Genomic DNA, 55,014 nt, shown 5'->3' with positions numbered 1-55,014 from the left:
GAGCTGGCGGGTCACCCGCAGGCGCTGGCGATGATGGGCCCACAGTTCCGGATGCGCCCACCGAGGGCGTTCGCGCCGCTGCTGGGCCGCTGGGCGCCGACGGCGGACGGGATCGTGCCGGTCGCGCGGTGGCGGCCGGAGGGTCCGCCCGCGCAGGTGCCCGACGCGTTCCACGGCGTGCTCGCGTCCCGTGGTCACGACTGACCGCAGCGGTTCGCCGTCCGGGGGTGTCCGTATGATGCTTGCCCTGTAGCAAGCTTCTGGAGAGGACGACAATGGTGGAGCCGCCGGACGTGGTGTCGCGCGCGCTGCGCGAGGCCCCGCCCGACCAGTTGGCCGAGGCGGCGGACCAGGCGATCCGCTCGACGCTGGGTGCGCTGCGCACCGACGTCTTCGTCGCCGACTATCGGATCAGCGGGCTCTGGCCGGTGCTGGACCCGGACCTGGCGGCGGCCGGCTCCCTCTCCCGCCACACCGTGGCGCAGCGGTGCTTCAGCAGCCAGCAACCGGTACGCGACGCCGCCGGCGACGGCCCCTGTCGGCTCTACCTGCCGTTGACCCTGTGGGGGGAGCGGCTGGGCGTGCTGTTGATCGAGCTGCCGGCCGTACCGAATCCGACAGTCACCGGCCACGCGACCGACATCGCCGCCGCCCTCGCGGTGGCGATGCGGGCGGCGGACCGGGGGACCGACAGGTACCGGCGGGCCCGTCGCCGTGAGCGACTCACGATGGCCGCCGAGATGCAGTGGGACCTGCTGCCCGGTCGCAGCGTGGCGCACCACGCGTTCGCGCTCGCCGGGCAACTGGAGCCGGCGTACACCGTGGGTGGGGACCACTTCGACTGGTCGCTGGACGGCGACCGTCTCACCGTGACGGTGCTCAACGGTGAGGGCAGTGGGCTGGCCGCGTCGATGCTGACCGCCGTCACGGTCAACGCGATGCGCAACGCCCGGCGCTCCGGCGGCGGCCTGGTGGAGCAGGCCGAGCTCGCCTCGGACACGGTTTTCTATCAGCACCGGGGCCGCCGGTACGTGGCGACCCTGCTGCTCGACGTCGACACCCGCACCGGCCGGGTCGGTGCGGTCGACGCGGGTTCCCCGCACCTGCTGCGGATGCGGGGGGCCACGGTGGAGCCGATGAAGCTGGATCAGCAGTTGCCGCTGGGGATGTTCGCCGAGACCCGCTACGAGGTGCAGGAGTTGTACCTCGAGCCGGGGGACCGGCTCTTCGTGGTCAGCGACGGGGTGTGGGCCGCCGAGCCGCCGGGTGAGGAGCCGTACGGCGATCGGGAGATGGCTCGCTCGCTGCGCGCCACGCGGTTGCAGCCGGCGGCCGAGGCGGTTGGTACGGTGATGCGCGAACTGCACGCCTACCACGCGGACTCCGATCTGCGCGACGACGCCGTCGTGGTGTGTCTGGACTGGCACGGTCCGCGTGAGCGGGGCAGCGGGTGAGGGTCGCCGCCGCCTCGTCTGGTGGGCACCAGCGCGACGACGGCAGGGGACATCGGGTGGAGCGACCTGAAGATCTCGCCGCGGCGATCGCCGCGGCTGCCGGGACGCTGATCGCCGTGCTCGACTCGTCGGCGTCGGGGCATCAGGTGCCGCCCACGCAGTTGCGGGTGTTGACGTTGATCAGCAGCCGAGCGGAAACCAATGTCAACGGGTTGGCGGAGCTGCTCGACGTGGTGCCGTCGTCGGCGAGCCGCCTCTGTGACCGGCTGGAGGCGACCGGGCTGTTGCGGCGGGTGGCCGATCCCCGCGACCGGCGTGAGGTGCGGTTGGTGCCCACGCCCGCGGCGTTGGCGCTGCTGGGGGACCTGGCCGAGCGGCGCCGCCGTGCGGTGCAGTCGGTGCTGGATCGGATGCCGGGCAGGACGCAGCACGATCTGTGGCTGGCGTTGGTCGCGTTCGGCCGGGCGGCGACCCAGTCGGTGCCCGAGCAGCAGACCGACCCGGCGGCACAGACGGCCTGAACCCTCGCTTCCACTAGTATCCTAGGACGCTCTACGCGTGGTGATCCACGCCACAGTGCGACACAGTCGCGCCAAACGCACGGTGACGGCGCCGGGCGAGCGGAGGCAGGCCCGATATAGTGACAGCGCACTTACCCGGCCCGTGATCTTCGAGATCGCGGGCCGGATCAGGGAACAGGCCCCACCCCGGGGCCGCAGGGGGAGCCGGCGCGGGCCGGCCCGACAGCGCGTACGACCCTCCGCCGCGCCCGACGTCGGCCGAGGGTCCTTGCCGTGGAGGAGGATCGGTGTCGCGTCCGGCTCGGGCAGAGCAACCGCGGGACACCGGTGACGAGGCCCCCGGCAACCAGGTGCTCACCCTGCCCAACCTGATCAGCTTCGTACGGCTGCTGGGCGTACCCCTCTTCCTCTACCTGTTCCTGGTCGAGCGCGCCGACGTGGCGGCGATCGTCGTCCTGGCCATCGGTGGCACCACGGACTGGGTCGACGGCTGGATCGCCCGCCGCCTGCACCAGGTGAGTCGCCTCGGGGAGTTGCTCGACCCGTTCGCCGACCGGCTCTACATCCTCGCCACCCTTGTCGCCTTCACCGTGCGGGAGGTGGTGCCGTGGCAGTTCACCGCGGCGTTGCTGGCCCGCGAGTTGCTGCTGCTCGGCTCGCTGGCGGTGCTGCGCCGCTACGGGTACGGGCCGCCGCCGGTGCACTACGTGGGTAAGACCGCCACGTTCCTGCTGCTGGCGGCGTTCCCGGTGCTGCTGTTGGCCAGCGAGTGGAGCGCGGCGGCGACGGCGACGGCCGCGATCGGTTGGGCGTTGGCGTGGTGGGGGTTGGTGCTCTACTGGGTGGCCGGCGGGATGTACGTGGTGCAGGCGGCGCGGCTGGTGCGCGCGGCGCGTGGCCCGGGAGCGGCGGCATGAGCGCGCCGCAGCCGGGCAAACCCCGCCCGGACCGGGTGTACGCGCCGGATTTCCTCACCGAGTTGTTCCGCAACCCGCTCGATCCGGGCTACGCGGATGCGGCGGCTGCCCGTCGGCGCTCGGAATCCACCGGGTCGGCGCGGGGGTGGCGGGCGTGGCCGGCACGGTCGGTCAGTCTGGTCGTGGTGGTGCTGCTCGGTTTCCTGTTCGCGGTCGCCTACCGGCAGACGATGGCGGACGAGCCGGGGCGGGCCCAGGCTCGTTCCGGTCTGGTGGCGCAGATCAAGGAGCGCGAGGGCACGACCGACCGGTTGTCCACGCGCGCGGACCAGTTGCGCGAGGAGGTCAGTCGGCAGCGGGACGCGGCGTTGAGCGGGTCGGCGGCGGCTCGGCTGCGGGACCTGGAGGCGAGCACCGGCCTGGGTCGGGTACGCGGCGACGGCGTGGTGGTGCGGTTGGCGGACGGGCCGGGTAACGCGGACGCGGTGACGGGGGCTGGTGCGGGGCCGTCGCGGGTGTTGTACAGCGATCTGCAGGGTGTGGCGAACGCGTTGTGGAGTGCCGGTGCGGAGGCGGTCGCCATCAACGGGCAGCGGTTGACCTCGACGTCGACGATCCGTACGGCGGGTGATGCGATCCTTGTGGATTTCCGGCCGGTGATGGGGCCGTACGAGGTGTCGGCGGTCGGGCCGGGTTCGATGCGGCGCAGGTTCGAGGACAGCCGCAACGCGGATGTGATGCGTGAGGTCGCGCAGAAGACCGGGTTGTCGTTCGGTGTGCGGGAGGCCGATGACCTCACCCTGCCGGCGGCTCCGGAGCCGCAGCTACGCTACGCGAAGCCGTCGGCCAGTCCGAGCCCTTCCGCGTCGGGTGTCCGGTCCGGCAGTCCTGGGTCGTCCGGTCCGACGACGACCGTTAGCCCCTCCGGAGGTGGCCGATGATCGCGGTGCTGGCGTTGCTTGCCGGTGTGGTGCTGGGTGTGTGGCTTGATCCCACGGTGCCGGCGGCGTTGCAGCCGTACCTGCCGATCGCGGTGGTGGCCGCGTTGGACGCGGTGTTCGGTGGGGTGCGGGCCCGGTTGGACCGCATCTTCGACGACAAGCAGTTCGTGGTGTCGTTCATTTCGAACGTGCTGGTCGCTGGTCTGATCGTGTATCTGGGTGACCAGCTCGGGGTGGGCGGGCAGTTGTCCACCGGCGTGGTCGTCGTGTTGGGTGTCCGCATCTTCGGCAACGTGGCGGCGATCCGTCGGCACCTGTTCCGGGCGTAGGTTTGACAGCGATGAGTGATGAGCAGAGCGACACGGGGACCGGGTGGCCGCAGCCGGGTGGACCGGCACGGCCGGGTGGGCCGGCGGGTGAGCCGGATCCTCGTCCGGACGCACCGGATCCGGACGAGCTGAGCCCGTTGGCCCCGCAGGAGCCGGTGCGGCCGCAGGAGCGGCCGGACGAGGAGCCCGCGGTGGAGCGGGTCGACGACGGCGCGACGGTGGACCTGAGCGCGGTGTCGCGGTCGGAGGAGCCGGTGGCGACGTCGGACGGGTTGGGTGAGCCGGCCGGGGAGTCGGTGGCGGCGCCTCCGGTGGCGGCGGGTCGGTTCCGGTGGAGTACGGCCGGTGTGATGATCGTGGCGTTGTTGGTGTTGCTGGGGTTCACGTTGGTCGTGCAGTTGAAGACGACGTCGACGGATCCGACGTTGGGGGCGACGCGCCAGGAGGACCTGGTGCGGATTCTGTCGGATCTGGATGCGCGGGAGAGTCGGCTTCAGCAGGATATTCGTGCCCTGGAGGACAGTCAGCGGCAGTTGCGATCGGGTGAGCAGGGTCGTCAGGCGGCGTTGGACGAGGCGACGCGGCGGGCGAACGAGTTGGGCATTCTGGCGGGTACGTTGCCGGCGGTGGGGCCGGGGTTGACGGTGCAGTTCGATGCGGGTGTCAAGCCGATCACGGCGACCCGGGTGTTGGACGCGGTGCAGGAGTTGCGGGGTGCGGGCGCGGAGGCGATGCAGATCGCCGGTGGTGACCGTGCGACGGTGCGGATCATCGCGTCGACGTACTTCCTCGATGGGGACAACGGGTCGTTGGTGGTGGAGGGGCGTCGGTTGACGGGGCCGTACACGATCACGGTGATCGGTGATCCGGCGACGATGCGTACGGCGTTGAACATTCCTGGTGGGGTGGTGGCGTCGGTCCGGGGTGTCGGCGGTAACGTGACGTTTGGGGAGCGTGAGGTTGCCGAGGTTTCGGCGCTGCACGCGCCGATCAAGTTGGAACACGCCCGTCCGGTCTCCTGACCGGCGCGGCCGCGCCGGGCCCGGGTGGTCCGGGGCACCGATGGATGAAGGACGCGTCTGGTGATTCCTGAGGATCTGCGATACACCGCCGAGCATGAGTGGGTGGCGGGTGACGGCACGGGTTCGATCCGGGTCGGTATCACGCACTTCGCGCAGGACGCGCTGGGTGACATCGTGTACGTGCAGTTGCCCGAGGCGGGCGCGGTGGTAGCGGCCGGTGATTCGTTGGGCGAGATCGAGTCGACCAAGAGTGTGTCGGAGATCTACGCGCCGGTCGCCGGTACGGTGGTGGCGCCCAACGAGGCGTTGGGTGACACACCGGAGCTGATCAACACTGATCCGTACGGTGCGGGTTGGTTGGTGGAGATCACGCCGAACGATCCGACGGCGACGGATGGGTTGCTGACGGCGGCGGCTTATCAGAAGATCACCGAAGGCTGAGTGTGCGTGATCCGGTGCGTGGGTTGTGTGCGCGCGTCCGGTTGCCCTGCATTTCGGCGCTGGCTAGGCTCGCCCAGTCGACCGAGAACCCAAATAGTTGAGCGTTGTGGAATTGCCTTCCCGGGCACGGGGAGCCAGCCGCCGGGTGTTCACGTGCCCGGCGGCCAGACCCGCCATTACCCGACGCCGACCGAACAGATCCGTGAGGTGGTCCCATGACGCGGCCAGACGACGAGTTCCCCCCGCTCGACGTCACTTCGACGCTCAATCTCGGTTCGCTTGACGAAGTGCTGGAAGGGCCGGACACCGATGTGGTGCCGAGCCGGATGTCCGGCTCGTTGCCGCCGGGTATGGCGCTGCTGGTGGTTCGTCGAGGTCCGAATGCGGGTGCCCGGTTCCTGTTGGACCACGATGTGACGACCAGTGGCCGGCATCCGGACAGTGACATCTTCCTCGATGACGTGACGGTGTCGCGTCGGCACGCGGAGTTCCACCGTGATGGTGGGACGTTCACGGTGCGGGACGTGGGTAGCCTGAATGGCACGTACGTGAATCGTGAGCGGGTTGAGGCGGCCACGTTGAGCAATGGTGACGAGGTTCAGATCGGTAAGTTCCGGGTGGTGTTCATCGCCGGTCCGCGCCCGGAGGAGGAGGCCGGCCGGGGGTGAACGAGCCTGCGGCCTCCATGTCACCCGGGGCGGCTCGGTCTGAGCCGTTGATGAGCATCGGTGAGGTGCTTGGGCAGTTGCGGGTGGATTTCCCGGACACGACGATTTCGAAGCTGCGGTTTCTTGAGGCTGAGGGTTTGGTCGAGCCGCAGCGGACGGCGGCGGGTTACCGGAAGTACAGCTGGGACGATGTGGCGCGGTTGCGGTTCGTGTTGACCGCGCAGCGGGACAAGTACCTGCCGTTGCGGGTGATCCGTGAGCAGTTGGCCCAGTGGGATTCGTCTGGTGAGCAGCCGGGGCGGTCGCGGCCGGCGTTGGTGGCGGTTGGTCCTGATGGTGCGGTGCCGGGTCGTGAGTCGGTGGAGCCGGCCGAGTCGTCGCAGGTGCGGCTCGGCCGGGCGGAGCTGGTGACCCGGAGTGGGATCGACGAGTCGACGCTTGGGGAGTTGGAGCGGCTCGGTGTGCTGGTGTCGGATCCGCCGGGGTGGTATGACGGGGATGCGTTGATCATCGCTTCGGCGGTGGCGGGGTTGGCGTCGTACGGGTTGGAGCCGCGGCATCTGCGGGGTTACCGGACGGCGGCGGATCGCGAGGTTGGTTTGTTCGCTCAGTTGGTGGCGCCGTTGGCGCGGCAGAGCGATCCGGCGGCGCGGGCTCGGGCGGCGGAGACGGCGCGTGAGTTGGTCGCGTTGTCGGAGCAGTTGCACGCGGCGTTGGTGCGGGTGGGTTTGCGGTCGACGTTGGGTCGGTGAGGGGTCCCGGTGGGTGGTGGCTGAGCGGAAAGATCTCTTCCGGGAAGCGTGCCGTAGGCTTGCCGGGGTAACCCCTTTCCGGCGCGGGCGTGGTGCGGTAGCGCACGGGACGACCGTGTCGCGGTCCGTGTACCGTGCAGGGAAGGGCGCGGTGCGGCGTAGGTGACAACGACACGGAGGCGGCGGTGCGCGAGCTGAGCGTGGTCGGAGTTCGGGTGGAGCTGCCTAGCAACCAGCCGATCGTCCTGCTCAGGGAGGTCGAGGGTGACCGCTATCTGCCGATCTGGATCGGCGCGGTCGAGGCCACGGCTATCGCTTATGAGCAGCAGGGGGTCAAGCCGGCCCGACCGTTGACGCATGATCTTCTGCGGGATGTGTTGGCGGCGTTGAAGGCGCCCTTGCAGGCGGTGGAGATCACCGAGCTCAAGGAGAACGTGTTCTACGCGGATCTGTTGATCGGTGATGGGGTGCGGGTGTCGGCGCGTCCGAGCGATTCGATCGCGTTGGCGTTGCGGGTCGGTGCGCCGATTCGTTGTGCTGAGCAGGTCCTCAGCGAGGCGGGGATCGTCATTCCTGATGAGCAGGAGGACGAGGTGGAGAAGTTCCGGGAGTTCCTGGAGCAGGTGCGTCCGGAGGACTTCGCGGGCTGAGGTGGGCCGTGTGCTCGCTCCCGGGTGGGTGGTCCCCGGTGCGGTTGGTGATCTTTCTCGGTGGCGGCGCGGCGTGTCGTGTCGGTTCCTCCGTGGTAACCCCTGAGGGTGGCGATAGGGTTGCCGTGTCGAGGGGTGCGCGTCCCGGAAACGACGCGTCGCCACACTGACGGGGGAGGTTGTCCGGATGCACGAGCCGCGGGATCCCGATCCAGGCACGGAGTTCGACGAGTCGGGTGCCTCGTCGCCAGGTGTGGCGGCTGAGGGTGACGGTTCGGTCGGCTACCGGGGTGTGACGGCCTGCCACGCGGTGGGCATCAGTTACCGGCAGTTGGATTACTGGGCGCGGACGGCGCTGGTGGTGCCGAGTGTGCGGGACGCCTCGGGTTCGGGTACGCAGCGGTTGTATTCGTTCCGGGACCTGGTGGTGTTGAAGGTCGTGAAGCGGTTGTTGGATGCGGGGGTGTCCCTGCAGAACATCCGCAAGGCGATTGAGGCGTTGCGGTCGCGTGGTGTGGAGGATCTGGCCGGGATCACGTTGATCTCCGATGGGACGACGGTGTACGAGTGTCGGTCTCCGGAGGAGGTGGTCGACCTGTTGCAGGGTGGCCAGGGTGTCTTCGGGATCGCGATCGGTGGGGCGTTCAAGGAGATCCAGGGGTCGTTGTCGCATCTGCCGGCGGAGCCGGCGACGAGCGCTCCGGTGGAGCCTGCGGTGGCGTCGGGTTCGGATCCGGTGGGTGACGAGTTGGCGGCGCGGCGGGCGCGGCGGCGGGCTGGCTGAGCGCGGTTTTTTCGGTTGGTTTTTTCGCGACCGTCGGTGACGGTCGGTGGCGGCGGTGGGTGAGTTCGCTCCACTGTGGACACCCTGGGTGGTGTTGTCGTTGCCGACTGTGGAGATACTCGCCGGTAGTGGTGACGCTGCGTTTCCGGCAATTGTCGGGAACGCGATAGGGGGGCAATGACCCCAGACGATTGACACGCTATGGTCCGTCACGGTTATCGACCCTTCCCCCCGGAGGAACGACCGTGACGGTTACCGAAGAGGCTGCCCCCAAGTCGCACTACGACCGTATTGGCGGTGCCAGCTCGGTCAGGGCGGCTGTGGAGCTGTTCTACGACAAGGTGTTGGCCGATCCGACCACGGCGAGCTATTTCGTCGACGTGGACATGGTGGGTCAGCGGCGGCACCTGACGTTGATGTTGACCACTGTGTTGGGTGGTCCGGACGAGTACACCGGTCGTGGGTTGGCCGAGGCGCACCAGCCGTTGAACATTCCGGTGGAGCACTACGCGAAGGTGGGCGAGTACCTCCTGGCGACGCTGGCCGAGTTGGATGTGCCGGCGGACACCCTGGACCACGTGCGGGCGGTGCTGGGCCAGGTGCAGGACCAGGTGGTGGCCTCCGGAGACCGGTCGGGCGCCTGAGCGTGGACGCTGCCCAACTCAAGCAGAGCTGGTCGGTGGTCGCCGAGCACGGTGACCAGGTGCCGCTCTATTTCTATTCGACGTTGTTCCTCGCTCATCCTGAGACGCGGCAGATGTTCCCCACGAACATGGCCGGTCAGCGGGACCGCCTGGTGACCGCGTTGGGGCACATCGTGTCCAACGTGGATCAGGTGGACCGGTTGGTGGGTTTCCTGCAGGACCTGGGTGCGGACCACCGCAAGTTCGCGGTCCGCGCGGAGCACTACCCGGCCGTCGGTGAGGCGCTGTTGGCGACGTTGCAGCATTTTCTCGCCGAGCAGTGGACCGACGAGTTGGCTGCGGACTGGGCTGCCGCGTACGGGTTGGTGGCGCAGGTGATGATGGAGTCCGCTCAGGCCGCCGAGGCGGTGAACCCGCCGTGGTGGGTGGCGGAGATCGTGGCGCATGAGCGGCGGGCGTTCGATGTGGCCGTGTTGACGGTGCGTCCGCAGTATCTGCTGCCGTTCACTCCGGGTCAGTCGATCGGGGTGTCGCATCCGTCGGTGCGTTCGTGGCGGTACTACTCGCCGGCGAACGCGCCGCGGGCGGATGGCACCCTGGAGTTGCATGTGCGGGCCGCGCCGGGTGGCGCGGTGTCGTCGCGGCTGGTCTACGGGTCGGCGGTGGGGGATCGGATCCACCTGGCGGCGCCGGTCGGGGAGCGGCTGGGGTTGTGGTCGGCGGGCTCCAGTGATCTGTTGCTGCTGGTCGCGGGGACCGGTTGGGCGCCGGTGAAGGCGCTTGTGGAGCAGGTGGCGGCGGAGGGTTCGCGTCGGCGGGTGGATCTGTACGTGGGGGCCCGTTCCCGCAGTGAGTTGTACGACAGTGAGGCGATCGACAAGTTGGCGTCGTCGTATCCGTGGTTGACGGTGACCTATGTGGTGGGTGCCGACGTGAGCCGGCCCGGGGAGTTCGCGCACGCGGTGGATCGGGCGTTGGCCGACGGTGACTGGCGTTCCCGGCACGTGTTCGTGTGTGGGTCGGACGAGATGGTGTCGTACGCGGTGCGGGCGTTGCTGCAGGCGGGTTTCCACGCGGGTCAGGTGCACCACGAGGGCCTGGGTGAGCAGTGGTACGGCCCGGCGTGGCGTACGGCGGTGCAGCAGTCGCCGGTCGGTGACGTTTCGGGAGGTGGGCACAGGTGAGCGCGACCCCGATCAGCCGGTACGACGGGATGCAGGTGTCCGGCGCGGTGCAGGTGCGGATGACCGCCGATCGGGTGCGGCGGTGGCAGTTCGGGGCGGCGTCGTTCGCGCGGCGTGGTTACGACAACGCCGACGTGGACCGGTTCCGGATGCAGATCGCCGACGAGTTGGACGTGTTGGCGACGCAGATCGCGACGTTGCGGGCGGAGAACGAGCGGCTGACCGACCGGGTGGAGCTGCACCGGCACGGGGTGATCCCGAGCACGGGGGCGGCGGGGAAGGCCCCGGCGGCGCGGGAGGTGAATCTGCTGTCCGCGGCGCAGCGGGAGGCGGAGCAGATCATCGCGCAGGCGCACGACTACGCGCGGCGGGTCGCCGAGTACGCCCGGGTGCAGTACGAGAGTTACCTGCACGCGGCGGAGGCGGAGGCGAAGCAGGAGGCGGAGCGGGCGGTGGCGGAGTATCGCAGCGCGGCGGGGTCGAGCTTCGACGACACGGTGGCGACCCGGGAGGCGTTGCGGATCTTCGGGGAGATGATGGTGTCGCACATGCAGGCGGCGGCGCGGCATCTCGATGATGGCAGTGAGCAGTTGGCGCGGACGATGGATCGGATCGCGGCGGAGACGCCGGGGGCGCCGTTCGTCGGCGGTGTGGTGGGTCAGTCGGCGTTGCCGCGTCACCACCAGCGGTGAGCGCACCGGGTGGGGTGCGCCCCCACCCGGTGCTCAGCTGAGGCGTTGTGCGAGGTGGAAGGTCACCTCGGTGCCGGCGTCGCTCTTGCCGATGGCCTTGCAGAGGGCGGCGCGGATGGGCAGCCAGTGCGGGCCGGTGCCGGAGGGCATGAGGGTGGCGCTGAACGGGTGGCCGTCGATGGTGCCGGTGACCTTGACGGCGCGGCGGGTGCCGAGCAGTTGCGCGGAGTCGGGGACGGTCACGTAGGTGGCGAACGCGCCGTCTTTCTCGATGGGCGCGGTGAAGCGGTGATCGAGTGGTTGCGGGTCCATTGCTGTCCTCCGGGGGTGGCGCGGCGGGCGTTCAGGTGGTGGCGGCGCGGATGGCGTCGGCGATCGGGGTGGGTCCGCTGACGAGTTCGAGGGTCGCGCCGGCGGTGGCTGGTGCGTCGAGCAGGGCGACGAGGACGTGGGCGACGTCGGCGCGGCTGATCGCGCCCCGCCCGGCGTGTGGGGTGAGGGTGACCCGTGCGGTGGGGTCGTCGTCGGTGAGCCGGCCGGGCCGCAGCACCGTCCAGGCCAGGTCGCGGCCCCGCAGGTCGTCCTCGGCGGCGCGTTTGGCGCGCAGGTACGCCGCCCACACGTCGTCGGTGTCGGCGGCGAGTGGGTCGTCGACACCCATGGAGGAGACGAGCAGGTAGCGGCGGACACCGGCGCGGGTGGCGGCGTCGGCGAGCAGCGCTGCGGCGGCCCGGTCGACGGTGTCCTTACGGGCGGCGCCGCTGCCGGGTCCGGCGCCCGCGGCGAAGATCACCGCGTCGGCGGTGTGCAGGTGCGCGGCGACCTCGGTGACGTCGGCGTGTTCCAGGTCGCAGACGACGGGGGTGGCGCCGGCGGCGCGTAGCGTCGCGGCCTGCTGGGGGTTGCGGATCAGGCCGACGGCGGTGTCGCCGCGCCCGGTGAGGTGACGCTGGACGAGGAGGGCGATCCTGCCGTGGCCTCCGGCGATGACGACGCGCATGGGTCCAACCTACCGGCGGTGGTGGTGGCGGCACCGGGCGCCGACGGGGTGGTGTCCTGGCCGGCGGAGGTTGACCTTGACCTTTGGGTAACCCCCAGGGTGGTGCGTGCCGGTCGCGGTGACCGGTACGAGGAGGATGCCGTCGTGGAGTTGTTGACCATCGGGGCGTTCGCGCGGGCGGCGAGGCTGACGCCGAAGGCGCTGCGCCTGTACGACCAGGTGGGGCTGTTGGTGCCGGCCGCGGTCGATCCCGAGTCCGGGTACCGGCTCTACGACCCGGAGCAGGTGCCGTTGGCGCGCCTGATCGCGCAGTTGCGCCGCATCGGGATGCCGTTGGCGCAGATCCACGCCGTGTCTGGTTTGGCGCCGGCGGCGGCGGCTGAGGCGGTCGCCGCGTACTGGCAGCAGGTCAGCGCCGACACGGCGGCGCGGGCGCGGCTGGCCTCCGTCCTCGTGGACCACCTGTCTGAGGGGGGCACCACCATGTCTGAGGCGACACCCACCCTTGCTGTCCGTCATGCCGCTGGTTGTGTGGCCGGGGCCGTGCGCGACAGCAACGAGGACGCCGCGTACGCCGGCGGGCGGTTGCTGGCCGTCGCCGACGGGATGCGAGGACCGGGCGGCGCCGCCGCCAGCGCTGCCGCCATCGACGCGCTGCGACCGTTGGGGCTGGCCGACGTCGCGGCGGGCGATCTGCTGACGGTGCTCGCTGGGGCGGTCACCGACGCCGAGCGCACGGTGCGCGCGTTGGCGACCGACGAGTACCAGCCGGTCACCACGCTGACCGCGGTGCTGTTCGGTGGCTCCCACCTGGCCGTGGTGCACGTGGGGGACACCCGGGCGTATCTCCTGCGCGGCGGTGAGTTGTCGCTGCTCACCCAGGATCACACCTGGGTGCGGGCTCAGGTGGAGCAGGGCCGCCTGGACCGGGAGCAGGCCGCCGCGCATCCGCAGCGGGCCGTGCTGGTGCGTGCCCTCGGTGGCGGCCAGCAGGTCGAGGCGGATCTCGCGTTGCGTACCGCGCTGCCCGGTGATCGTTACCTGTTGTGCTCCGACGGTCTGTCCGCCGTCGTCGATCGTGCCGACCTGTGCGCGACGCTGGGCGCGGCGACCGGTCCCGGGCCGGCGGTGCGGGCTCTGATCGGTCTGGCTGAGGCGGCGGGGGCGCCGGACAACGTCGCCTGCGTCGTCGCCGACGTCGTCGCCGGGTAGGAACGCGACAGCCGCTGACGGTCGGCGCCGCGCCCAGCCGCCAGCGCCCCGCGCGAGGGCCGAACCCCCGACCGCCCGGTGCGGTGCGGGTGGCCGGGGTTCGGCGTCGGCGGGTGGGGTGAGGCAGCATGGAGGGGTGACGGAGAGCTTCGAGGCGGTGCGCGCGCTGGTGGCCGGTGGTGGGGTGGTGGTGCTCAGCGGCGCGGGCCTGTCCACCGAGTCGGGCATCCCGGATTACCGGGGGCCCAGCGGGGTGGCGCGGCGGCACACCCCGATGACGTTCCAGGCGTTCACCCGGGATCCGCTGGCCCGGCGGCGCTACTGGGCGCGTAGCCACCTGGGGTGGCGGTTGATCGCGGGTGCGGCGCCGAACGCCGGGCACCGGGCGGTCGCCGGGTTGCAACGGGCCGGGCTGGTCGACACGGTGATCACCCAGAACGTCGACGGTCTGCACGGTGCGGCCGGCAGCACGTCGGTGATCGAGTTGCATGGGCGCCTCGACGAGGTGATCTGCCTGGACTGCGGCAACCTGACCTCCCGGGAGGAGTTGGACCGGCGGTTGCGCGAGGCCAACCCGGACTTCGTGGCGCGGGTCGCCGCGGTGAACCCGGACGGTGACGTTGATCTCCCCGACGAGCAGGTGGCGGCGTTCCGGACGGTGGACTGTGCGATCTGCGGCACCGGGATGCTGAAACCGGACGTGGTGTTCTTCGGGGAGACGGTGCCGCCGCAGCGGGTGGCGCGCTGCTTCGCGGCCGTGGAGCGGGCCCGGTCGGTGCTGGTGCTGGGGTCGTCGTTGACGGTGATGTCCGGGCGACGTTTCGTGATTCGGGCGGCGAAACGGGGCATCCCGGTGGCGATCGTGAACCAGGGTCCGACCCGGGGCGACGGGCACGCCAGCGTGTGTGTCGACGCCCCGTTGGGCGCGTTGCTGCCGGAGTTGGCCGCCCGGGTCGCCGGCGACGCGGCGACGGTCGGGGTCTGAGCACCGCCGGGGGAGGACATCTGCCGGAAACACCGGCGCTGGTAGCGTTGTCCGTGCCGGTAACACCCACGTGGGAGAGACCGCCCGACAGCACGCAGGGCGGCGCCGAAGGGGCAAATCCTCCCCGGAACCTCTCAGGCAAAAGGACCTCGTGGGCAGGCACTGTGGAGCGCCCCCCGGGTGCGACAGAGGGGGAGGCCGACACGTCGACCTCGCCCCGGGAGTGCCCCTATGACCGTAGAGCAGTTCGCCACCCGTCACATCGGTCCCAGCCCCGACGATGAGCGTCGGATGTTGGAGGTCGTCGGCCACGGCTCGATCGACGAGCTGATGGACGCCGCGATCCCCGAGGTGATCCGCTGGCACGGCACCCTGGACCTGCCCGACCCGGCCACCGAGGCCGAGGCGATCGCCGAGCTGCGGGCCCTCGCGGCCCGTAACACCGTCGCCGTGTCCATGATCGGGTTGGGGTACCACGGCACGCACACCCCGGCGGTGATCCGCCGTAACGTGCTGGAGGACCCGGCCTGGTACACGGCGTACACGCCGTACCAGCCGGAGATCAGCCAGGGCCGCCTGGAGGCGCTGCTGAACTTCCAGACCATGGTCACCGACCTGACCGGCCTGACCACCGCGAACGCCTCCATGCTCGACGAGGGCACCGCCGCCGCGGAGGCGATGACCCTCGCCCGGCGGGCGTCCAAGAGCAAGAGCCCGGTGTACGTCGTGGACGCCGACGCGTTGCCGCAGACCATCGCGGTGATCACCAGCCGGGCCGAGCCACTCGGCATCGACGTGCGGGTCCTCGACGTCGAGCGCGACGAGGTGCCGGCGGAGTTCTTCGGCCTGCACCTGCAGTACCCGGGGGCGTCCGGTGCGGTGCGCGACCACGCGGCGCTGGTCGAGGCCGCGCACGGTGTCGGCGCGCTCGTCACGGTCGCGGCGGACCTGTTGGCGTTGACGCTGCTGCGGGCACCGGGGGAGATCGGCGCGGACATCGCCGCCGGCACCACCCAGCGCTTCGGCGTACCGATGGGCTTCGGGGGGCCGCACGCCGGTTACCTGGCGGTGCGCGCGGGCCTGGAGCGGATGCTGCCCGGGCGCCTGGTCGGGGTGTCCCGCGACGCGGACGGCAACCCTGCGTACCGGTTGGCGTTGCAGACCCGCGAGCAGCACATCCGGCGGGAGAAGGCGACGAGCAACATCTGCACCGCGCAGGTGCTGCTCGCGGTGATGGCCGGCATGTACGCCGTCTACCACGGTCCGGACGGGCTGCGGGACATCGCGACGCGTACCCATGCCATGGCGGCGCGGCTCGTGGCCGGGTTGCGCGCCGGTGGCGTGGACGTCGCGGACGTCGCGTTCTTCGACACCGTCACCGCGACCGTGCCGGGCGGCGCGGCGCGGGTCGTCGCGGCGGCCGCGCAGCGGGGTGTGAACCTGCGGCTGGTCGACGCCGACCGGGTGGGGGTGTCGTGCGACGAGACGACCACCGACGCGCACCTGGCGCAGGTGTGGGAGGCGTTCGGGGTGCCCGCGTTCGACGGCGACGCCGACGCGGCCCTGCCGGTGGATCTGGCCCGCGCGAGTGACTTCCTGACCCACCCGGTGTTCCGCAGCCACCACTCGGAGACGGCGATGCTGCGCTACCTGCGGCGGCTGTCGGACTTCGACTACGCCCTGGACCGGGGCATGATCCCGCTCGGGTCGTGCACGATGAAGCTGAACGCGACCACCGAGATGGAGCCGGTCAGCTGGGCCGAGTTCGCGAACATCCACCCGTTCGCGCCGGACGCGCAGACCGTCGGGTACCGGGAGATGATCGGTCAGCTGGAGTCGTGGCTGGCCGAGGTGACCGGCTACGACGCGGTGAGCGTGCAACCCAACGCCGGGTCGCAGGGTGAGCTGGCCGGTTTGCTGGCGATCCGCTCCTACCACGCCTCGCGCGGTGAGTCGCACCGCGACGTGTGTCTGATCCCGTCGTCGGCGCACGGCACGAACGCGGCGTCGGCGGTGATGGCCGGCATGCGGGTCGTCGTGGTGGCCTGCGACGACGACGGCAACGTCGACCTCGTCGACCTGGACGCGAAGATCGACAAGCACCGCGACGCGCTCGCCGGGATCATGGTGACGTACCCGTCGACGCACGGGGTGTACGAGACGGGCATCGCGTCGCTGTGCGCGAAGGTCCACGACGCCGGCGGTCAGGTGTACGTCGACGGGGCGAACCTCAACGCCCTGGTCGGGTTCGCGAAGCCCGGTAAGTTCGGCGCGGACGTGTCGCACCTGAACCTGCACAAGACGTTCTGCATCCCGCACGGCGGCGGCGGCCCCGGTGTCGGTCCGGTGGCGGTGCGCGCGCACCTGGCGCCGTTCCTGCCCGGCGACCCGCTGGGCGCGCACGCGGACTCCACGCCGGCGATCTCGGCGGCGAAGTACGGGTCGGCGGGCATCCTGCCGATCCCGTGGGCGTACCTGCGGATGATGGGCGCCGAGGGCCTGACCCGGGCCACCGGTGTCGCGGTCCTCGCGGCGAACTACGTCGCGGCCCGTCTGCGGGGGCACTTCCCGGTGCTGTACGCCGGCAACAAGGGCCTGGTCGCCCACGAGTGCATCCTCGACCTGCGACCGTTGACGAAGGCGACCGGCGTGACGGTGGACGACGTCGCGAAGCGGCTGATCGACTACGGCTTCCACGCGCCCACCATGTCGTTCCCGGTGGCGGGGACGCTGATGGTGGAGCCGACCGAGAGCGAGGACCTGGCCGAGCTGGACCGGTTCTGCGACGCGATGATCGCGATCCGGGCGGAGATCGAGCAGGTCGCGTCGGGGCAGTGGCCGGCGGGGGACAACCCCCTGGCCAACGCGCCGCACACCGCGGCGATGGTCAGCGGCGACGACTGGGCGCACGCGTACCCGCGGTCGGTGGGCGCGTACCCGGCCGGGGTGGACCGGGCCGGGAAGTACTGGCCGCCGGTGCGGCGCATCGACGGCGCGTACGGCGACCGGAACCTGGTCTGCTCGTGCCCGTCGCCGGAGGCGTTCGAGGACTGACAACGCCGCAGCCGGTCGAGACTGACGGCGGCGCGCCGGGGCGGGCGGTTACGGCCTGCCCCGGCAGCCGCTGCGACCTGGGCGGAGACGTCCCGTACCGGGGGACTAGCCTGGCCCGACGGCGGCTAAACGGTAACGCTGGGTGGTCGATCAGGCCGCGAGGGCGTGGCGGGCGGGACCGCGGTGCGGCGCGATGCTGCTGCCGTCGGGAAGCAACTCGCCGGTGTCCTCAAAGACGATCACACCGTTGCAGAGCAGGCTCCAGCCCTGCTCACGGAAGCAGGCGAGGACCCGTGCGGCTTCCCGGTCGGTGGCTTCAGCGGAGGGGCAGGTCGGTTGGTGCTGGCACATCAGGGTCTCCGGACTGTGGGGGCACTGTGTCATGGTTCACATGACCAGTGACGCACAGTACCAAGCGAAAGTGTCCAGCATCGAGCAGGTGCCGGCCCGGCGCACACGAAATCCACTGAACGGATGAGGAAGGTCGGACCATACGGCGTGGAAACGCTCCCACAGGTGTACGCCGCGTCCTGCGGCCCGGCCGGGTTGGTCGATGTCCCCGCGGCACCCACCGCCTGCCGCCACACGCTCACCGAACGCGCCCGCCTGCAATGGCACCGCCGCGACGGCGGCGACCCGGCCGCCCTCGCCGAGGAATTCCTCGCCGCACACGGCCTGCCCCTGCACGACCTGACCCGACCCACCCCCACCCACCACCACACCGGCCCCTGCGGCGCCGCGCTCTACCTGTCCGCCGCCGCCGGCGCGCGCCTGGCCGGCGCACCCACCAGCGCCCCCGAGCCCGCGCCCACCCTGCCCGACCTCACCGTCGTCGTCTACGACCACGGCCCCACCCGAACCACCCCACCAACCGCACCCACCCCCTGGTGGCTCGGCCCATGGACCGACAGCTGGACCCCCCACCAACACGCCGACGCCGTCACGTGCGTCCGCGCCGCCATCGGCCGCGGCGACGTCTACCAGACCAACCTCGTCGGACACGCCGCCGCCCCCTACACCGGCGACCCCCTACCCGCCCTGAAACGCCTCGGCGCACTCCCCGGCGCCCGCTACGGCGGCGTCCTCACCGGCGACGGCTGGGCCATCGGCTGCGCCTCCCCGGAAACCCTCATCGAGGTCACCGACGGACACCTGATCACCCGACCCATCAAAGGCACCCGCCCAGCCACCCCCGCCGGCCGCGCCGAACTGCTCGCCAGCGCCAAGGAACGCGCCGAACACATCATGATCGTCGACCTGGAACGCAACGACCTCGCCCGCATCGCCCGCACCGGCACCGTCACCGTCGACGACCTGTTCGCCGTACGCCGCTGGTGCGACCTGTGGCAGGCCGAATCGACAGTGCGCGCCACCGCCGCCGACGGCCTCGGCCTCGCCGACCTGCTGCGCGCCACCTGCCCCGGCGGCTCCGTCACCGGCGCACCCAAACACGCCGCCCTCACCCAGATCAACACCCTCGAACCCGTCGGCCGCGGCGCCAGCATGGGCGCACTGGGCTGGGTCGCCCCCGGCCGCATCGACCTCGGCCTGACCATCCGCACCGCCGCCGCCGACACCGAACTGCTGCACACCTGGGCCGGCGGCGGCATCACCTGGGACAGCGACCCGGACGCCGAGGTCGCCGAAGCCGCCGCGAAAACCGCCCCGATCCGCGCCACCCTGGCCGGACACCGAACCCACCCGCACCGGCGATAAACTGCCCCCCATGACCATGCGGCCCATCCGGATCATCGGCGACCCCGTCCTGCGCACCGGATGCGAACCGGTCACCACCTTCGACGCCGAGCTGCGGGCCCTCGTCACCGACCTGATGGACACCCTCCTCGGCGCCCCCGGCCGCGCCGGCGTCGCCGCACCACAGATCGGCGTCAGCGCCCAGGTGTTCGTCTACGACGCCGACGGGCACCGCGGCCACCTCATCAACCCCACCCTGGAACTCTCCGACGACCTCCAGGACGACGACGAAGGCTGCCTGTCCATCCCCGGTCTCTACTTCCCGACCGTCCGGGCCCTGCACGCCACCGCCCACGGCGTCGACCAACACGGCGAACCACTGACCATCGCCGGCAGCGGATTCCTCGCCCGCGCCCTGCAACACGAAACCGACCACCTGCGCGGCACCCTCTACGTCGACACCCTGCGCGGCGACACCCGCCGCCGCGCCCTGCGCGAGATCCGCGCCGGCCGCTTCGACTCACCCAGCCGCCGCGGCTGAAACGCTCACCGCCCAGCCGCCCGAGCCGTCAACATCCACTCGTCGTAGTCCGCGACCCGGGCGAAACCCACCCGCTCATACAGACGCACCGCCGCCACATTGTCGGCCTTCACGTTGAGCGTCACATGCGCGACGGTCTCCCGCAGACGCGCACACAACGCCGCCACCACCGACGCGCCCAACCCCCGCCCCCGCCACCGCGGATGCGTCGTCACGTTACCCAACGCCGCCACCCGATACGTCGGCGAGAACACGTGCACCCCGGCCACCGCCACCAGCGCCCCGCCGTCGTAGATCCCCAGGTACTGCCCGGTCCGCAGCATCCGCTCGTCAAACCAGTTGCCGGGATACGCCAGCGCGTACAACTCCCGCACCTGCGGCAGGTCAGCCTCGCCGAGCACCACCCCCGCCGCCACCACCGCGTCCAACCGCGCCTCGTCGGTCAACGCCATCCGGTGATGCCGGCCACCGGACTCCCACCGAAACGACCCGGCCAGCGCACCGACCAGCCCGGGGGACAGGTGCGCGTACAGCCGGGCCGGCAGCACCGGCGCCAACTCCGCCAGCAACACCGCAAGCGCCTCCACGTCCCCCGGCGCGGCGAACGCCAACAACGTCGGCACATCGACGCCGTGATACAGCAACGCGACCTGCTCACCCCGACGGAACCACGACGTGTACGGCCAGAAGAAATCGTCCAGATCACCCAACTGGTAGGCGTGCAACACCGGGTCACGCCCCAACAACCGCGCCAACACCGCACGGTCGTGCTCGGCCCGCACCACCATCAGCGCGCCACCCACTGGTCGTGACCCAACTTCGCGACCAACGCCACCACCACCACCAACAACACCACCCGCACGAACCCCGAACCACGACGCAACGCCATCCGCGCCCCCAGCACCGCCCCGGCGATGTTGCACACCGCCATCGCCGCCCCCAGCAACCACCACACGTGCCCGGTCACCCCGAACACCACCAACGCACCCAGATTCGTCCCCGCGTTGACGACCTTCGCCATCGCCGAACCGTGCACGAAATCCGCGCCGACCAGCGCGGTGAACGCCAACACCAGGAACGTCCCCGTACCCGGACCGATCAACCCGTCGTACAGCGCGATACCCACCCCGGCCACCGCGATCACCGCCACCACCCGCACCGGAGTCCGCCGCTGCGGCAACGCCACCACCCCCAACCGGGGACGCACCAGCACGAACACCGCCACCGCCACCAGGACAACCAACACCACCGGCCGGTACGCCGACGCCGGCACCGCCCCGGCCAACGCCGCGCCCACGCCCGCACTCACCACCGCCAGCCCCGCCGCCGGCGCCACCACCCGCCAGTCCACCGCGGTCCGCCGCGCGTACGTCGCCGCCGCCGTGGCCGTACCGAAGATCGCCGCCAACTTGTTCGTCCCCAACGCGGTGGCCAGCGGCAACCCCGGCGCGGCGACCAGCAACGCCGGCAGCAGCAACAACCCACCACCACCGACCACGGCGTCGACCCACCCGGCCATCGCGGCGGCGGCCAGCAAAGTACTCAAAGACACGGCGTCCACGGGCGGCAATTCTCCCCACCACCCCCGCCCCGAACGCCACCCGAGTGGCAAGCCTCACCTGGTCAGCGACCCCGGGAACGCCGCAACCACACCCCCAACGCGCCAACCGCCACGAACACCAGCACAGAACACACCAACAGCTTCAGCACCCGGCCACCATGCCACGGCCACGTATGGTGCAGAAGTGCGCCTGGCCACCTTCAACCTGCTGCACGGACGATCCCTGACCGACGGGCTCGTCAACTCCGACCGCCTCACCGCCGCCATCGGCGCCCTCGACGCCGACGTGCTCGCCCTGCAGGAGGTCGACCGCGACCAACACCGCAGCGGCAAACTCGACCTCACCACCATCGCCGCCCACGCCCTCGACGCACCCCACCACCGCTTCGCCGCCGCCGTCGTCGGCACCCCCGGCGAACACTTCCGCCCCCTGCGCCACGAGGACGACGGACACGGCGAACCCTGCTACGGCATCGGCCTGATCAGCCGCCACCCCGTCCGCAGCTGGCACATCACCCGCCTCACACCAGCCCCCGTACGCTCCCCGATCTACGTGCCCGGCCCCGGCGGCGGCCTCATCCTCCTCCACGACGAACCCCGCGTCGTGCTCGCCGCCGTCCTGGACACCCCCCACGGCCCCCTCACCGTCGCCGCGACCCACCTGTCCTTCGTGCCCGGCTGGAACGCCCGCCAACTGCGCCAGACCGTGCGCGCCCTGCGCGCACTACCCGGCCCCCGCGTCCTGCTCGGCGACCTCAACCTGCCCGCCGGCGCGGCCCGGCTCATCTCCGGCTGGCACCCCCTGGGCCGCCGCCCCACCTACCCCGCCGGGCAGCCCCGCGTCCAACTCGACCACGTCCTCGCCGACCGGCACGCCCTCGACCAACTCCCACCGGTACGCGCCGTCACCACACCGGCGTCCACCATCTCCGACCACCGACCCCTGCTCATCGACCTCGGCTGAACCCGCCGGCCACCCGCCCGACAGTGCGTAGGTTGGAAACCACCGCCGCCACGGAGCTGACCATGAGCGACACACCCGACACCATCGTGCTCATCCACGGTTTCTGGGTCACCCCCCGCAGCTGGGAACACTGGGTCACCCACTACCAGGACAAGGGCCTACGGGTCCTCACCCCCACCTACCCCGGGTTGGAAGCCGAGGTCGAGGCGATCAACGCCGACCCGAGCCCCCTGGAGACACTCACCGCGCCGCAGATCATCACCCACCTGTGCGCGGTGCTCGACGCACTGCCCACGCCACCGATCATCATCGGCCACTCCGCCGGCGGAGCGTTCACCCAGGTGCTCCTCGACCGCGGCTACGGCGCCTCGGCGGTCGTGCTCAACTCCGCACCCACCGAAGGCGTCACGGTGACCCCCTTCTCGCAGCTGCGCTCCACCTTCCCGGTGCTCCGCAACCCCGCCAACCGGCACCGGGCCGTCGGCTTCACCTTCGACCAGTGGAACTACGCGTTCACCAACACCTTCGACGAGCGCACCGCCCGCGCCCTCTACGAGCGCTACGCCATCCCCGCCGCCGGCGGCATCCTCTGGGACGGCGTCCTGGCCAACCTGCTGCCCGGCCCGCAGGACATCGCCGTCGACTACCACAACCAGCGGCGCGCCCCGCTGCTGTTCATCTCCGGCTCCGAAGACCACATCATGCCGCCCAGCGTGCAACACGCCAACGCCGCGCACTACCAGGGCGACACCATCACCGAGGTCGAACTCTTCGAGGGATACGCCCACCTGCTGCCCGCCCAGCACGGCTGGGAGCAGATCGCCGACCACGCCCTCGACTGGGCGCTACGACACGCCCGCTGACCGGCGCGCTCAACCCCGGTCCACCGCCACCAACGACGCCAACACCCGGTTGGTGCGGTTGGCCCGCACCGCGTCGCGCTGCTGCCCGGCCGTCACCTCGATGTACGTCTGCGACGACGCCAACGACGCGTGCCCCAACAACCGCATGATCTCCGCGGCGCTCGCCCCGTCCTCGGCCAGCCGGGTCGCGAACGTGTGCCGCAACGCGTGCAACCGCGCCCCCCGCGGCACCCGGTCCCCGATACCCGCCCGCCGATAACACGACTCCACCAGATACTGCAGCCCACCACGACGCAGCGGCTCACCGTGACGATCCACCAGCAACGCCGAGTCGGGGCGCACCGACCGCCCCCCGAAACGCCGCCTCCGACTGTCCAGATAGTCGGCCACCACCCGGTCCAGATCGGCCTCGATCGGCACCACCCGCGGTCGCCCGCCCTTGCCCGCCACCTCGATACGCCGCTCGCCCGGCCGACCCGCCAGCGACCCGACCCGCAGCGCCAGCAACTCCGACAGGCGCAGCCCGGCGCACAACGCCACCGCCAGCACCGCCACGTCGCGCTCCGGCCACGGGTCGCGCTGCCGACCGTCGTCGCGGGCGACCGACGCGAGCAGCACCTCGGGGGTGTCCGTGCCCCGCAGCGGCTTGGGCTGGGGGAGTAGCGCCCGAGGTCGTCCGACCGCCGGCATCGGGTTGCCCGCCAGCAGCCCCTCGGCCACCAGGAACGTGAAGAAACTGTTCCAGGTGGACCAGGCGCGGTGCACCGACGCGGCCGCCCGGGGAGCGGCGAACCGCGCGAAGGCCGCCCGCATCACCCGGGGGGAGAGGTCGGTGATCGACAGGTCGTCCAGGGGGAGGGGAGTGGCGGCGTCCTCAGCGATCAGCTCGCCCACCGTGTGCAGGTCCCGCCGGTACGCCGCCAGGGTGTGGGGGGAGGGCTTGCGGGTGGCTCGGGCGGTCAGGAACTCCTCGATCAGCACCCCGAGCGATTCGTCCTTTTTGTCATGCATAAGGGATATTATGCAGCATTTTCGTGTTACCGGGAAGAGGGGAGGAGGGGGAGCGATGCCCGAACCCAGGCGCTACGTCCTGACCGGAGCACCCGGCGCCGGCAAGACGACCCTGCTGGAAGCACTGCGCCACCGGGGGCACGTCACCGTGCGGGAGGCGGCCACCGACGTCATCGCCGAGCGCCAGGCGCAGGGCCACGCCGAGCCGTGGAACGAGCCCGGATTCCTCGACGCGGTCGCCGCCCTCCAGCACCGCCGCCAGGCCGACGTCGACAGGCATGGGCCGGTGCAACTGCACGACCGGTCACCACTGTGCACCCTGGCGCTGGCCCGCTACCAGCGCAGACCGGCAGGCCCCGCGCTGCGAACCGAACTCGACCGGATCACGCGGCTGCGGACCTACCAGCGGCTGGTGTTCATGATCAGCCCGCTGGGCTTCATCCGACACACACCCGCACGCCAGATCAGCTACGCCGAATCGCTGACCTTCGCGCGCGTGCACAGACAGGTGTACGAAGAGTACGGACACCATCTGGTGGACGTCCCGGCCGGACCGCTGTGGAAGCGGGTCGCGGTGATCGAGAGGCACGTATCGTGGCCGACGTGACGTCGCCAGGCGCGAACTGCCCCACCTGCGGTCAGCCCCGCCTGCCGATCACCTACACCGAGCGCGACGACCACACCGGGCGGGCCTGCCCGCAGCGGCACCAGTGGCGGGCCGACGGGGATCCAGCAGCGGTGCCAGGCGCCGTCTCCGACGGTCACGACGATCGCGGCCCGGCGACAAGCGTGGACTCCGTACGCACCAGCGACGGGCGGACCTGGCGGATCGGCACGGCCAGCGACGTCGGCTGGATCGCCGGCCACACCACACCAGGGCTCTCGGTCACCGCGGCGATCCCGCCGGTCTTCGACGCGTACGCCACGTTTCATCCGCCCGGCGGCGTCAGCCTCCAGACCCACGAACACGCCGTGGTCCGTGAACTGGCCGCGGCCACCCCGGACCAGCCCTGGTGGCTGGGCTACCTCGACACCGGCGCCCACGACGTCGTCTTCCCGTACGCGGCGAAGGTCTCCCTCTATGGAGGCTGGTCCTACGTGCTTGTCGAAGCCGGACCCGAGCAGGCGCTCACCTGGCGGACCGGTCACCTGCGCGGCGCCGGAGCGCTGCCCGACCTCTTCTTCCCGACGGATCGGTCCTGGCTCGTCTCCGCCCTCTGGGACGACACCTGGACCGACGTCGGCGGTAGCGCGCCCGTGCTCGCGGGCCTGCGCCGCAGTCCGCTGGTCAACGCGCGCCTCGTCCGACCCGATGAGGACGCCTGCCCGCCGGGCCTGACCCGCGACTAGAGACGGCACCACAGCCGGCGCAGCGGACTCGGTTCCACCTCGTGGCGGTGCCTTGAGGTGCCAGTCGTGGTGCGGCATCTCGCTACCATGACCGGGTGGCCGCTACCTCTCGCCGGAAGCTGGTGTGGGCCGGATTTCTCCTCCTCGTCCTGACCTACGTCGTGTCGCTGATCACCACGAGTCTCGGCGCGGTATGGGCGGCCTGGTGGTCGGGCGAGTCCACCATGGACATGCGCCTGTGGTGGTGGCCGATGCTGTGCTGGAGTCGTGTGGGCAAGGGCATCCAGCTTGTGGCTGGACTCGTCGTGATACTCGACCTGATCGATCTGAAGCGGCTGGGGCGATCTGCGGCCCAACTCGACCGCAGAGGGCGCGATCTCAATCGCCGGGCGCCAATAGAAAGGCACCGCGCCAAGGTGTTCGGCGTTCGTGAAGAGCTCGCCAGGTGCGTCGTGGACCAGAAATACCTGGCGGCTCGAGGGGGCAAGACTCTCGACACCTCGTCGCTACGAGCCACGCCTAGCCTCACCGTTTCCGAGGAGACGGCAAACCTGGTCGGCGACGTCGACGTGGCCGACCTTCTGAGCAGGGTGCATGCCGAGGCTGCCGAGGAAGGTTGGCGCGGCGCGAACCTCCAGTGGCACGTCCGCGATCGCATCGACAGCTTCCTTGGCGAGCAGCTCGGTCCAGGTGAGCGGGGATGGTCGGCCGAGGTTGCCCACCAGTTTCAGGCGCGCAGCACCACCGTTGGACTAATCGGGTTGGTGGCAGCGGTAGCTGTCAACGCAGCCGTGGTCACGGCCCTGCTCTCCACGACGCTCAGTGGATGGATATCCGTACCCGTCATGCTCGTCGTCTTGCTCGTGAGCGTCCCCCTCGGCGTGTCGCCGATGGACGATTGGCGTCTCAGCGGGTCCTTGCTGGCGGCTTGGCGCTCCGGCTGCGCCCGGATCTTGCGCCTCTTCGCCTGGGTGATCGGCATTGCCCGGCCGGGTCACGTGTTCCGTTGGGCGGCACTCTTCCTCTTCCTTGCGGGCATGCACTTCGACCTGTTGGCCTCCTGATGCCCGGAGGTGGCTAGTCGAGCACCCCAGGGGACCCTCAACCTGGTTAACTTTACATAATGTGCATTATCGAATCCCCGTAGGACCGGCTGGACAGTGGACAGCCATGAATCTCTGCACGACGTAGTTTCATCAGTGGTCGCTGTCTCGGCACCTGGAGCCGGCGTTCCGTGAGCTGTTGGCACGCACACCAGGCAGACCTCACAGCAGACCAGGAGGAGACGCGGCGTGGGGATAGTCGAGACGGCGTTGCTGCGCCTGGCCGGCTCGGTGGTGACACCGGCGGTGAAACGGTGGCTGGGACGCCGGCGGGAACAACGGGAACGCGAGACGCCGCTCATCGAGCTGATCGGCTCTGGGATCACCGATGACCTCGGCCTACGCCGGGCGGGCCGGCGGTTGGACGACATCGTCGACACCGTCTACGAACGCCTGCAGCCGCTGGTTCGCCGCCGGGAGCCGGCGCTGCCGGACAACGAGATCGCTGCGGCTCTGAACGCGGTGGCCGACACGCTGCGCGACGCGGACCTGTCCGACGCCGCAGTGTTCGCCGACGATGTCGACCCCGCGCTGATGGCCACCCGACTGCGCCGACAGTTACCCGACGTCGCCGCGCGGGCGGCCCTGAGCGAGGCGGCAGCTCACCTCTACGGCAGGGTCCTCGACGAGTGCTGCACCTGCCTGACCCAGTTGGTCGTGCAACTCCCCCCGTTCCAGGGGCGCGCCACCGTGCAGACCTTGGAACGGCTGTCCGCGGTGGCCGACAGCCTGACGCAGGTCCTGGCCCGGCTACCGGTGACCAGCTTGGACGCCCCGACCGGGACCAGTCATGACGCCCAGTTCCGGACCAGGTACCTGGCCCATCTGCTCACCGTGCTGGATCATCTGGAACTGTTCGGCGTCGACGTGCACCGCTACCGGTTGCGTACCCCGCTGAGCATCGCGTACATCAGCCTGGCCGTCACCGGCGGCACCACCCGTAGCCTGCGCCGCGGTGGGTTCCGCTGGGGTCCCGGCCTGCTGCGCTCCGACGGCGGTGGTGACAGCGCTTCGGCCCGGGCCGAGCAGGCTCTTGGGGATGCGGCGCGGGTCCTGCTCCGTGGTGACGCCGGCTCCGGCAAGACCACTTTGATGCAGTGGATCGCAGTTACCGCGGCAAGGCATGGGTTCACCGGAGAACTCGACGATTGGAACGGGCGCACCCCGTTCCTGATCCGGCTGCGTGACCATGTCGCCCAGCTGTTGCCTCCCCCGGAACGTTTCCTCGACCTGATCGCCGCCACGATCGCCGGGCTGATGCCTCCCGGCTGGGTGCACCGCCAACTCGGCACCGGGGCGATTCTGTTGGTCGACGGCGTCGACGAGGTACCCGAAGGTCAACGGCGGACGGTCCGCGACTGGCTGCACGGCCTCCTGTCCGCCTACCCCGACCTGCGGGTCGTGGTCACCTCCCGGCCGGCTGCGGCGTCCGCCCGTTGGCTGGACACCGAAGGGTTCACCTCGGTTTTTCTCGAGCGGATGGGACCGGCCGACGTCAAGGCGCTGATCCGGCACTGGCACGAAGCCGTCCGGCGCGCCGCCGACCTGCCCTGCGAACCTCATCTGCTGCCCGGCTACGAACAACGGCTGCTCGCCCAACTCGACGGCAGCGCCCACCTGCAGAACCTCGCCGGCAGCCCGCTGCTCTGCGCGATGCTGTGCGCGCTGAACCTGGACCGTGACAGCAACCTGCCCCGCAACCGGATGGACATCTACCAGGCCGCCATCGACATGCTGCTGCACCGCCGCGACTCCCAACGTGGTGTCCCCACCGCCCTACCGGAATTGACCAGCCGCGACCAGGCGCAGCTCTTGCAGGAGGTCGCCTGGTGGATGACCCAGAACAGCCGCACCGAACTCACCCGCGCTGAAGCGACACAGCGCTTTGACCATCGGTTGGCCGGGATCCGGCACATCACCGCCCCCGTCGCGGCCGTACTCGAGCACATGATCCAACGCAGTGGGGTCCTGCGTGAGCCGGTGCCCGACCGCATCGACTTCGTCCACCGCACCTTTCAGGAATACCTGGCTGCCCGTGAGGCCGCCGACCAGGGACACACCGGCGCCCTCCTCGAGCACGCCCATCTCGACACCTGGCGCGAAACCATCATTCTTGCCGCCGGCCACGCCAACGCGCCTGTCCGCATACACCTCCTCGCCGGCCTGCTCACGCTCGCCGGCGAGCGACCGAAGCAGGCCCGAAGGTTGCGGCTGCTCGCCGCGGCTTGCCTGGAAACCGCGCCCGCGGTCGAGCCGGAAATCCTTACCCGGATCCGTTCCCACCTGCGTGAGCTGCTGCCTCGGTCTGTTGCCGAAGCACGGTCCCTGGCGGCTGTCGGAGAACCGCTGCTCGCCGAGTTGCCGGCCGATCTCAGCACCTTGACTGAGGCCCAAGCTGCAGCGACCGTCCGGGCCGTCGCTCTGGTCAACGGGCCTGATGCGCTTGCCACCCTCGCCCGTTACGGCACCGACCCCCGCCCTCGCGTCCAGCGGCAGCTCATCACGGCGTGGGAGTACTTCGACCCCACCGACTATGCGGTCCGGGTCCTCTCCGACGCCCCTCTTGACGGAGGCAAGGTGACGATCCGCGATGCAGCCCTTCTCCCCGCGTTACCCCTGCTGCGCCAACTCGCCACTACGGTCATCGGCAGCGATCAGAAACTGAACCTGGCGGAACTTTCGGACGTGCCGCACCTGACAGAGGCGCATCTCACCGCACATGGGTTCGATGGCGGCCTTGAGTCTCTGGCCAGGCATCTCGGCCTGCGCGCCCTTCAGTTGGACGTCGACCGGCAACGGTTGAACCTCGCCACGCTGCAAGCCCTGCCCGACCTCACCGACCTAGCCCTGTGGAGCCTTGCCCCCGACCAAGACCTCGGCGCGATCGCCCAGATGACGCAGTTGAAGAAGCTCGTTCTGCACGGAGTGGAGGTCAGAGCTGGATTCTTGGCTGAACTCATCGCATTGGAATATCTGAATATTCGTCCGGCCGCGGCATGGGACCCGGCGATGCTTGCTCATCTGCAGAACCTGACACAGCTGGCGCTGTACGCCTACGAGGAACCTTCCGGAGGGATCCGCGAGCTGGCTGATCAACTCCATCAACTGAACAAGATTACGTACCTGTTACTCGATATCTGCCCATGGCTGACGGATCTGACCGCGCTGGCCTCGATCGACACTCTGACTGACCTTGTGATCGACGGGACATTTGTCACCGACTTGAGTCCCTTGGCCGGGCTGCCACGACTTAAATGGCTGGGTATCACCAACAGCGAACACTTGTTTGACTTCACTCCGCTCGCCGGCCTGGCAGAGCTGAAGAATCTCTGGATTCGGGAATCGGCGCCGGGTCTCGACCTGACACCACTGCATGGAAAGCAGATGACCGTGCATCTCGAGCGGAGCGTTCAGCTCGCCGACACCTCGCGCCCAGACCGGGTACGCATCAGACGCTTCTGATCACGCACCTCCATCCAAGTGTCCTCGCGGGGACGTTGGTATCCACGGCAGGTTAGGTGCCGAACACCTCTCAGCCGCTCGTACGGCGCAGCCACTCCTGGGTGTGCGATCGCAGCACCGAGGCCTGTTCGTACGGCAGGTAGTGTCCGGCGGCGTCGACCACGGTGTAGGTGCCCCGTGGGTAGCGGTGCATGGCGCGGAACTGGTCGGCGTAGCCGACGACGCGGTCCTGGCGGCCGGTGAGCACGGTGACCGGGCCGTCGAAGATGACCTCCGCGGTCTCGTCGGGCAGCGCGTAGTCGGGACCGGACTGCAGCTTCTGTAGGAACGTCGCGTCGCCGGGGCCGCCGGATTCCATTGCCGCGAGCACCGTCGCGGCGACGGCTGGGGTGCGCTGGCCCAGGGCCGCGTCGAGGTGCGCGCGCAGGGCGGCGGGTGCGTCGTCGAGCCAGCCGGTGGGTGCGTCGAGCGGTGGCTCGTCGGGCAGGGTCCGCGTGTCGCGGGCGATGGTGACACCGGGACAGACGAGGAGCAGGCCGCGGACGAGGTCGGGTCGTTGACGGGCGATGCCGGCGGCCAGGTACGCGCCGTAGGAGGCGCCGGCCAGCAGGACCGGTGCGTCGACGTGGTCGTCGAGCCAGGCGCACACGCTGTCCAGTACCGCCTGGGACGTGGGTGCGCAGGTCGCGGGGGTGTCTCCGTGGCCGGGCAGGTCCAGGTAGGTCTCCCGCAGGTCGGCGCCGGCGAAGGCGGGGCCGAAGGCGGTGGCCGTGGCGGCGCGGCTCATGCTGAACATGGGCAGGCACACCACGTCCGGGCCGGTGCCCGGTGATCGGTCGTACGCCAGGTCCATGGCGGCAGTCCTCGCGTGTGGTGGTGGGCAGGAGACGCGGCACCAGCCTACAAACGGGCGTGCGCGGGCGTGGTGCGGTCTCTACAGTGATGCGCTCTGGGCCGGCGCGTGTGCACACGTGACCGGCGGAATCGTGTGTCACCACGGGGGAACACCTTGATGAGTACGTCTGTCCGTGTCGTGCTGGGCCTGGTCGCGACCGCTGGTCTCGTGGTGGGTTGCCAGCCTGCCACGAAGGAGAGCGCGGCGGGCGCCAGTCCGTCGGCGAGCGCAGCGACTTCGGCGAGCGCAGCGACTTCGGTGAGCGCAGCGCCCAGCCCGACCGTCGACGTGGCGGCGAACAGCAAGCAGGTCTGCGCCACGACTCTTGCGATGGTCAAGAAGCACTACGTGGCGATGGCCGACGATGCGATCGCCGCCATCGACAAGCCGGTCAGTGCCAAGGAGGCGGGCGCGAAGGTCCGTGGTCACTACACGGCGCTTCTGGCGGATCTGCGGAAGGCGGCGCCGTCCGCTGTCGACCCGCAGGTGCGCGCCGCGTTGGAGACCCTGGCCACCGGGGTTGAGAAGCACCTCGCCGGCCCGAAGGCCACCCAGGTCGAGGCGCCGGATCTCGACCCGTTGTTGACGGCGTTGGACACGGTCTGCGGTCGCTGACCGTCGTGGGCGCCGGGCCGTGTCGGTCGGTGCCCACGAACAGCGCGAGACGGGGTACGGCTCGATGTCGCGGCACCTGTGGTGCGGGTGCCTGGCTCCCCCGTTCCGGTGAGGTCGGGGTGGTCGGCGTCATTCGATCAGGTCCGGCGGGGCGTTACCCGCGTCACATCGGGGCTGCAAACCGTCATCTGGGCTGTAACCCTTCTTCAGGGTAAGCGCCGTCGCTGTCGCCGACCTCACGTGCGCCGTTCGCGGGGGAATTCCGGGAGCGGGTCGCGCGGTTCTCCGTTCGGAAGATCAGGATCACATGATCGAATGGAAGTGCCATGCACATGCGCTCAGATGCGGTAGTGCTGTTCGGTGTCACTGGCGACCTCGTCTCGAAGAAGCTGTTTCCGGCGCTGTACGAGTTGACTCGGCGTGATCGCCTCGACGTTCCGGTGATCGGGGTGGCCCGCTCCCCCTGGGATGATGAGCAGCTCGTCACGATGGCCCGCAAGTCGGTAGCCGAGGCCAGCGACGAGGTGGACGACGAGACCTTCGACCGGCTGGCGCACCACCTTTCGATGATCTCCGGCGACTACGCGGACCCGGCCACGTACCAGCGGCTGGCCGAGCGTCTGCGGGGCGCGGAGCGGCCGGTCTTCTATTTGGCGATTCCGCCGGCGGTGTTCGGTTCGGTGGTCGAGGGTCTCGCGGCGGCTGGTCTGGCCGATCGGGGTCGGGTCATCGTGGAGAAGCCGTTCGGGCGTGATCTGGAGTCGTCGCGTGAGCTGGACCGCACGCTGCGGGGGGCCTTCGACCAGGAGCGGGTGTTCCGCATCGATCACTACCTCGGCAAGGAGGCCGTCGAGGGGTTGTACGCCTTCCGGTTCGCGAACCGGTTGTTCGAGCCGCTGTGGAACAACCAGCACATCGACAACATCCAGGTCACTCTGGCTGAGGGTTTCGGCACGCAGGGCCGCGCTGGTTTCTATGACACGGTGGGCGCGACTCGGGACGTGTTGCAGAACCACATCCTGCAGGTCGTCGCGTTGATCGCGATGGAGGCGCCCGAGGGTGACGACGCTGCCGCGTTCCGGGAGGCGGAGGTGCGGGTGCTGCGGCAGATCGCGCCGTTGTCGCCGGAGTCCACGGTGCGGGGGCAGTACGCGGGTTATCGGGACGAGCGGGGTGTGGCGGCGGAGTCGAACACGGAGACGTTCGTGGCCACGCGGTTGACTGTCGACTCGCCCCGCTGGGCGGGTGTGCCCTTCTATCTGCGGACCGGTAAGTCCCTGCCGGGGACGGCGACGGAGGTTGTGGTCGAGTTCAAGCAGCCGCAGCGGTCGTTGATCCCGGCCGAGCGGGGCACGGTGACTGTCGCGAACCTGCTGCGGTTCCGGTTGGGTCGTGGTGACGGCATCACGATGTCGATCCAGGCGAAGAGCCCGGGTGCGGAGGTGGCGAGTCGTCCGGTGGATCTGTCTGTCGACTTCGGTGCGGCGCTCGGTCGTCGTCAGGAGGCGTACGAGCGGTTGCTCGACGACGCGATGAACGGGCAGCACCTGCGTTTCGCGCGGGCGGAGACGATCGAGCAGGAGTGGCGCATCGTGGAGCCGATCCTGGATCTGCCGGCGGCGGTGCAGTCGTACGACAGGGGCAGTTGGGGTCCGGCGGACGCCGACGCGTTGGTCGGTGGGTGGCATACCCCGGATCTGGGGTAGGGCGCGGTGCGGTTTCCGGTCAGTGGTGCTGATTGACCGCTCAGCTCAGCGTGGTGACCGTCCGGCGATGGTGAGGTTTGCCGCCTGCGTGTGGTGTGGGCACGTTGTGCGGGACGTCTCTCGTCCTCGTCGGAGAGGAAGCAGCGCATGCTTTCCGCACTCGATCGTCGGCACACCGTCGCGCCGCCCGGCTACAGCAGGTGGCTCATCCCCCCGGCGGCGTTGGCCATTCATCTCTGTATCGGTCAGGTCTATGCCACAAGCGTCTACAAGAACTCGCTGATCGCCCACTTCGATACGAGCCAGACCGCGATCGGGGTGATCTTCAGCATCGCGATCGTGATGTTGGGGTTGTCCGCCGCGGTCGCCGGGACCTGGGTGGAGTCGAACGGGCCGCGTAAGGCGATGTTCGTCTCGGCCTGTTTCTGGGCGGCCGGCTTCCTGGTGGGTTCGCTGGGTATCGCCACGAAGCAGTTGTGGTTGCTGTATCTGGGTTACGGGTTGCTCGGTGGTATCGGTCTGGGTATCGGTTACATCTCCCCCGTCTCCACGTTGATCAAGTGGTTTCCCGATCGGCCGGGTCTGGCCACCGGGTTGGCGATCATGGGGTTCGGTGGTGGGGCGATGGTCGCCTCTCCCCTGTCCCGGCAACTGCTGTCGTTCTACGACCCCGCCTACGACCCGGCGAACGCGGGCTCGACGGCGTCGGGCGGCGCGCTGGTGTGGTTGTTCGTGACGCTCGGCCTGGCCTACTTCGTGATCATGATGTTCGGGGTGGCGAACGTGCGGGTGCCCGCGGAGGGCTGGCGCCCGGCCGGCTTCGATCCCGCGAGCGTGGCGGCGAAACCGCTTGTCACCACGGCGAACGTGTCGGCGGCCAACGCGGTGAAGACCCGCTCGTTCTGGCTGCTGTGGGTGGTGTTGTTCTGCAACGTGACCGCGGGCATCGGCATCCTGGAGCAGGCCAGTCCGATGATCCAGGACTTCTTCCGGGACAACGGCACGTCGGCGGTGTCGGTGGCGGCGGCCGGTGGGTTCGTGGGGCTGCTGTCGCTGTTCAACATGGCGGGTCGGTTCGTGTGGTCGTCGACCTCGGACGTCATCGGCCGCAAGCCGATCTATCTGGTGTACCTGGGTGTCGGCATGGTGCTGTACGCGCTGCTGGCGCTCGTCGGGCAGACCGCGACGGCGTTGTTCGTGCTGTTGGCGTGCGTGATCCTGTCGTTCTACGGGGGCGGGTTCGCCACGGTGCCGGCGTACCTGCGGGACCTGTTCGGGACGTTCCAGGTCGGGGCGATCCATGGCCGGTTGCTGACCGCGTGGTCGGCGGCGGGGATCGCGGGTCCGTTGATCGTCAACGGGTTCCTCGACGCGCAGGGCGAGCCGGGTTCGTTGACGGCGGCGGCGTACCGGCCGGCGCTGTTCACGATGGTGGGTGTGCTGGCTGTGGGCTTCGTGGCGAACCTGCTGGTGCGGCCGGTGCCGCAGCGCTACCACGAACCGGCGCCGGAGCGTGGCGTGGATGAGGAGACGACGGTGGAGAGGAGTGCCACGCGATGAGTGACGACAGCCGTTCCGGGCAGCAGGCCCGGTTGTGGATCTCCTGGTTGGTGGTGGCGGTGCTGCTCGGTTACGGGGTGGTGCAGACCGTCATCACGGCGGCGAAGCTGTTCACGCAGTAAACCCGGTCCGGCGGTCTCCGACCACGAACGTGGTGCGGCGGTCTCCGACCACGAACGTGGTCCGGCGGTCTCTGCCCGCGCACGGGTGGTCAGAGACCGCCGGAGACCCGCAGGACCGTGCCGGTGGTGTACGAGGCGTCCGGGCCGAGCAGCCAGGCGATGGCGGCGGCGATCTCGTCGGGTTCGCCGGCGCGGCCCAGCGGGATGCGGCCGGCGGCGGTGTCGGCGCGGTCGGGTACGCCGGAGTCGGCGTGGATGTCGGTGCGCACGATGCCGGGTGCGACGGCGTTGACCCGGATGCCTTTTGGGGCGAGTTCCTTGGCCAGGCCGACGGTGAGGGTGTCGGTGGCGGCTTTCACGGCGGCGTAGTGCACGTACTCCCCCGGGCTGCCGAGGGTCGCGGCGGCGGAGGAGACGTTGACGATCGCGCCGCCGTCGGTGAGGCGGCGGGCGGCCTGCTGGGCGCAGAGGACGTAGCCGACGAGGTTGACGTCGACGACTCGGCGCAGGTCGTCGACGCGGAGGTCGGTGAAGGGTCCGATCGGGCTGGTGACGCCGGCGTTGTTGACCAGGCCGGTGAGGGGGCCGAGTTGGGCGGCCGCGTCGAAGAGGTGGTGTACCTGCTCGGGGTCGGTGGTGTCGGCGCGTACCGCGATGGCCTGTGCGCCGGCGGCGCGCAGGTCGGCCAGGACGGCGGTGGCGGCGGTCTCGTCGCGGCGGTAGCACAGCGCGATGTGGTGACCGGTGTGGGCGAGGCGGCGGGCGGTGGCCGCGCCGATGCCCCGGCCGCCGCCGGTGATGACGGTGACGGGTGCCACGGTGCCTCCCGGCGGGTGTGACGGCTGCGCGATGGTCGTGCCGACGCTACCGTGACCGGCGCGGGTTGGTCGTCGAGAGGAGCGTCACATGCGGCGGGCGTTGGTGCTCGGCGGGGGCGGGGTGACCGGGGTGGCCTGGGAGTTGGGGCTGCTGGCGGGGCTGACCGAACGGGGTGTGCCGGTCACCGAGGCGGATCTGGTGGTGGGTACGTCGGCGGGGTCGATCGTCGGCGCGCAGGTGTGTTCCGGGTTGCCGGTGCAGCGGTTCTACGCCGAGCAGTTGGCGCCGCCGTCGCGTGAGCTGGCGGCGCGGCTGGGTGTGTCGGTGCTGGCGCGGCTGATCTGGGCCGGTGGGCGTAGCCGGGACGCGGTGCGTTCGCGGGCGCGGATCGGGGCGATGGCGGTGGCGGCGCGTACCCCGTCGGAGGCGTCGCAGCGGGCGGTGATCGAGGCCCGTCTGCCGCAGCGGGAGTGGCCGGCGCGGCGGCTGCTGGTCACGGCGGTGGACGCGTCGTCCGGGGAGTTCGTGGTGTTCGACCGCGACAGTGGGGTGTCCCTGGTGGAGGCGGTGGGCGCGAGTTGCGCGGTGCCGGGGGTGTGGCCGCCGGTGACGATCGGCGCGCGCCGGTTCGTCGACGGTGGGATGCGCTCGTCGGTGAACGCGGATCTGGCGGCGGACGCGCGGGCGGTGCTGGTGCTCGCGCCGACGTCGGCGTCGTTCGGGCCGATGCCGCGGCTGTCGGCGCAGGTGGCCGGGTTGCGGGCGGCCGGGTCGCGGGTGGTGGTGGTGACGCCGGACGCGGCGGCGCGTGCGGCGATCGGCCGCAATGTGCTGGACCCGGCGCGGCGGGCGGGCGCGGCGCGGGCCGGGCGGGCCCAGGCCGACGTGGTGGGCGACGAGGTGGCGGCGCTCTGGGTGTGATCGCTTACGCTCTGCGCGCGATCGATCAGACGATGGAGGTGCGCGGTGGCGGGTGTGGGTGTCGGCGACGAGGTGCGGGATTTCGAGCTGCCGGATGAGACGGGCACGCCCCGGCGGTTGTCGGAGTTCCTGGCGGCGGGGCCGGTGGTGCTGTTCTTCTACCCGGCGGCGATGACCCGGGGGTGCACGGCGGAGAGCTGTCACTTCCGCGACCTCGCGGCGGAGTTCACGGCGCTGGGCGCGATGCGGGTGGGCATCAGCCGCGACCCGGTGGCGAAGCAGGCCGAGTTCTCGAAGCTGCACGGCTTCGACTATCCGTTGCTGTCGGACGTCGACGGTGCGGTGGCGCAGCAGTTCGGGGTCAAGCGGCGGGTGCCGTTGGGGCCGTTGAGCATGAAGCGGATGACGTTCGTGATCGGGGTCGACCGGCGGGTCGTCGAGGTGATCCACAGCGAGGTCAGCATGAACGAGCACGCGGACCGGGCGCTGCGGACGTTGGGCGGCTGAGCGGGGTGTGAGCCCCGTGCGGCGGGTGTCGCAGCCGGCTGGTATCAAGACAGCAATCAAACAGGTGTACGGAAGAGGGTTGTGATGGATGCCGGCCAGGGTTTGTCCACTAGCGAGGTGCAGAGCATCCGGGAGGCGTTGGCGGCCGGGCGTAAGCCGCGGGTGGTGTTCACCGCGGCGGCGGGTCAGATCGCCGGTCAGGTCGGTCAGGTGATCGAGCTGACCAATCCCGAGGTGTCCGACGAGTTCGTGGTGGTGCGGTTCGGTCGGGACGAGTTGCCGTTCTCCCCCGCCGACCTGGCGGTGGCGCCCAAGGGTGTGACGCGTCGGGTGGTGGAGCCGAAGCCGGAGCCGGAGCCCGAGGCGCCGGCGGTGGCGGCGCCGGAGTTCGTGTTGGACACGCCGCGGGTGCCCGCGCAGCGACTGGAGGAGCCGAAGGTGGAGCAGACGGAGAAGCCGCCGGCGCGGCGGGCGGTCAAGGCCGTCAAGCCGAAGGGTCCCGCGGGTCTCACCGTGACGTTGGCGTACGCCGATGGTGAGTGGACCGTCGCCGCGCAGCAGGGCAGCAAGGCCTTGGCGAAGCCGTACGTGGTGAAGCCGGCGGAGGCGTTGAAGATGGTGGCTCTGGTCGACGTGCCGGGGGTGCAGGAGGCGGTGGAGCAGATCCTGGGCACCGAGCGGGCCGAGGCGGAGCAGCAGGCGGACAAGCTGCGCGCGGAGCTGGCCGAGATCGAGGCCCGGTTGGCGGAGTTGCGCGAGGCTCGCTGAGCGTGTTCAGCGCCGGGTGTGGTGGTCCAGCAGCCGGGTGAGCAGGTGGGTCAGCTGGTCGCGTTCGGTGGCGGACAGCGGGGCGAGCAGGTCGCGTTGGACGCGGTCGAGGGTGTCGCCCAGCCGGTGGGTCTCGTCGGCGCCGGTGGTGGTGAGGGTGATGACGTTGCGGCGGCGGTCGGCCGGGTCGGGGGCGCGGACGACGAGTCCCCGACCGGCCAGGTCGTTGATGGCGGCGACGACGTCGCTGCGGTCGATGCCGCAGCGGCGGCCGAGGTCGGCCTGGCTGGCGGGGCCGTCCTCGGCGAGCGCGGTGAGCAGCCGGTAGTGGTAGCCGCGCAGGTCGTGTGCGGCGAAGCCGTCGGTGAGCAGGCGGGTGGCGTGGCTGGCGGTCTGGTTGAGCAGCCAGGTCGGGGTGGTGCGCAGCCCGGCGGGTGACTGCGGGGCGGTGGCGTCCATGGGCGGCAGCCTAACAGGAATCGTTGGCGCGACCCACGATCGACTGTTACGTTGGCCTCGCCAACGTTGGTCCAGCCAATGTTTTTCAGGAGGCGTCATGTCCACCACTCCCACCCTCAACGGCCAGTCCATCGGCCAGGCCCACTACGCCACCCGGGCACTGCTCGAACGGGCCGTCGCGCCCCTCGGCGTCAACTTCGGCCAGGTCCTCGCGCTCAACGTCCTCGCCGCCGGCCCCGTCGCGCCGGCGCAGCTCGTGCGTCGGATCACCAGCACCCTCAAGGTCGACGAACCGGCCGTGCACGAGGTGATCGCCAGCCTCACCGACGCCGACCTCGCGCACCTCGACGAGGCGACCCTGCGGCTCACCGACACCGGTCACGCCACGCAGGCCCGCGTCGCCGACGCCGTAGCGGGAATCACCGCGCGGCTGTACGCGGACATCCCCACCGACGAGGCCAGCATCGCGGCACGGGTGCTCACCCTCGTCACCCAACGCGCGAACGCCGAACTGGCGGCGATCCCGGCTTGACCGGGCGGCCGGCACCAGCCCGTGGGGTGCCGGCCGCCTGAACCACCTACCGCGTCGGGCGTTGCCCGAGCTGCGACACCACGGCCCGCTGCAGCACGGCGGTCGTGCCCAGCACCGTCCCGGGCGGCCCGTCGGCGGTCTCCGCCACGAGATAGCTGCGCTCACCGAGGTAGTCGAACGTCCGCTCATCGAAGATCCACTCGTCGCGGCGGCTGCGCTCGGTGTGGGCGACGGCTATTCCCCGCCGCCCGGCCGCGTCGGTGACCCCGCGCACCACCTCGACCCCGGGGATCTTCGCCGCGGCCCGGTAGAGCGCGGCGCTCGTGCGCGGCGGCACCAACGACTCGCGCAGGATGTCACCGATCGCGGTGAACGCCGCACCGTCGTGGCTGGTGCCCCGACCCCGATCCTCGCGTTCGGCGTACAGCTCCGCCAGCAGGGCGTCCGGGTCGTCGGGCAGGTCGACGAGCGCGGCGTTCGGAGTCACGTCCGTGAGCGTCACGCTCTCCGGAATCACGCCGACGATCGGCGCGTCGAAGAACGGCTGCCGCAGCAGACCGTCACCCCGTTCGTCGCGGGGGATCCAGATCTCCCGCTCGTGCACCGGGCGCAGCCGCGCCGGGCCGTCACCGAGTTCGGCGAAGGCGCCCCGGCTCTTGATGTAGACGTAGCCGCCCTCGCCCGGCGGTGGCACCGGCTTGTCGGCGGCGGCCACGGCCATCCGGTTGAGCAACAGCGTCGCGCCGACGCGTTCGCCCTGCACGACCGGGACGACAAGGGGAGCGCTGCGCGGCGCCCACGGCTGGGCGACCACCCCGACCGCGACCACGACGGCCAGCGCCGCCGCCGCCGGCACGAGCACCCGGACCCGCCGGGGCCGCCGTGCCGGCCGCCGGACCTCGGCCAGCAGATGATGCCGCAGTGCCTGTCGGCGCAGCGCCGGCAGGGCCGGCACGGGCGGGGCGGAGGTCTCTCTCATCGGTACTCTCCCTGCTCGACGGGGGTCATCCGGGTGCCGGTCAACTCCTGCTGCGCCAGCGCCCGCAGCCGGGTGCGGGCCCGCGACAGCCGGGAGCGCACGGTCCCGACGGGTACGCCCAGCGCCTCGGCCGCCGCCGCGTAGTCCAGGTGCGACCACACGCAGAGCAGGAACACCTCGCGGTCGGCGCGGCGCAGCGCCCGCAGTCCCGCCAGGGCGGCGGCCACCTGGTCGGCGTCGTACAGCCGGTTGACGACCTCGTCGGCGAAGTCCGGGACGACGTCGCGTACCGGCAGCCGCCGTAACGCCTCCCGGTGCCGGCGCGCCGCCCGACGGCGATTGCGCAGCACGTTCGTCGCGATGCCGAGCAGCCACGGGCGCAGACTGTCCCCGTCCGGGCGCAGGGATCCGCGGATCCGCCACGCCTCGAGGAAGGTCAGCGACACCACGTCCTCGGCGTGCGCCGGGTCGCCTCCGCTCCACAGCGCATGTCGATGGATCGCGTCGGCGTGCTCGTCGAAGAGCTCACCCAACGCCTCGGAGTCTCCGGCCCGGATCCGGGCCCGCATCTCGGCTGTCACACCTGTATCTGTCCGCTGCGACGGTTGAGTTCCCACGTCCGGCGTGCGAATCCACCGGCACCCGGGCGACGCCGGTCAGAAGTAGTCGAGCAACTGCGCCGGGCCGCCGGCGCCGAGCAGGTCGAGCGCGGCCGGGTCGGCACTCGGGCTGTGGTGCAGCAGGCCGGCCTGCGCGACCGATCGGGCCTGCGCCGCCCCGGCGTACAGGAGGGCGAAACCGCGCACGTCCAACCGCAGGTCGGCCTCGCCACCGACCCGGGTCAGCTCGGCCGCGCCGTCGGTGACGGTCAGCCGCCACGTGCCGGTGTTCCAGTCGGCGAGCGCGTCGGTGAGGGTGAAGTCGACGACACCCCGGGCGTGGGCGGGCCAGCCCCGCGCGCTCACCGCGCGGGCGACGTCGACCGGCCGGTGCATCCACAGGTCCCGCTCGTGGTCGCGCGCCGCCTCCAACGGCAGGACGGTGCTGACCGCGTCACCGTCGAGGGGGCACAGCCGTACCGTCGGGGCGACGCTGGCCCAGCTGGCGAGGACTCCGACGAGTTCCCGGGCGGCCTCGGCGGTGACGGCTAGGGCCTCGTCGACGGTGAGGACCGAGTCGGCGCCGTAGCCTCGGCCCCGCTGCCAGGTGGCGTACCCGACCAGGTCGCCGTCGTCCTCGACGAGGGTGAGACCGTCGCCGGGCAGACCCCGGTCGGCGGCGAAGAAGTCGAACAGCTCACCCCGGCGGGTCAGCATGCCGTTGCGGTGCCGGGCGACCCGCTCGTAGAGGTCGGCGACGGCCGGCAGGTCGGCCGGTGTGCCGGCCCGCACGGTCACCTCCGGGCTGGGTCGGTGCCGGGGCAGCGCGGCGGTGGCTAGATCGACGGTACGCAGCACGCCGGCGGCCTCCCACCCGCAGGCCCGGTACGGGGCGGCGACGGTCGGGTAGAGCGCGCTGACCGCCGCTCCCCGCTCCCGGGCGCCGCGCAGCAGGGCGGTGAGCAGGGCACGGGCCACGCCCCGGCCCCGGGTCTCGGGGGCGACCGCCACCCCGGCGACGTCGGCGGCCGGCACCGCCCGGCCCGACCACCACTGGTCGTGGTGCCGGTCGACGGCCTTGCCGACGAGCCGACCGCTGGCGTCGAACGCGCCGTAGCGGGTCATGCCGGCGGGCGTGACGGTGGCGTGCGCGGGGGGCTGCGGGTCGGAGCCGAACGCGAATCGACCCAACTCCCAGGCGGCGTCGAGGTCGTCGGCGGCGAGTTCACGAACGTGCACGGGCTCGGGCATCGGCACACCCTAGCGGGGCGGATACGCGCCGACCGCCGATTTTCGAACAGGTGCGAGGCCGCCCCCATTCTCCCGGCCGGACACGCTCAGTGCTGCGGGATGTTGGCCACGCCGATGCGCTTGCGGAACACCCAGTACGTCCAGGCCTGGTACGCGAGCACGACCGGGGTGAAGATCACCGCCACCCAGGTCATGATCTTCAGGGTGTACGGGGTGGCGGCGGCGTTGGTGGCTGTCAGCGTGCCGGCCGCGTCCAGGGTGGAGGGCAGCACGTTCGGGAACAGCGCCGCGAACAGGGTCGCCACGGCTAGGCCGATCGCCACGGCGGTGCCGGTGAACGCCCAGCCCTCCCGGCGTACCCGGGCGGCGGCCAGGCCACCGAGCAGGGCGAGGGCCGCGCCGACGGCGAGCACGACGGCCGCCGTGCTGGAGCGGATGCTCAACGTCCAGGTCAGGAACGCGACCGCGAGCACGGCGGCGCCGACGCCCAGGCGCACCGCGAGCGCGCCCGCGCGCTGACGGATGTCGCCGGTGGTTTTGAGGGCGAGGAACACCGCGCCGTGGGTTGCGAACAGCGCGAGGGTGGTCGCGCCACCGAGCAGGGCGTACGGGTTGAGCAGGTCCACGAGCCCACCGACGTACTCGTGGTCGCCGTCCAGCGGGACCCCGCGCAGGATGTTGGCGAAGACGACGCCCCACAGGATCGCCGGCAGCAGCGAGCCGACCACGATCGCCGCGTCCCACCGGCGTTTCCAGGACGCCTCCGGGCGCTTGTGCCGGTACTCGAAGGCCACGCCCCGGGCGATCAGGGCCAGCAGGATCAGCAGCAACGGCAGGTAGAAGCCGGAGAACAGGGTGGCGTACCACTCGGGGAAGGAGGCGAACATGGCACCGGCGGCGGTGATCAGCCAGACCTCGTTGCCGTCCCAGACCGGGCCGATGGTGTTGATCAGGACGCGGCGCTCGCGGTCGTCGCGGCCGAGGACGGGCAGCAGCATGCCGACGCCGAAGTCGAAGCCCTCCAGGATGAAGTACCCGGTGAACAGCACGGCGACGAGGAGAAACCAGATGGTGGTCAGTTCCACGATGAGCTCCGTCCGGGATCAGTAGGCGAAGGCGAGCGGGCGCTCGGCGTCGTCGGTGTCGTCGGCGGGCGGCTGTTCGCTGACGTCCGGCACGCCGGCCTTGGCGTAGCGCAGCAGCAGCTTCACCTCGATCACGGCGAGGGTGGCGTAGATGAGCGTGAAGGCGGTGAACGAGGTGAGCACCTCGGCCAGCGACACGCTGCGCGACACCCCGTTGCGGGTGAGCATCTCGCCGAAGACGATCCACGGCTGGCGGCCCATCTCGGTGAAGATCCAGCCGAAGGAGTTGGCCAGCAACGGCAGCACCGGCATGGCCAGCCCGGCGCGCAGCAGCCACTTGCTGCTCGGGGTGCGGCCCCTGCGCTGGCTCCACAGCACCAGCAGGGCGATCGCGCCGGCGGCCAACCCAAAGGTGATCATGAAGCGGAAGCTCCAGTAGGTGACCGGGATGATCGGGGTGTAGCTGCCCGCGCCGTACTGGGTGGCGTACTGGGCCTGCAGGTCGTCGATGCCGCGGACGGTGCCGTGCGGGTCGCCGGTGCCCAGGAACGACAGCAGGTACGGGATCTTGAGGGCGAACACCTCGCGGCTGCCGTCGAGGCTGCCGATGGTGAGCACGGAGAACGAGGCGGGGCTCTCGGTGGTGTAGAGGCCCTCGGCGGCGGCCATCTTCATCGGCTGCACGTCCGTCATGATCTTGCCTTGGATGTCGCCGGTGAACAGCACGGCGGCGGACGCGACCAGGACCACCCAGGAGCCGAACCTGGTGGCGAAGCGGTAGGCGTCGGTGTCGGCGGAGCCGCGGTTGCGGATCACGTGCCACAGGCCGACCGCGACGATCAGCGACCCGGCGACCAGGAACGAGCCGGCCAGGGTGTGCGGAAAGGTGATCAGGGCGACCTTGTTGGTCAGCACGGCCGGGAAGTCGGTCAGCTCGGCGCGCCCGCTGTCGGGGTTGATGCGGTAGCCGACCGGGTTCTGCATGAACGAGTTCGCCGCGAGGATGAAGTACGCGGACAGGTTCGTGCCGATCGCGGCGGCCCAGATGCTGGCCAGGTGCGCCCGCTTGGGCAACCGGTCCCAGCCGAAGATCCACAGGCCGATGAACGTCGATTCGAGGAAGAACGCGACGAGCGCCTCGATGGCCAGGGGTGCGCCGAAGATGTCGCCGACGAAGCGGGAGTAGTCGCTCCAGTTCATGCCGAACTGGAATTCCTGCACGATCCCGGTGACCACACCCATGGCGAAGTTGATCAGGAAGAGCTTGCCGTAGAACTTGGTGAGTTTCAGGTAGCGCTCGTTGCCGGTGCGGTGCCACATCGTCTGCAGGATGGCGACCAGCACGGACAGGCCGATGGTCAGCGGCACGAAGAGGAAGTGGTAGACGGTGGTGACACCGAACTGCCAGCGGGCAACGTCCAACGCGTCCACCTGAAACCCCCAGCTACTCATACTACGAGACGTAGTAAATACTACTGCTCGTCGTAGACGCTCGCCTGACCCGCACCCACCCCGCGCCCATGACCCTGATCACCCCGACCCGACCTCGCGATCACCCCACCGCGTGCGACGATGGCGCGCTGATGAACACCTCCACCTGGCAGCCGCCGCTGATCTGGCGCGCAGCCCTCCTCCTGGCCCGGGGCCTGGTCGGCCTGCTCGCCCGCCTCGACGTCACCGGCGACGTCCCGGCGCACCTGCGGCGCGGCCCGCTGGTGCTGACCGCCAACCACATCAGCCCGTTCGACCCCCTCGTCATGGCCGCCGCCTGCCAGACCCGCGGCATCGCCCCCCGGATCATGGCGACCGCCGGGCTGTTCCGCGTGCCGGTGCTCGGCACCGCCATGCGCCACGCCGGGCACATCCGGGTCGACCGGGGCACCAGCGCCGTCCACCGGGCACTCGACGACGCGGCCAGCGCCGTCGCCAGCGGGTCGGTGATCCTCATCTACCCCGAGGGTCGCATCGGCCTGGACCCCGGCATGTGGCCCGAACGCGGCAAGACCGGCGCCGCCCGACTCGCCCTGGCCTGTGGCGCCCCGGTCGTGCCGATCGCCCAGTGGGGCGCCCACGAGGTGCTGCCCTACCAGGCGCCCCGCGGAATGCTGCGCGGCGTCGCCCACGCGCTGTGGCGCCGCCCGGTGATCCGGGTGCACTTCGGCGCGCCCGTCGACCTGGGCGAGACGAACACCGCCACTCCCGGCGCCGCCCGCCGCGCCACCGACCGGATCATCGACGCGCTCACCGACACCCTCGCCCCGCTGCGCCCCGACGAACCGGACCTGCCCCGCCACATCGATCCCAGCCGCCCCGCCGACACCAGCCGCGCCCACCGTCGGTTGAGCTGACGGACCGGGCGGGGTGCCGTGCTCGACTCGGCTGCCCGGAAACCGGGGCACACCTGCACCCCCAGACACCCCGACCTGCGGGAAACCGCGTCGATCACCACGAGAGGGAAGACCATGAGCGAGCAGACCGTGCTGATCACCGGAACCTCCACCGGCATCGGGCTGGAGATCGCGCTGGGCTGCGCGCGGGCCGGCTGGCGGACCGTCGCCACCATGCGCGACGTCACGCGCGCCGACCGGCTGCGCGACGCCGCCGAGGCCGCCGGGGTCGCCGACCTGATCGACGTACGCCGACTCGACGTCACCGACCCGGACGCGGTCACCGGCTGCGTCGAGGACGTGATCGGCGCGTACGGCCGGCTCGACGCGGTAATCAACAACGCCGGCGCCGGGCACGTGGGCACCCTGGAACAGGACAGCGTCGACGACGTCCGGGCCGTGATGGAGGTCAACTTCTTCGGCGTCCTGCACGTCAGCCGCGCAGCCCTGCCCCACCTGCGGGCCAGCCGGGGCCGACTGGTCACCGTCTCCAGCGTCGGCGGGATCGTCGGGCAGCCGTTCAACGAGGCGTACTGCGCGGCGAAGTTCGCCGTCGAGGGGTACCTGGAATCCCTCGCCCCGCTCGCCGCGACCACCGGCGTACGCGTCACCCTCGTCGAGCCGGGCGCGGTGGCCAGCGAGTTCGTCACCAACATCGCCATCGACGCCGACGCCGCCATCGCCGCCGCCGGGGTGTACGGGCCGGCGCTGCGCGCGTACCTGGCCCGCACCGGGCAGGCGTTCGCCGCCGCGCAGTCACCCGCCGACGCCGCGGCGGCGGTGCTCGCCGTGCTGAGCGACCCGGCACCGCCGGTGCGGGTGCAGACCTCCGACGGCGCCCGGCAGTTCGTCGGCGTCAAGCTCGCCGACCTCGACGGCGCCGCGGTGGCGCGGATGACCGGCGGCTGGCTGGTCTGACAGCGGGCACGAGTGGCGGGCGGGGCAGGTCGGTCCATGCCCGCGTCCCGGACACCCCGTCTCGCCCCGGCTCCCGATGTCACCCCGACCACGTGGCAGCGTCGCCGGCTTGGGTTTCCCTGGCCGGGAGGCGCTCAGGGGGTCTGTAGTCGCTGCGTGATGAACATCGCGGCGCGGTCCAGGGCGTGGTCGGCCTCGTCGAGTTGGCCGATGAAGGACTGGAAGACGTGCGGAACGCCGGCGGTGATGTCGAGGATGACGTCGACCTCGGCGTCGCGGGCGCGTTTGGCCAGCCGGACCGAGTCGTCGAGCAACAGTTCGTTCGTGCCGACCTGGAGCAGGATCGGTGGGAAGCCGGTCAGGTCGGCGAGCACGGCGGGTGCCGCAAGCACCTGGTTCGGGTCCTGGCCGGCGAGGTAGAACTCTGCCGTGTGGGCCATGCCCTGCCGGGTGAAGAACGGGTCGATGCCCTCCTTGGTGTCCATCGACTCGCCCGTGCGGGTGTGGTCCAGGCCGGGCGAGAACGCGACAAGCGCGCCCGGCAGAGGTAGCCCGGCGTTTCGGGCGGCGAGGGTGGCGGTCACCGTGAGGCCACCGCCTGCGGAATCGCCTGCGAAGGCGATCGACTCGGCGGCGACGCCGCTGTCGAGCAGGGACCGATACGCCGCGAGGCAGTCCTCGATCGCCGCCGGGAACGGGTTCTCCGGGGCCAGCCGGTAGTCGAGGGAGAAGGCCCGCATTCCGGTCCGCGTGACCAGACTCGCGGTCAGGCCCATCGCGGTGCGCGGAGATCCGAGCGCGAACGAGCCGCCGTGAAAGTACAGGATGGTGCCCGGGCGGGTCTGGCCCTCCGGTTCGACAAGCACTGCCGGACGGCCGCCCAGGGTCAGCTCCGAGGTCCGCACCGGAGGAACCGGGAACGACGCCATGAGCGCGTCGAAGCTCTCGCGCATCGTCTCGACCGGCTCGGGCGCGAAGCCCTTGGGTCCGCCGCCCAGCATGGCGTCGATGGCCGCGCGCTGTTCCCTGCTCATGTCCGATGCCTCCCACGGGCGATAAAGTAGCTGCCGTGGAAGCTAATATACCTGCCGCGGCATCTTTTTCCGGTGCCGGGTCCGTCACACTGGCTCAGGTCTTCAGCGACCTGGTCCGCTGCGAGACGCGGCTCTACAACGCCCTGAACGAGACGTTGCGCCGCAAGCACGGCATCGTGGCTTCGCAGTTCGAGTTTCTGAGCTACCTCCGTGACCATCCTGGTTCGCGGGTCGCCGATCTCGCCGAGTTCTTCGCGATCGGCGTCGGGGCGACCAGCAAGGGCGTGGGCCGGCTCGAAGCCCGAGCCTGGGTTCGGCGCGTGCCGAACCCGGCCGACGGCCGGTCACTGCTTCTGGAGTTGACCCCGCAGGGCGCGGAACTCGTCGACGCCGCCGAAGGCACCTTCCAGGAACACCTGGACACGCACCTCGGTCGGTCGATCGCCCCGGCCCAGGTCGCGGAACTCGGTCACACACTGGCCCGGCTTCGCGCCACCTTGGAACACGGCGGCGTCGGCACGCCTGCCGGCTGACGAGCCTGGTCCGCGCGGGCGGGCGACAGACGCCGGCCGGCCACCCGCCGGCCACCAACCGGGGGCATACTGCGTCGCGTGTTGACCCGATTCGGCTATCTGGACGCACCCGCGCCACTGGCGTTCGCCCACCGTGGCGGTGCCGCCGAGGGCGACGAGAACACCGCCGAGGCGTTCGCCCGCGCCGTCGGGCTCGGCTACCGGTACGTGGAGACCGACGTGCACGCCACCGCGGACGGCGTGGCGGTGATCTTCCACGACCCGACGTTGCGACGGGTCACCGGTGAGGCCGGGCGCATCGCCGAGCTGAGCTGGGCCGACCTCGCCTCGGTACGCGTCGGCGGCGCGGCCGTCGTACCCCGGCTCGACGAGGTGCTGGGCGCCTGGCCGCAGGTCCGCTTCAACATCGACGTGAAGGCCGACGGCGGCGTCGAGCCGACGGTCGCGACGGTGACCCGGGCCGGCGCCGCCGACCGGGTGTTGCTCGCGTCGTTCAGCGACGCCCGCCTGACCCGGCTGCGCGCGCTCACCGACGGACGGGTCGCCACCAGCCTCGGCATGCGCGGGGTCGCCCGGCTGCGGCTCGCGTCCCTGCACGGACGCCCGCTGCGGTTGCCTCCGTCGGTGGTCGCCGCGCAGGTGCCGCCGCGCTACGGGCGGGTGCCGGTGGTGGACCGCCGGTTCCTCGACTACTGCCACCGGCTCGGCCTGCAGGTGCACGTCTGGACGATCGACCAACCCGACCAGATGCACGACTTACTGGATCTCGGTGTGGATGGCATCATGACCGATCACGTCGGCGTGCTGCGCGACGTCTACCGCAGCCGCGGCCACTGGGCCGCCTGAACCGTCGAAGGACCCCCGGATGGCCGAGACCGTGACCCCCACGGTGGACGACACCCCGCCCCCGGCGAGCACCCGCCGCGAGCGCAGGGGCTGGTACATCTACGACTGGGCCAACTCCGCGTTCCAGACCACGGTGATCACCGTGTTCCTCGGCCCGTTCCTGACGACTGTCGCCGAGTTGGCCGCCGGCTGCGAGTTGGGCGCGGACACCTGCGACGGGTACGTGCACCCGCTGGGTATCCGGGTCGCGGCCGGGTCCTACTACCCGTACCTGATCTCGCTGTCGGTGTTCCTCACCGTGTTCGTGCTGCCGGTCATCGGGGCGATCGCCGACCGGTCGGCGCACAAGAAGCGGCTGCTCGGCGGGGCCGCGTTCACCGGTGCCGGCGCGACGATCCTGATGGCCTTCGTCACCGGCGACCGCTACCTGCTCGGCGGGGCGCTGTTCCTGATCGCGAACATCTCCTTCGGCGCGGCGGTCGTCGTGTACCACTCGTTCCTGCCGCAGCTCGGCGGCCCCGACGAACGCGACGGCATCTCCAGCCGCGGCTGGGCGATCGGCTATCTCGGCGGCGGTCTGCTGCTGGCGTTGAACCTCGTCGCGATCACCCTGCTCGACGAGGGGGACAACCCGCAACGCACCCTGGACCTGGCCCGCTGGTCGATCGTGTCCGCCGGGGTGTGGTGGGCGGTGTTCACGCTGGTGCCGCTGCGCTGGATGCGTGAGCACCCCAGCGCGGCGGCCCTGGCCGGCGGTGGTGGCAACGTGGTCACCGACGGGTTCCGGCAGCTCGGCCGCACCATGCGCGAGATCAAGGCGTACCCGTTGACGTTGTTCTTCCTGCTCGCGTTCCTGGTCTACAACGACGGCATTCAGACCGTCATCACCCTGGCCAGCCAGTACGGCACCGAGGAGTTGCGCCTGGAGCAGAGCACCCTGATCATCACGATCCTGCTGGTGCAGTTCCTCGCCTTCGGCGGCGCGCTGAGCCTGGGCGCGCTGGCCCGGCGCATCGGCGCGTGGAAGACCGTGCTGCTCAGCCTGGTGCTCTGGACCGGTGTGATCATCGCCGCGTTCCGGCTGCCCGCCGAGGCGCCGGTGCCGTTCATGATCCTCGGCGCGGGCATCGGCCTGGTCCTCGGCGGCAGCCAGGCGTTGAGCCGGTCACTGTTCAGCCAGCTCATCCCGGTCGGCAAGGAAGGCGAGTACTACGGCTTTTACGAGATCAGCGACAAGGGCACCAGCTGGCTCGGCCCGCTCGCCTTCGGTCTGGTGTTCCAACTCACCGCCTCCTACCGGGTGGGCCTGGTCTCACTGCTGATCTTCTTCGTGGTCGGCTTCCTGCTCCTGGCCGCCGTGCCGATCCGCCGTGCCATCGTCGCCGCCGGCAACACCCCGCCCCGGGTGCTCTGAGCACGCGTCCCGCGCGCGGCAGATCAGCCTCGGCCGATCGGCTAGGCTGCCCGACCGTGACAGACGACGCCGCCACCGCTCCGACCTGCCTGGCTCACCCGTTCCCCGGCCAGCCGCACGCACCGGCCGGGTGCGCGGCCGCGCGCGGGCTCGACGGGCGTCCGGTGCACGCCGCGGCGTTGAAGTTCTTCTGGGGGCCGATGGACTGCGGCAAGTCGACCATGGCGTTGCAGATGAACTACAACCACGCCCGGCAGGGTCGCCGGGGGCTGGTCACCACCCGCATCGACAGGTCGCTGGGCCCGCAGGTCACCACGCGCATCGGCCTGGCCCACGAGGCCATCGAGGTCACCGACGACCTGGACCTGCGGGCCCTGGTCCGCGGGCGGTGGGCCGACGGGGTACGCGTCGACTACCTGATCTGCGACGAGGCGTGCTTCTACACCGTGGAGCACGTCGAGCAGATGGCCGAGTTGGTCGACAGCTACGACGTGGACGTGTTCGCGTTCGGCCTGGCCACCGACTTCCGGTCCTGCCTGTTCCCCGCCGCGCAACGCCTGTTCGAGTTGGCCGACGAGGTGGCCCGCATCCAGGTCGAGGTGCTCTGCTGGTGCGGCCGGGAAGGGCTGCTCAACGCCCGTGTCTTCGACGGGCGGGTGGTCCGCGAGGGCGCGCAGGTCGTCATCGGCGACACCGTCGACACCGCCGAGGTGCGCTACCAGGTGCTCTGCCGCCGGCACTACCGCAGCGGCGACCTCGGCCCCCGCGACTGACCCACCCGCCGGGCCGACACCCGGTCGGCCACGATCACCCCGACCGTGACCAGCAGCGCCGCGCTGGCGGCCACCGCGACCGGGGACCGCAGCGCGACCGCCGCCGGCGACAGGGCGAGCAGCAGCACCGCCGCCGCGAACCGGGCCACCGCCCCGCCGTCGCGCAGCACCAGCTGGTAGGCGGCGTGCCCGGTCAGGAACAGCGCCGGACCGCCCAGCATGACCAGCGCGCCCGCCCAGCCGACAGGTTCACCGGGGGCGTGCAGCAGGCGCTCGTCGCCGACCGCGGTGACGACGATGCCGGCCACCATGACCGGGTGCAGATAGTTGAACACCAGTCGCGAGAGCCCACCGGCGCGCTCACCCGCACCCGCCAACACCGCCATCACGGCCTGTGCCCGGTCGAAATACACCCACCACAGGGCCACCGAGCCCGCGAAGGCGAGCAGGAACGCGGCGATCGTCACCCCGTCCAGCCGCTGCGTCAGCGTCCCCCCGGTGATCAGGATCGACTCCCCCAACGCGATGAGGATGAACGCCTGGCAACGTTCGGCCAGGTGCCCACCCTCCACCTCCCAGTGCTCCGGGGTGCTGCGCCCCAACCCGGGCACCGGAAACCCGGTCGCCAGCCCGATCGAGTCGACGGCGATCACCGCGATCCAGATCACCTCCCGGGCCGGGGTGTCGACCAGCCCGCCGATGACCGCGAGCGTGCCGGTGCCGGCGATCCAGACAACGCACTGGCGGAAGCTGTCGCCGAGCCAGGGCTGACCGCGGATGGCCCACAGGGCGAAGACCGTCCGCCCCACCTGCACCGCCGCGTACGCCCCGGCGAAGAGCAGCCCGTTGTCGCCGAACGCGCCGGGCAGCGCCGCCGCGAGCAGCAGGCTGCCCAGCGTCACCAGCAGAAGGACGGCTCGCACCGGTGCCCGATCCGGGCGCAGCCAATTGCCCGCCCACACGGTGTAGATCCAGACCAACCACACCAGGCCCAGTAGGACCGCGGTCCGTCCAGCGCCCGACCAGTCGAGATCCCTGCTCAGGTAGTGCGACAACTGGGTGATGGTGAAGACGTAGACCAGGTCGAAGAACAACTCGGTGGAGGTGGTCCGCTCCACGCCACGACGCGGGCGTAGCAGATCCGGGTGCAGCGGATGGCCGTCCGATCCGGAGCGGGTCACCGCGCGCCTGCCCGCCGGATCGGGCCGGCGGCCTGCGCATTCCCGGCATCCACGACTACCGACGGTAGAGAAGACGATCGCACCGACGGGCGACAAGCCGGAAATCGACTCCACGCGCTGACCGGCCGCCCCCGTGCTGGGGACGGCCGGCCGTGACGCGGGTGGTTCAGCCCACGCAGACCTGCTGCGCCCTGACGTTCCACGCCGCGGCGAACGCGACGATCTCCCGTCCGGTCGCCTCAGCGGTGTCCAGTGCCGGCTTGGGCAACAACGTCGCCACCGAGCCGGCCCCGGTGAGCCCGGTCAACACCGCGCCGACCCCCGCGGTCTGCGACCCCGCCGGGCAGGCCAGCGTCGTCACGGATTTCGGCGAGGCCGCGTTGAACGCGCTCGTCGCCTCCGTCAACGCCATCGCCGGCAGCGGGGTGCCGCAGAACGCCTGGGTCTGCAACGTGAAGTTGCCCGGCGCGCCGAACACGTACGCGGTGCTCGACACCGAGCCGAGCGCCGAGGTGTACGCCAGTTCGTCGATCGCCACCGCGGCGTTGGCGTTGTCGATCCGGTACCCGCCGCCGAAGGTCTTCTTGCCCGCCGGGCAGACGGCGGTGACACCCACCTTGTCGAGGGCGTTGTTGACCGACGTGGTGGTGACCAGTTGCAGGCCGGCCACCGCCCCGGCCGGGGCGCAGACCGCGAACGCGTCCACCGACCAGGGCACGTTCGTGGCGTTGGCCTCCACCCCGAGCACGGTCACCGTGTGCAGGGTGGCGTCGGCGTAGACCCGGGTCATCAGGACGTCGCCCTGACCGTCGTTGATCCGCCCGCCGGCACCGACGACCTGGTCCGCGCCGTTGCAGGAGATGGGCATGGTCTTGGCGTTCGTCGCGTCCAGGACGCTGGTGGCGGCGACCCGGTACAGGCCGACCGACGCCTGCGCCGGGGTTGTCGGTGCGAGCAGCGTCGTGGCCGCCGCCATGCCGGTCAGCACTGCCAGACCGGCCAGTTTCCGCTTCATCGGATGTTCCCTCCGCACTGCCTCGTCGACTGTCGACGACGGCGTTGCGATCAGACTCCGCACCCTCGTCAGGAGCGCGTCAGCACCGCGGACGCCCACGCCGTACTGACGCCACGATGACGGGCGGCTGCGACAGTGCCGGCGACGTCATCGCGGCGTCACCGGGCTCCGGACGGGGTCCACGAACGGGAGGTCCCATCATGCGTATCCGAGCGGCGGCGCTGGCCGCCCTCCTGGTCAGCGGCGCTCTGATCGGCGTCACCGGTGGCGCGGCGCACGCCGACCCGGACGTCAATCCGTGCGCCGCCACCGACGGCGACCCGATCATGGGCACCGACGGCGACGACATCCTGCACGGCAGCGGCGGACCCGACGAGATCTACGGGCTCGGCGGTGACGACATCATCTACGGCGGCGGTGGCGTCGACACGATCCACGGCGGTGGCGGCGACGACGTCCTGTTCGGTAACGACTGCGGGGACTTCATCGTCGGCGGGGCCGGCGACGATGTGCTGGCCGGCCTCTACGGCGACGACCACCTCTCCGGCGCCAACGGCGCGGACCTGCTGATCGGGGTGGCCGGCGTCACCGTCTGGGGCGTGGTCAGTGACGGCGACAGCCTCGACGGTGGGCCCGGGGAGGACACCTGCGCGGAGGACGACGAGACCAGCAGCGACATGGTCTTCTACTCGTACGTGGACACCAACGACGGCAACGAGAACCTCTACAACTGCTGACCAGCCGTCGCCCGCAGCACGCCCGGGTCCGGGGGCGGTGCGTCGATCGCGCGCATCGCCCCCACCCACCTGTCGAACGCCCGCCGAGCCTCTCCGTGCCGGCCGGCACCGACAAGCGTCGCGACCAGCGCGCGGTGCGCCCACTCGTCGTAGGAGTCGGCGTCGAGCAGCCGGACCAGAGTGGTGGCGGCCCGGTCGGCGTCACCGTCGCGCCGGTATCGGCGGGCCAGTTCACGCAGCGCCCGCAACCACACCGAGCGGGCCTCTTCCCGCAGCCCGTCGGCGCGGAGGGTCACCCGGAGGGCCGGTCACCCACGCTAACCATCCGGTGGCCCGTCGACGCTGGCGTTGTCCGAGAACCGACGCAGTGCCGCCGGGGATCAGGACGGCCCTCGGGCGGCGGACCGTGCCCGCGACCGGTCGGTCACGATGACGGCGACGGTCACCGCCAACGCCAGCGCGGCGCACACCGCGACGGGCAGTCCCAGCCGCACGCAGATCGGCACCAGCGCCAGCAGCACCAGCACGGCGGTGATCCGGCTGGTCGGTGGGCGTCGCCACAGCAACGCCTTGTAGGCGCCGTGCCCGGCGAGGAACAACGCCGGACCACCCAGGGTGAACAGCGCGGCGACAGTGGTGGCCGGCGCGCCGGGCTCCCGCAGCAACAGCTCGTCGCCCGCGGAGGCGACGATCACGCCGGCGACGATCACCGGGTGCAGGTAGTTGAACGCGACCCGGCTCAACGCCCCGGTGCGCTCGCCCGCCCCCGCGATCACCTCGGTCGCGGCCGGGGCCGACCGGGCGAAGTACACCCACCACAGCGCCACCGAACCGGCGAACGCCAGCAGGAACGCCCCGGACGTCACCAGGTCCACGTGTGAGGTGAGGGTACTGCCGGTGACCAGGATCGACTCACCCAACGCGATCAGGACGAACGCCGCGCACCGTTCGGCGAGGTGCCCGCCCTCGACCATCCACCGTTCGGGGCGGCTGCGTCCCCGCCCCGGTAGCGGGTAACCGATCAGCAGGCCGACCACCTCGAGCACGATCACCGCCGCCCACAACGCCTCCCGGGCGACCCCGCTGGCCAGGCCGCCGAGCACCACGAGCACCGACGTCCCGGTGATCCACGGCAGCACCTGCTGGAATCCGGCGACCAGCCACGGGCTGCCCTGCACCGCCCACAACGCGAACAGGGTGCGGCCCACCTGTACGGCCACGTAGACCACCGCGAAGAGCAGGCCGGTCCCGGCGAACGCCTCCGGGATCGCCGCCGACAACGACAGGCTGCCCAACGCCACCCCGATCAGCACCGTGCGCACCGGCCCCTGATCCGGTTGCAACCAGTTGGTCAGCCAGGTGGTGTAGACCCAGACGAACCAGACGAGCGCCAGCAGCAGCGCCGTCCGCGCGGCGCCCCGCCAGTCCGGGTGGGCGATCAGGTAGTGCGACAACTGGGTGATGGTGAAGATGAAGACCAGGTCGAAGAAGAGTTCGGTGGACGTGGTCGGTTGCACCCCCGTGCGCGGGCGCAACAACTGCGGACGTACCGGGGTGG

At 70.9% G+C, this 55,014-nt stretch carries 60 protein-coding genes and 1 riboswitch (2 of these 61 cut by a window edge); of the genes, 41 read left to right on the top strand and 19 right to left on the bottom strand.

Annotated features, from left to right (window positions below):
- The 15 genes from AB0O48_RS29175 to AB0O48_RS29105 form a co-directional block, all read left to right on the top strand.
- Window positions 1–204 carry the end of an SAM-dependent methyltransferase gene (locus AB0O48_RS29175; protein WP_365069268.1) on the top strand. It extends 543 nt beyond the left edge of the window, so the window shows 204 of its 747 coding nt (coding positions 544–747); the start codon falls outside the window, past its left edge; the stop codon is at window positions 202–204.
- A gap of 71 nt (window positions 205–275) precedes the next feature.
- Window positions 276–1,454, top strand: a complete 1,179-nt coding sequence (locus AB0O48_RS29170) for a PP2C family protein-serine/threonine phosphatase (protein WP_357572999.1) — start codon at window positions 276–278, stop codon at window positions 1,452–1,454.
- Between the two features lie 56 nt (window positions 1,455–1,510).
- Window positions 1,511–1,975, top strand: a complete 465-nt coding sequence (locus tag AB0O48_RS29165; RefSeq protein ID WP_357249166.1) for a MarR family transcriptional regulator — start codon at window positions 1,511–1,513, stop codon at window positions 1,973–1,975.
- Window positions 1,976–2,262: 287 nt separating this feature from the next.
- Window positions 2,263–2,892 (top strand): CDP-alcohol phosphatidyltransferase family protein, encoded by a 630-nt coding sequence (locus AB0O48_RS29160; RefSeq protein WP_357572997.1) that lies wholly within the window; start codon window positions 2,263–2,265, stop codon window positions 2,890–2,892.
- A complete protein-coding gene (locus tag AB0O48_RS29155) occupies window positions 2,889–3,833 on the top strand; it encodes a DUF881 domain-containing protein (RefSeq protein ID WP_357249172.1) in 945 nt (314 codons plus the stop codon). The genes AB0O48_RS29160 and AB0O48_RS29155 overlap by 4 nt, the downstream gene beginning before the upstream one ends.
- Window positions 3,830–4,162, top strand: coding sequence for a small basic family protein (locus tag AB0O48_RS29150; RefSeq protein WP_030327710.1), 333 nt, complete (start codon window positions 3,830–3,832; stop codon window positions 4,160–4,162). The genes AB0O48_RS29155 and AB0O48_RS29150 overlap by 4 nt, the downstream gene beginning before the upstream one ends.
- A gap of 11 nt (window positions 4,163–4,173) precedes the next feature.
- Window positions 4,174–5,184, top strand: coding sequence for a DUF881 domain-containing protein (locus tag AB0O48_RS29145; protein ID WP_357572996.1), 1,011 nt, complete (start codon window positions 4,174–4,176; stop codon window positions 5,182–5,184).
- A 60-nt stretch (window positions 5,185–5,244) separates the two neighbouring features.
- Window positions 5,245–5,625, top strand: a complete 381-nt coding sequence (gene gcvH, locus AB0O48_RS29140) for a glycine cleavage system protein GcvH (protein WP_355031815.1) — start codon at window positions 5,245–5,247, stop codon at window positions 5,623–5,625.
- 215 nt (window positions 5,626–5,840) lie between these two features.
- Complete coding sequence (locus AB0O48_RS29135) at window positions 5,841–6,293, top strand: FHA domain-containing protein (protein WP_007071101.1); 453 nt, start codon at window positions 5,841–5,843, stop codon at window positions 6,291–6,293.
- Between the two features lie 50 nt (window positions 6,294–6,343).
- A complete protein-coding gene (locus AB0O48_RS29130; RefSeq protein WP_357249179.1) occupies window positions 6,344–7,045 on the top strand; it encodes a MerR family transcriptional regulator in 702 nt (233 codons plus the stop codon).
- Between the two features lie 185 nt (window positions 7,046–7,230).
- Complete coding sequence (locus AB0O48_RS29125; RefSeq protein WP_030327706.1) at window positions 7,231–7,695, top strand: bifunctional nuclease family protein; 465 nt, start codon at window positions 7,231–7,233, stop codon at window positions 7,693–7,695.
- Window positions 7,696–7,882: 187 nt separating this feature from the next.
- Complete coding sequence (locus tag AB0O48_RS29120) at window positions 7,883–8,479, top strand: MerR family transcriptional regulator (protein ID WP_357249182.1); 597 nt, start codon at window positions 7,883–7,885, stop codon at window positions 8,477–8,479.
- A 245-nt stretch (window positions 8,480–8,724) separates the two neighbouring features.
- Window positions 8,725–9,123, top strand: coding sequence for a group 1 truncated hemoglobin (locus tag AB0O48_RS29115; RefSeq protein ID WP_365069267.1), 399 nt, complete (start codon window positions 8,725–8,727; stop codon window positions 9,121–9,123).
- A gap of 2 nt (window positions 9,124–9,125) precedes the next feature.
- Complete coding sequence (locus AB0O48_RS29110) at window positions 9,126–10,307, top strand: globin domain-containing protein (protein WP_357249188.1); 1,182 nt, start codon at window positions 9,126–9,128, stop codon at window positions 10,305–10,307.
- A complete protein-coding gene (locus tag AB0O48_RS29105) occupies window positions 10,304–10,999 on the top strand; it encodes a cell division protein DivIVA (protein ID WP_357249191.1) in 696 nt (231 codons plus the stop codon). The genes AB0O48_RS29110 and AB0O48_RS29105 overlap by 4 nt, the downstream gene beginning before the upstream one ends.
- 33 nt (window positions 11,000–11,032) lie before the next feature.
- On the opposite strand, the gene AB0O48_RS29100 is transcribed toward AB0O48_RS29105, so the two are convergent.
- Window positions 11,033–11,311 carry a DUF1905 domain-containing protein gene (locus AB0O48_RS29100; RefSeq protein ID WP_357249194.1) on the bottom strand — a complete coding sequence of 93 codons (279 nt, stop codon included), beginning with the start codon at window positions 11,309–11,311 and terminating at the stop codon, window positions 11,033–11,035.
- A gap of 31 nt (window positions 11,312–11,342) precedes the next feature.
- Window positions 11,343–11,999 (bottom strand): NAD(P)H-binding protein, encoded by a 657-nt coding sequence (locus tag AB0O48_RS29095; RefSeq protein WP_365069266.1) that lies wholly within the window; start codon window positions 11,997–11,999, stop codon window positions 11,343–11,345.
- Window positions 12,000–12,143: 144 nt separating this feature from the next.
- Here AB0O48_RS29095 and AB0O48_RS29090 point away from each other — a divergent pair, with 144 nt between their 5' ends.
- The 3 genes from AB0O48_RS29090 to gcvP all read left to right on the top strand — a co-directional run bounded on the left by AB0O48_RS29090 (window position 12,144) and on the right by gcvP (window position 17,250).
- Window positions 12,144–13,211 (top strand): MerR family transcriptional regulator, encoded by a 1,068-nt coding sequence (locus tag AB0O48_RS29090; protein WP_357573009.1) that lies wholly within the window; start codon window positions 12,144–12,146, stop codon window positions 13,209–13,211.
- A gap of 136 nt (window positions 13,212–13,347) precedes the next feature.
- Window positions 13,348–14,196 carry an NAD-dependent protein deacetylase gene (locus tag AB0O48_RS29085; protein WP_357572993.1) on the top strand — a complete coding sequence of 283 codons (849 nt, stop codon included), beginning with the start codon at window positions 13,348–13,350 and terminating at the stop codon, window positions 14,194–14,196.
- A 61-nt stretch (window positions 14,197–14,257) separates the two neighbouring features.
- Window positions 14,258–14,356, top strand: a riboswitch (glycine riboswitch).
- Window positions 14,357–14,427: 71 nt separating this feature from the next.
- Window positions 14,428–17,250: an aminomethyl-transferring glycine dehydrogenase gene (gene gcvP, locus AB0O48_RS29080; protein WP_365069265.1), complete on the top strand. Its 2,823-nt coding sequence runs from the start codon at window positions 14,428–14,430 to the stop codon at window positions 17,248–17,250.
- 150 nt (window positions 17,251–17,400) lie between these two features.
- Here the strand turns inward: gcvP and AB0O48_RS29075 are convergent, their stop codons facing one another.
- Window positions 17,401–17,601, bottom strand: a complete 201-nt coding sequence (locus AB0O48_RS29075) for a DUF5999 family protein (RefSeq protein WP_137780771.1) — start codon at window positions 17,599–17,601, stop codon at window positions 17,401–17,403.
- 123 nt (window positions 17,602–17,724) lie between these two features.
- Between AB0O48_RS29075 and AB0O48_RS29070 the strand changes: the two genes are divergently transcribed.
- Both AB0O48_RS29070 and AB0O48_RS29065 read left to right on the top strand, forming a co-directional pair.
- Window positions 17,725–18,966, top strand: a complete 1,242-nt coding sequence (locus AB0O48_RS29070) for a chorismate-binding protein (protein WP_365069264.1) — start codon at window positions 17,725–17,727, stop codon at window positions 18,964–18,966.
- A 10-nt stretch (window positions 18,967–18,976) separates the two neighbouring features.
- Entirely contained in the window at window positions 18,977–19,486 is a 510-nt protein-coding gene (locus AB0O48_RS29065) for a peptide deformylase (protein WP_357572990.1), read from the top strand.
- Between the two features lie 5 nt (window positions 19,487–19,491).
- On the opposite strand, the gene AB0O48_RS29060 is transcribed toward AB0O48_RS29065, so the two are convergent.
- Complete coding sequence (locus tag AB0O48_RS29060) at window positions 19,492–20,289, bottom strand: GNAT family N-acetyltransferase (RefSeq protein WP_365069263.1); 798 nt, start codon at window positions 20,287–20,289, stop codon at window positions 19,492–19,494.
- A complete protein-coding gene (locus tag AB0O48_RS29055; RefSeq protein ID WP_357249214.1) occupies window positions 20,274–21,047 on the bottom strand; it encodes a TSUP family transporter in 774 nt (257 codons plus the stop codon). Before AB0O48_RS29055 ends, AB0O48_RS29060 begins: the two co-directional genes overlap by 16 nt.
- 184 nt (window positions 21,048–21,231) lie before the next feature.
- On the opposite strand from AB0O48_RS29055, the gene AB0O48_RS29050 reads away from it, so the two are divergent.
- Both AB0O48_RS29050 and AB0O48_RS29045 read left to right on the top strand, forming a co-directional pair.
- Window positions 21,232–22,011 (top strand): endonuclease/exonuclease/phosphatase family protein, encoded by a 780-nt coding sequence (locus tag AB0O48_RS29050; RefSeq protein ID WP_357249217.1) that lies wholly within the window; start codon window positions 21,232–21,234, stop codon window positions 22,009–22,011.
- Between the two features lie 62 nt (window positions 22,012–22,073).
- Window positions 22,074–22,874 (top strand): alpha/beta hydrolase, encoded by an 801-nt coding sequence (locus tag AB0O48_RS29045; protein WP_357572987.1) that lies wholly within the window; start codon window positions 22,074–22,076, stop codon window positions 22,872–22,874.
- 9 nt (window positions 22,875–22,883) lie between these two features.
- Here AB0O48_RS29045 and AB0O48_RS29040 read toward each other — a convergent pair whose 3' ends face one another.
- Window positions 22,884–23,885: a tyrosine-type recombinase/integrase gene (locus tag AB0O48_RS29040; protein WP_357249221.1), complete on the bottom strand. Its 1,002-nt coding sequence runs from the start codon at window positions 23,883–23,885 to the stop codon at window positions 22,884–22,886.
- Window positions 23,886–23,940: 55 nt separating this feature from the next.
- On the opposite strand from AB0O48_RS29040, the gene AB0O48_RS29035 reads away from it, so the two are divergent.
- From AB0O48_RS29035 to AB0O48_RS29020, 4 genes are all read left to right on the top strand, one after another.
- A complete protein-coding gene (locus tag AB0O48_RS29035) occupies window positions 23,941–24,492 on the top strand; it encodes an AAA family ATPase (RefSeq protein WP_365069262.1) in 552 nt (183 codons plus the stop codon).
- Entirely contained in the window at window positions 24,489–25,235 is a 747-nt protein-coding gene (locus AB0O48_RS29030; RefSeq protein WP_365069261.1) for a hypothetical protein, read from the top strand. Before AB0O48_RS29035 ends, AB0O48_RS29030 begins: the two co-directional genes overlap by 4 nt.
- 95 nt (window positions 25,236–25,330) lie before the next feature.
- Window positions 25,331–26,299: a hypothetical protein gene (locus AB0O48_RS29025; RefSeq protein WP_365069260.1), complete on the top strand. Its 969-nt coding sequence runs from the start codon at window positions 25,331–25,333 to the stop codon at window positions 26,297–26,299.
- A 228-nt stretch (window positions 26,300–26,527) separates the two neighbouring features.
- Complete coding sequence (locus tag AB0O48_RS29020) at window positions 26,528–29,800, top strand: NACHT domain-containing protein (RefSeq protein ID WP_365069259.1); 3,273 nt, start codon at window positions 26,528–26,530, stop codon at window positions 29,798–29,800.
- 70 nt (window positions 29,801–29,870) lie between these two features.
- Here the strand turns inward: AB0O48_RS29020 and AB0O48_RS29015 are convergent, their stop codons facing one another.
- Window positions 29,871–30,653: an alpha/beta hydrolase gene (locus tag AB0O48_RS29015; RefSeq protein WP_365069258.1), complete on the bottom strand. Its 783-nt coding sequence runs from the start codon at window positions 30,651–30,653 to the stop codon at window positions 29,871–29,873.
- Between the two features lie 159 nt (window positions 30,654–30,812).
- On the opposite strand from AB0O48_RS29015, the gene AB0O48_RS29010 reads away from it, so the two are divergent.
- The 4 genes from AB0O48_RS29010 to AB0O48_RS28995 all read left to right on the top strand — a co-directional run bounded on the left by AB0O48_RS29010 (window position 30,813) and on the right by AB0O48_RS28995 (window position 34,698).
- Window positions 30,813–31,310: a hypothetical protein gene (locus AB0O48_RS29010; protein ID WP_365069257.1), complete on the top strand. Its 498-nt coding sequence runs from the start codon at window positions 30,813–30,815 to the stop codon at window positions 31,308–31,310.
- A gap of 326 nt (window positions 31,311–31,636) precedes the next feature.
- Window positions 31,637–33,016 carry a glucose-6-phosphate dehydrogenase gene (gene zwf, locus AB0O48_RS29005; protein ID WP_357572980.1) on the top strand — a complete coding sequence of 460 codons (1,380 nt, stop codon included), beginning with the start codon at window positions 31,637–31,639 and terminating at the stop codon, window positions 33,014–33,016.
- Window positions 33,017–33,163: 147 nt separating this feature from the next.
- Window positions 33,164–34,576, top strand: a complete 1,413-nt coding sequence (locus AB0O48_RS29000) for an OFA family MFS transporter (protein WP_365069256.1) — start codon at window positions 33,164–33,166, stop codon at window positions 34,574–34,576.
- The gene (locus tag AB0O48_RS28995; protein WP_357249256.1) at window positions 34,573–34,698 is read left to right on the top strand and encodes a hypothetical protein; all 126 of its coding nucleotides are present in this window, start codon (window positions 34,573–34,575) and stop codon (window positions 34,696–34,698) included. The genes AB0O48_RS29000 and AB0O48_RS28995 overlap by 4 nt, the downstream gene beginning before the upstream one ends.
- 89 nt (window positions 34,699–34,787) lie before the next feature.
- On the opposite strand, the gene AB0O48_RS28990 is transcribed toward AB0O48_RS28995, so the two are convergent.
- Window positions 34,788–35,516, bottom strand: coding sequence for an SDR family oxidoreductase (locus AB0O48_RS28990; RefSeq protein WP_357572979.1), 729 nt, complete (start codon window positions 35,514–35,516; stop codon window positions 34,788–34,790).
- Window positions 35,517–35,604: 88 nt separating this feature from the next.
- On the opposite strand from AB0O48_RS28990, the gene AB0O48_RS28985 reads away from it, so the two are divergent.
- The 3 genes from AB0O48_RS28985 to AB0O48_RS28975 all read left to right on the top strand — a co-directional run bounded on the left by AB0O48_RS28985 (window position 35,605) and on the right by AB0O48_RS28975 (window position 37,713).
- The gene (locus tag AB0O48_RS28985; RefSeq protein WP_357572978.1) at window positions 35,605–36,438 is read left to right on the top strand and encodes a patatin-like phospholipase family protein; all 834 of its coding nucleotides are present in this window, start codon (window positions 35,605–35,607) and stop codon (window positions 36,436–36,438) included.
- Between the two features lie 45 nt (window positions 36,439–36,483).
- On the top strand, window positions 36,484–36,945 hold the full coding sequence (locus AB0O48_RS28980; protein WP_365069255.1) for a peroxiredoxin: 462 nt from the start codon (window positions 36,484–36,486) through the stop codon (window positions 36,943–36,945).
- Window positions 36,946–37,029: 84 nt separating this feature from the next.
- On the top strand, window positions 37,030–37,713 hold the full coding sequence (locus AB0O48_RS28975; protein WP_365069254.1) for a hypothetical protein: 684 nt from the start codon (window positions 37,030–37,032) through the stop codon (window positions 37,711–37,713).
- 6 nt (window positions 37,714–37,719) lie between these two features.
- On the opposite strand, the gene AB0O48_RS28970 is transcribed toward AB0O48_RS28975, so the two are convergent.
- Window positions 37,720–38,172, bottom strand: coding sequence for a MarR family winged helix-turn-helix transcriptional regulator (locus tag AB0O48_RS28970; RefSeq protein ID WP_365069253.1), 453 nt, complete (start codon window positions 38,170–38,172; stop codon window positions 37,720–37,722).
- A 97-nt stretch (window positions 38,173–38,269) separates the two neighbouring features.
- On the opposite strand from AB0O48_RS28970, the gene AB0O48_RS28965 reads away from it, so the two are divergent.
- Window positions 38,270–38,704 carry a hypothetical protein gene (locus AB0O48_RS28965; protein ID WP_365069252.1) on the top strand — a complete coding sequence of 145 codons (435 nt, stop codon included), beginning with the start codon at window positions 38,270–38,272 and terminating at the stop codon, window positions 38,702–38,704.
- 46 nt (window positions 38,705–38,750) lie between these two features.
- Here AB0O48_RS28965 and AB0O48_RS28960 read toward each other — a convergent pair whose 3' ends face one another.
- The 5 genes from AB0O48_RS28960 to AB0O48_RS28940 all read right to left on the bottom strand — a co-directional run bounded on the left by AB0O48_RS28960 (window position 38,751) and on the right by AB0O48_RS28940 (window position 44,049).
- Window positions 38,751–39,683 carry a CU044_5270 family protein gene (locus AB0O48_RS28960; RefSeq protein ID WP_357572974.1) on the bottom strand — a complete coding sequence of 311 codons (933 nt, stop codon included), beginning with the start codon at window positions 39,681–39,683 and terminating at the stop codon, window positions 38,751–38,753.
- The gene (locus AB0O48_RS28955; RefSeq protein ID WP_357249283.1) at window positions 39,680–40,264 is read right to left on the bottom strand and encodes an RNA polymerase sigma factor; all 585 of its coding nucleotides are present in this window, start codon (window positions 40,262–40,264) and stop codon (window positions 39,680–39,682) included. Before AB0O48_RS28955 ends, AB0O48_RS28960 begins: the two co-directional genes overlap by 4 nt.
- Before the next feature lie 75 nt (window positions 40,265–40,339).
- Window positions 40,340–41,533 (bottom strand): GNAT family N-acetyltransferase, encoded by a 1,194-nt coding sequence (locus AB0O48_RS28950; RefSeq protein ID WP_365069251.1) that lies wholly within the window; start codon window positions 41,531–41,533, stop codon window positions 40,340–40,342.
- 86 nt (window positions 41,534–41,619) lie between these two features.
- Window positions 41,620–42,618, bottom strand: a complete 999-nt coding sequence (cydB, locus tag AB0O48_RS28945; RefSeq protein WP_365069250.1) for a cytochrome d ubiquinol oxidase subunit II — start codon at window positions 42,616–42,618, stop codon at window positions 41,620–41,622.
- Window positions 42,619–42,636: 18 nt separating this feature from the next.
- Complete coding sequence (locus tag AB0O48_RS28940; RefSeq protein ID WP_357573008.1) at window positions 42,637–44,049, bottom strand: cytochrome ubiquinol oxidase subunit I; 1,413 nt, start codon at window positions 44,047–44,049, stop codon at window positions 42,637–42,639.
- Window positions 44,050–44,201: 152 nt separating this feature from the next.
- Here AB0O48_RS28940 and AB0O48_RS28935 point away from each other — a divergent pair, with 152 nt between their 5' ends.
- Together AB0O48_RS28935 and AB0O48_RS28930 are read left to right on the top strand one after the other, a co-directional pair.
- A complete protein-coding gene (locus tag AB0O48_RS28935) occupies window positions 44,202–44,966 on the top strand; it encodes a lysophospholipid acyltransferase family protein (RefSeq protein ID WP_365069277.1) in 765 nt (254 codons plus the stop codon).
- A 114-nt stretch (window positions 44,967–45,080) separates the two neighbouring features.
- Window positions 45,081–45,923 (top strand): SDR family NAD(P)-dependent oxidoreductase, encoded by an 843-nt coding sequence (locus AB0O48_RS28930; protein WP_365069249.1) that lies wholly within the window; start codon window positions 45,081–45,083, stop codon window positions 45,921–45,923.
- Between the two features lie 134 nt (window positions 45,924–46,057).
- Here AB0O48_RS28930 and AB0O48_RS28925 read toward each other — a convergent pair whose 3' ends face one another.
- A complete protein-coding gene (locus tag AB0O48_RS28925) occupies window positions 46,058–46,957 on the bottom strand; it encodes an alpha/beta hydrolase (RefSeq protein ID WP_365069248.1) in 900 nt (299 codons plus the stop codon).
- A 35-nt stretch (window positions 46,958–46,992) separates the two neighbouring features.
- Here AB0O48_RS28925 and AB0O48_RS28920 point away from each other — a divergent pair, with 35 nt between their 5' ends.
- From AB0O48_RS28920 to AB0O48_RS28905, 4 genes are all read left to right on the top strand, one after another.
- The gene (locus tag AB0O48_RS28920) at window positions 46,993–47,490 is read left to right on the top strand and encodes a MarR family transcriptional regulator (protein ID WP_365069247.1); all 498 of its coding nucleotides are present in this window, start codon (window positions 46,993–46,995) and stop codon (window positions 47,488–47,490) included.
- Between the two features lie 78 nt (window positions 47,491–47,568).
- Entirely contained in the window at window positions 47,569–48,336 is a 768-nt protein-coding gene (locus AB0O48_RS28915) for a glycerophosphodiester phosphodiesterase (RefSeq protein WP_357249308.1), read from the top strand.
- Window positions 48,337–48,355: 19 nt separating this feature from the next.
- Window positions 48,356–49,750: an MFS transporter gene (locus AB0O48_RS28910; RefSeq protein WP_357249311.1), complete on the top strand. Its 1,395-nt coding sequence runs from the start codon at window positions 48,356–48,358 to the stop codon at window positions 49,748–49,750.
- Window positions 49,751–49,914: 164 nt separating this feature from the next.
- Complete coding sequence (locus AB0O48_RS28905) at window positions 49,915–50,523, top strand: thymidine kinase (protein WP_357249671.1); 609 nt, start codon at window positions 49,915–49,917, stop codon at window positions 50,521–50,523.
- Here the strand turns inward: AB0O48_RS28905 and AB0O48_RS28900 are convergent.
- Window positions 50,490–51,704 carry a low temperature requirement protein A gene (locus tag AB0O48_RS28900; protein ID WP_365069246.1) on the bottom strand — a complete coding sequence of 405 codons (1,215 nt, stop codon included), beginning with the start codon at window positions 51,702–51,704 and terminating at the stop codon, window positions 50,490–50,492. The genes AB0O48_RS28905 and AB0O48_RS28900 overlap by 34 nt on opposite strands.
- A 166-nt stretch (window positions 51,705–51,870) precedes the next feature.
- The gene (locus tag AB0O48_RS28895) at window positions 51,871–52,719 is read right to left on the bottom strand and encodes a hypothetical protein (RefSeq protein WP_357249317.1); all 849 of its coding nucleotides are present in this window, start codon (window positions 52,717–52,719) and stop codon (window positions 51,871–51,873) included.
- A gap of 200 nt (window positions 52,720–52,919) precedes the next feature.
- On the opposite strand from AB0O48_RS28895, the gene AB0O48_RS28890 reads away from it, so the two are divergent.
- Window positions 52,920–53,456 (top strand): hypothetical protein, encoded by a 537-nt coding sequence (locus AB0O48_RS28890; RefSeq protein ID WP_357249320.1) that lies wholly within the window; start codon window positions 52,920–52,922, stop codon window positions 53,454–53,456.
- Here AB0O48_RS28890 and AB0O48_RS28885 read toward each other — a convergent pair.
- Together AB0O48_RS28885 and AB0O48_RS28880 are read right to left on the bottom strand one after the other, a co-directional pair.
- Window positions 53,444–53,752: a bacterial transcriptional activator domain-containing protein gene (locus tag AB0O48_RS28885; RefSeq protein ID WP_357249323.1), complete on the bottom strand. Its 309-nt coding sequence runs from the start codon at window positions 53,750–53,752 to the stop codon at window positions 53,444–53,446. The genes AB0O48_RS28890 and AB0O48_RS28885 overlap by 13 nt on opposite strands.
- An 84-nt stretch (window positions 53,753–53,836) precedes the next feature.
- A protein-coding gene (locus AB0O48_RS28880) for a low temperature requirement protein A (protein WP_357249326.1) crosses the window boundary here: on the bottom strand, window positions 53,837–55,014 show its 3' portion. Its footprint extends 25 nt past the window's final position; the window shows 1,178 of its 1,203 coding nt (coding positions 26–1,203); its start codon lies beyond the right edge, outside the window — the gene reads right to left on this strand; the stop codon is at window positions 53,837–53,839.

It is taken from the genome of Micromonospora sp. NPDC085948, assembly GCF_040686315.1.
In the GTDB taxonomy this organism is placed as follows: Bacteria; Actinomycetota; Actinomycetes; order Mycobacteriales; family Micromonosporaceae; genus Micromonospora.
Note: the sequence above shows the minus strand (reverse complement) of the source record. Positions and strands in the feature narration are given on the sequence as shown.

What these genes read in the sequence shown, in the direction of transcription:
- AB0O48_RS29170 (WP_357572999.1), top strand. Translation starts at nt 276, where the DNA reads ATGGTGGAGCCGCCGGACGTGGTGTCGCGCGCGCTGCGCGAGGCCCCG.
- AB0O48_RS29155 (WP_357249172.1), top strand. Translation starts at nt 2,889, where the DNA reads ATGAGCGCGCCGCAGCCGGGCAAACCCCGCCCGGACCGGGTGTACGCG.
- AB0O48_RS29150 (WP_030327710.1), top strand. Translation starts at nt 3,830, where the DNA reads ATGATCGCGGTGCTGGCGTTGCTTGCCGGTGTGGTGCTGGGTGTGTGG.
- AB0O48_RS29145 (WP_357572996.1), top strand. Translation starts at nt 4,174, where the DNA reads ATGAGTGATGAGCAGAGCGACACGGGGACCGGGTGGCCGCAGCCGGGT.
- AB0O48_RS29135 (WP_007071101.1), top strand. Translation starts at nt 5,841, where the DNA reads ATGACGCGGCCAGACGACGAGTTCCCCCCGCTCGACGTCACTTCGACG.
- AB0O48_RS29130 (WP_357249179.1), top strand. Translation starts at nt 6,344, where the DNA reads ATGAGCATCGGTGAGGTGCTTGGGCAGTTGCGGGTGGATTTCCCGGAC.
- AB0O48_RS29120 (WP_357249182.1), top strand. Translation starts at nt 7,883, where the DNA reads ATGCACGAGCCGCGGGATCCCGATCCAGGCACGGAGTTCGACGAGTCG.
- AB0O48_RS29100 (WP_357249194.1), bottom strand. Translation starts at nt 11,311, where the DNA reads ATGGACCCGCAACCACTCGATCACCGCTTCACCGCGCCCATCGAGAAA.
- AB0O48_RS29095 (WP_365069266.1), bottom strand. Translation starts at nt 11,999, where the DNA reads ATGCGCGTCGTCATCGCCGGAGGCCACGGCAGGATCGCCCTCCTCGTC.
- gcvP (WP_365069265.1), top strand. Translation starts at nt 14,428, where the DNA reads ATGACCGTAGAGCAGTTCGCCACCCGTCACATCGGTCCCAGCCCCGAC.
- AB0O48_RS29075 (WP_137780771.1), bottom strand. Translation starts at nt 17,601, where the DNA reads ATGTGCCAGCACCAACCGACCTGCCCCTCCGCTGAAGCCACCGACCGG.
- AB0O48_RS29070 (WP_365069264.1), top strand. Translation starts at nt 17,725, where the DNA reads ATGAGGAAGGTCGGACCATACGGCGTGGAAACGCTCCCACAGGTGTAC.
- AB0O48_RS29065 (WP_357572990.1), top strand. Translation starts at nt 18,977, where the DNA reads ATGACCATGCGGCCCATCCGGATCATCGGCGACCCCGTCCTGCGCACC.
- AB0O48_RS29045 (WP_357572987.1), top strand. Translation starts at nt 22,074, where the DNA reads ATGAGCGACACACCCGACACCATCGTGCTCATCCACGGTTTCTGGGTC.
- AB0O48_RS29040 (WP_357249221.1), bottom strand. Translation starts at nt 23,885, where the DNA reads ATGCATGACAAAAAGGACGAATCGCTCGGGGTGCTGATCGAGGAGTTC.
- AB0O48_RS29035 (WP_365069262.1), top strand. Translation starts at nt 23,941, where the DNA reads ATGCCCGAACCCAGGCGCTACGTCCTGACCGGAGCACCCGGCGCCGGC.
- AB0O48_RS29015 (WP_365069258.1), bottom strand. Translation starts at nt 30,653, where the DNA reads ATGGACCTGGCGTACGACCGATCACCGGGCACCGGCCCGGACGTGGTG.
- AB0O48_RS29010 (WP_365069257.1), top strand. Translation starts at nt 30,813, where the DNA reads ATGAGTACGTCTGTCCGTGTCGTGCTGGGCCTGGTCGCGACCGCTGGT.
- zwf (WP_357572980.1), top strand. Translation starts at nt 31,637, where the DNA reads ATGCACATGCGCTCAGATGCGGTAGTGCTGTTCGGTGTCACTGGCGAC.
- AB0O48_RS29000 (WP_365069256.1), top strand. Translation starts at nt 33,164, where the DNA reads ATGCTTTCCGCACTCGATCGTCGGCACACCGTCGCGCCGCCCGGCTAC.
- AB0O48_RS28995 (WP_357249256.1), top strand. Translation starts at nt 34,573, where the DNA reads ATGAGTGACGACAGCCGTTCCGGGCAGCAGGCCCGGTTGTGGATCTCC.
- AB0O48_RS28985 (WP_357572978.1), top strand. Translation starts at nt 35,605, where the DNA reads ATGCGGCGGGCGTTGGTGCTCGGCGGGGGCGGGGTGACCGGGGTGGCC.
- AB0O48_RS28975 (WP_365069254.1), top strand. Translation starts at nt 37,030, where the DNA reads ATGGATGCCGGCCAGGGTTTGTCCACTAGCGAGGTGCAGAGCATCCGG.
- AB0O48_RS28970 (WP_365069253.1), bottom strand. Translation starts at nt 38,172, where the DNA reads ATGGACGCCACCGCCCCGCAGTCACCCGCCGGGCTGCGCACCACCCCG.
- AB0O48_RS28965 (WP_365069252.1), top strand. Translation starts at nt 38,270, where the DNA reads ATGTCCACCACTCCCACCCTCAACGGCCAGTCCATCGGCCAGGCCCAC.
- AB0O48_RS28960 (WP_357572974.1), bottom strand. Translation starts at nt 39,683, where the DNA reads ATGAGAGAGACCTCCGCCCCGCCCGTGCCGGCCCTGCCGGCGCTGCGC.
- AB0O48_RS28950 (WP_365069251.1), bottom strand. Translation starts at nt 41,533, where the DNA reads ATGCCCGAGCCCGTGCACGTTCGTGAACTCGCCGCCGACGACCTCGAC.
- AB0O48_RS28935 (WP_365069277.1), top strand. Translation starts at nt 44,202, where the DNA reads ATGAACACCTCCACCTGGCAGCCGCCGCTGATCTGGCGCGCAGCCCTC.
- AB0O48_RS28930 (WP_365069249.1), top strand. Translation starts at nt 45,081, where the DNA reads ATGAGCGAGCAGACCGTGCTGATCACCGGAACCTCCACCGGCATCGGG.
- AB0O48_RS28925 (WP_365069248.1), bottom strand. Translation starts at nt 46,957, where the DNA reads ATGAGCAGGGAACAGCGCGCGGCCATCGACGCCATGCTGGGCGGCGGA.
- AB0O48_RS28910 (WP_357249311.1), top strand. Translation starts at nt 48,356, where the DNA reads ATGGCCGAGACCGTGACCCCCACGGTGGACGACACCCCGCCCCCGGCG.
- AB0O48_RS28895 (WP_357249317.1), bottom strand. Translation starts at nt 52,719, where the DNA reads ATGAAGCGGAAACTGGCCGGTCTGGCAGTGCTGACCGGCATGGCGGCG.
- AB0O48_RS28890 (WP_357249320.1), top strand. Translation starts at nt 52,920, where the DNA reads ATGCGTATCCGAGCGGCGGCGCTGGCCGCCCTCCTGGTCAGCGGCGCT.